Origin of the sequence: Pseudomonas sp. ICMP 8385 (assembly GCF_002699915.1) — a bacterium.
Lineage (GTDB): Bacteria > Pseudomonadota > Gammaproteobacteria > Pseudomonadales > Pseudomonadaceae > Aquipseudomonas > Aquipseudomonas gessardii.
In genome coordinates this window covers 1-57,404 of record NZ_LKBY01000013.1, presented here as the reverse complement: position 1 = coordinate 57,404, position 57,404 = coordinate 1, and the positions used below count along the sequence as shown (strand labels likewise).

Here is a 57,404-nt window from a genome sequence, read left to right as displayed (position 1 = left end):
CGGACCGAAACGTAGCGAGAAAGCGGGCGATAACGCGAAGTTTATCTCTGGATAAGTGAGCTCCTGTCGTCCACTTTCGCCGCAATGAGGTTGCGGCGATGTTATCCACAACTCCAAAGGAAGGGCCCCTGTCGTGACTGCCATTAAACTGATCGTTGGCCTGGGAAATCCAGGCGCCGAATACGAACAGACCCGGCATAACGCGGGGGCCCTTTTTGTTGAGCGTATCGCCCACGCCCAAGGCATCAACCTGGTGGCCGATCGCAAATATTTTGGCCTGACCGGACGCTTCTCGCATCAGGGTCAGGATGTTCGTCTGCTGATTCCCACCACCTACATGAACCGCAGCGGCCAGGCTGTCGCGGCGCTTGCGGGCTTCTTCCGGATCAAACCCGAGGAAATCCTGGTGGCCCATGACGAACTGGACCTGCCACCCGGCGTTGCCAAGCTCAAGCAAGGCGGCGGCCACGGCGGTCATAATGGCCTGCGCGACATCATCGCGCAGTTGGGCAATCAGAATACGTTCTACCGCCTGCGGCTCGGCATTGGCCACCCAGGCGTTGCCAGTATGGTTTCTAATTTCGTCCTGGGTCGTGCGCCACGCGCCGAACAGGAAAAACTCGATGCCAGCATCGATTTTGCCCTCGGCGTGCTGCCGGATATCTTCGCCGGTGAATGGAACCGTGCGATGAAAAACCTGCACAGCCAGAAGGCCTGACTCTTATCCGAGGGGAAACACCATGGGATTCAATTGCGGCATCGTCGGCCTACCTAACGTCGGCAAGTCCACCCTGTTCAACGCCCTGACCAAGTCCGGTATTGCGGCGGAGAACTTCCCCTTCTGCACCATCGAACCCAACACCGGTATCGTGCCAATGCCCGATCCGCGTCTGGAGGCCCTGGCGGCCATCGTCAATCCCAAGCGCATCCTGCCGACCACCATGGAGTTCGTCGACATCGCAGGCCTGGTAGCCGGTGCGTCGAAAGGTGAAGGCCTAGGCAACAAGTTCCTCGCCAACATCCGCGAGACCGATGCCATCGCCCACGTGGTCCGCTGCTTTGAAGACGAGAACGTGATCCACGTCTCCAACAGCGTCGACCCGAAACGCGATATCGAGATCATCGACCTGGAACTGATCTTCGCCGACCTCGACAGCTGCGAAAAGCAACTGCAAAAGGTCACGCGCAACGCCAAGGGCGGCGACAAGGACGCAGTGGTCCAGAAGGCCCTGCTTGAGCAACTGATCGCACACTTCACCCTGGGCAAGCCTGCACGCAGCCTGATGAAGAGCATGAGCACCGACGAAAAGGCCGTGATCAAGGGCTTCCACCTGCTGACCACCAAGCCTGTGATGTACATCGCCAACGTGGCTGAAGACGGTTTTGAAAACAACCCGCTGCTCGACGTGGTCATGGCCATTGCCGAAGAAGAAGGCGCGATGGTTGTACCGGTGTGCAACAAGATCGAAGCGGAAATCGCCGAACTGGAAGACGGCGAAGAGAAAGACATGTTCCTCGAGGCCCTGGGCCTGGAAGAGCCTGGCCTGAACCGCGTGATCCGTGCGGGCTACGAAATGCTGCACCTGCAGACCTACTTCACTGCCGGTGTCGAAGAAGTGCGTGCCTGGACCGTCAAGGTCGGCGCCACCGCGCCACAGGCTGCGGGTGTGATCCACACCGACTTCGAAAAAGGCTTTATCCGCGCCGAAGTGATCGCCTACAACGACTTCATCCAGTTCAAGGGTGAAGCCGGGGCCAAGGAAGCCGGTAAATGGCGCCTGGAAGGCAAGGAATATATCGTCAAGGATGGCGATGTGATGCACTTCCGCTTCAACGTGTAAGCTGCCTGTACGGCCCAAGCGGTAGAACAAAAAGCCGATGCTCTGCATCGGCTTTTTTGTGGGCGATGATTATTGACGAAGCACAGGCAGCCCAATGAAACAAAAACTCATATAACTGCTGCACAACATCAAATACTATTGGCCACCCGTTCCCCCCAGAAAAAACCAGAAAATAAAAACAACATTATCTTTAGGATTATTCCCATCAACAACAAGACTATCTGCCCGATCAAATACACCCTTACCACTTGACCGCCTACACTTATATTTTTCACGCTTTACAGTCACCATTTCTTACTTCCATACACGATGACAACTCTCACTATTTACTATCTACTTACTGATAACGACACCTTGGATTCACAATAATGAAACGGCGTAACAATGGAGCCACAACAATATGTCGAGCGCCTTTGAAACAGACATAGGGCTTATTGAGTGCCCGGTTATCGAGAATACTATTCATAACACGGCAACAAAAAATGTCGACATTTTATTACTAGGCGAGACGGGCACCGGAAAAGATACCTTGGCGCAACGTGTTCATCACTTATCCAATCGAAAAGGAAAATTCGTCCCCATCAACTGTGCCGCGATCCCGGAAACGCTAGCAGAGAGCCAACTGTTCGGCGTCAACAGTGGGGCCTATACCGGAGCCACACAGTCACGAGCAGGCTTTATCGAAGCTGCCCACCTGGGCACTTTATACTTGGACGAAATAGACAGCATGCCACTCACGCTGCAAGCCAAATTGCTCCGCGTGCTGGAGTCACGAGGCGTTGAGCGCCTGGGTTCTACCCGCTTCATACCGCTAGATATACGCATTATCGCCTCTGCCCAGCATTCGCTGCGTGAAAGAGTGGAGCAAGGTGCGTTCAGGCGGGATCTGTATTTCCGCTTGAATATTGTCAATATCAGCCTCCCGGCCCTGCGAAATCAACGCGAACGTATCATCCCGCTGTTCTTGCACCTGGTCCGCCAGGAGGCAGAGAGTTTTAACCGTCCGGTGCCGCTAGCTCCCAATGTGTTGCTGCAACAACTGCTGTGCCATCCGTGGCTGGGCAATATCCGTGAGCTGCGCTCGACAGCCAAACGTTTTGTGTTGGATTTGCCACCACTCGCTGAGCCGTTAGTTGAGTGCCCGGAGACAGGAATGGGACTTAAGGAACGACTGCAGCAAATTGAGAAACTTCTGATTGAAGAGTCACTACGCCGCCATGACTGTAACGTAGATTTCGCCGCCCTGGACTTAGGTGTTGCCAAGCGCACGCTTTATTACCGAATGAAGCAACTGGCCATATCACTGGCCTGACACCCTAAACCGGGTACGACACATGGAAATATTTTGATATGCGTTATACAGACACAAAGGGAACCACTTCAAGAGCGGCAACCACACACTTTATAGCCAGAGAATGTTGGGATACGAAACGGCTAACGCGTCAAATCCTTGCTTCCTGGCTAGCCGTACATTTTTTAAAATCAACAATTGGAGATTTACTTATGGTCAGTGGCGTAGGCTCAAACAGCTTTAACGCGAGCAAAGCTGCACTCGATGACGCGATGAGAGCGGAACAACTGCAGGCAAAAGAAGATCAGCTTCAAGGTACAAAAGACCTGAACGACTCCAAGCGAGACTCGTACAAAAAAGCGTCCATTCAAGCTCGTCAGTAATAAAACTTACCTCTCCGATTTATCAATCGGAGAGGTTTACCTACGCTGAGTGAAACAGCACCCCCTCCACCATTCCTAATCCCACAAACTTAAAAATAGGTTCTATATGCAAATAGAGGAAATGGAGAGTTTTTCATCAAAGCATAGAGGTTTCAGCGTTTCTAACGTAACCGATGATTATTCAACCTCCAAAGCAGATATTGATTTTTTCACCTCGACCCTTGAACACTCAAAGTCCCCGATACACGTAACGGCCACGGCAAGCGGCCCAAGCGTGTTGATCGAAGCATCAAACCAACTTATCAAAGCAACAGATCGTATTTCCAGAAGTTTGAGATCGATAAGCAGGAATGCCGACAAAGATGAATTGGCCAAATTCCCGAACCAGCTTTCCAGCTCATTATTCCTATCACAAATTATGGTAAAAAGCCTTGGCAAGACTACTCAATGCATCGACAAAATCTGTAATTTGCAGTAGCCCATAATGAATCACTTCTTGCCCATAGCATTACTTCTATCGCTTGTATTAATGCTGAACGGTTGTAGCGACCGCGTCGAACTCCATCGCCAACTATCCGAGCAAGAGGCCAATGAAGTTATTGCGGAGCTGGCAGACAAACGTATTCGAGCGCAAAAAGTGCCCGCAAAAGATGGCGTTGTCGTTATTGTCGATGCAAACGATATTGGCCGTGCCGTACGCACGCTAGACGCTGCCGGCCTGCCTCGAACAGCCCGGACCACTCTAGGCGAGACGTTTCGTAAAGAAGGTGTTATCTCAACGCCATTAGAAGAACGTGCCCGCTACATCTATGCCTTATCCCAGGAGCTTGAGGCCACCCTGTCTAAAATAGATGGTGTGATTGTCGCGCGCGTACACGTTGTATTGCCCGAGCGCATCGCGCCGGGAGAGCCCATCCAGCCCGCATCGGCCTCAGTATTTATCAAGCACGATCCGCGCCTCGATCCCGACAACATCCGTACACGCGTGCGTCGACTGGTCGCGAGCAGTATTCCTGGCATGACCACTGCGGAAGAAAACCCGCAAAAACTCACCGTGATATTTGTACCGGCCGCAGCGTATCAAGAGCAACAACGCCTGGTCTATTTTGGGCCGTTTCTGGTGCCTGGGGAGGATCTAAGGTTTTGGCACTTGAGCGTTTCATTCTCGTTACTGGGCCTGATACTGACGGTGGGCACCCTGCTGTTCTTGCGCCTGCGCCGACAACGGCAACAAACGCTAGCCCCTAAGGAACCGGTCGCGCCTGCTCATGACACGTAGAGCCCCTCGTCCGATCAGTGATCATCTAGCTTGGGCACAATGGTGGGCGTTCCCCTGGAAACCCTCACATCAATCCTGGAGATCCGCAGAAAGGTTCCCTGCCATTGATGCGCTGGAGCGTATAGCAAGCCGGTTACCAAAGACCATTGCGGCCATTGCCCCGTGCCTGCCCCCTGCGCCCCAGCCCACGGAAGTACGGCTGGCACTGGCCTCAACCGAACAACTCAACTTGATGCTCGCACTGCTTCACACGACCTGCCGCCCCGAAGACGCAGCCCCGATAAGCAAAAGTCATCACCAGTGGTGTATTGGGCTTTCCAAGGCGCTTCCTCCTGACATGCTTTTACACAAAGATGATCCGTTGCAACTACTGCGTAGCTGGGTGAAACCCGATACATGGCAGCGTCTTCGACTGCGCTTTCCCTGTGAGCGGGTACTTGAAATGGAAAAAAACACCCTCTCCCTCGAACACGGCAACAGTCGACTCAACACCCTGTGGCAAGCCATTGTCTGGCGCGCCACCGCAACGCCCCACGCCCCCCCCGGATCGCACGAACAAGGAGCATAACAATGCTGGCTCGACGCAAAATCAACCTGCTCGCAGACTCCCAAAGACAACCCCACCCCCTGATCCCACGCGAAACCCTTACCGATTATGCCCAGGCCCACCAGGTGCTGAGCCGTGCTCGAGCCCAGGCAAATGAAATGCTGAAGCTGGCGAAAGAGCAATCCAAGGCACACTTGCAAAAGCTCACTCTTGAGTTCTGGCTGCGCGCCGATGCCCAGCTAAGCCGCTGGAATAATGACCGTCAGCAGATGTATGACAACCTTGAAGAACACGCCACCTCAATCACCACCCAAGCCATTCGCCTATTGCTTGACGATACGCCAGACCCCAAACGCCTGGCCGCCATGATCAAGCAACTGCTGGCAAACCTGCCACCCGCGATCAACGCGACTCTATTCTGCAACCCACATGAAATTGAAGATGCAAAACACTGCCTTGCCAGTCATAGCACCACGGCCTGGAATCTTCAGCCTGATGAAACGGTCAAGCCTCAAACGCTCGTACTTAAAACAGACGAGGGCGACTATCACATCAGCTGGAATTCAATGCGCGAAGCCATTTCAACCACAAGAGCCAGCCTCTGAAAGCAACATACTGTTACACACAACTCATTACATAAAGGAACCAGATAGCGAATTAACACCACAACAAGCGTACACAAGAGGAAAACTTATGAAATTTTTTAGCGACCTATCACGTCAACTTTTACACACAGGCAGCAAGGTACAAAGAGACCTAGATGCAAGTATTAAAGACGCAATAGAACTTGAGGGCGACGCTGAACAATTTTATAAATTATTAGAACATCTATTTTTCACCGACTTGGCTTTTCATGAGCAGGGTCGTGCAAACCATATGATGGTCAAGACAACTTTTGACAGCTTCCAATAAATTGAACGATCTCATTTCTCACTGGTTCAGTAGCCGTCAAGAACAACTCATCGTGTTTGAAGGCGACGATGAGATCAACCTGCGACGCCATGCGCACACGCTGCTACTGAGTGTGCAACTTACCCACAACCGACCTGAAAAATCACTCCTGACCGGCTGGATGCGGCTAGGAGGCGTGAGCCTGAATCACTTCCAGGGTGCGCTCAGCCAGGCACCAGGCACTGGCATGCTCTGGCTGGTTCAATGCCTGCACACCGGGTGCGCTGAAAAACAGTTGCTGGAGGGTATCGAGTCCCTGCTGAACCAACGCGATACCTGGCGCGCCATTGTCGCGCGCCAGGCCAGGCCGCCTCAGAAACTCACTCCCACCTCGCTACGGTTGCTGCCGCACTAATCAGAGAACGCCCCATGAACAACAAGCACCACAAGCGCATTCGCTTGCGCGCCGTCTCGCCTGCTGATGCCCGCAAAAAAACCAATTGGCGCTGCCTGCTGGTACTGCCCTGGTTGCTTATGCCTCTACAAAATACGCTCGCCGCGATCCCCACCGAATGGAAGAACACTGCGTATGCCTATGAAGCCGAACATAAGCCGGTGCAAGAAGTCCTGGAGGACTTCGCCCAGACCTTTGGCACACAGTTGCAGATCGACGGCCTGCTGGAGGGCAACGTCAATGGCAAGATCCGCGCTAATACCCCGCAGTCGTTGCTCGACCGACTGGGGGTAGAGCATCGTTTCCAGTGGTACATGTACAACAACACGCTGTACATCAGCACCCTGGACCAACAGGAGTCCGCGCGCCTGGAGGTCTCCTCCGAAACGGTGGCTGACTTGAAGCAGGCCTTGACCGACATTGGCCTGCTCGATAGCCGTTTCGGCTGGGGAGAATTACCCGACGAGGGTGTGGTGCTGGTGTCGGGCCCCAAGCGTTATATCGACCAGATCAAACAGTTCAGCAGCCAGCGTAAATCTCCCGATGAAAAACAGAGTGTGCTGACGTTCCCCCTGAAGTTCGCCAACGCGGCAGACCGCCCGATTGATTATCGTGGCGAAAAATTGACCATCCCCGGAGTGGCCAGCATGCTGCGAGGGTTGCTGGAGCCTCGGGACACCTCAGTGCTTTCGTCGATGACCCCGCGTCCCGCCTCGTCATCGCAACCCTCCCCTGTCACCCCCATCCTCCCCCGCCTGGGCAACCCGATGCTGGACCAGATGCTCGGCCCGGCGGCTCCCCTCGGGCAGATGAATCCAGGCATGTCGCTCACCTCCAGGGCACCGGTTGCAAGAGGCAAGATCCGTGTCGAAGCGGATGTGCGTAACAACGCCGTATTGATCTATGACCTGCCGGAGCGCCAGGCCATGTACCACGAGCTGATCGCCCAGCTCGATGTGGCACACAAGCTGGTGGAGATCGACGCGATCATTCTCGATATCGAGCGCACGCAACTGCGTGAGTTCGGGGTCAACTGGGGTTTCCAGAACAGCCGCTTTCGTGGCGGGGTGAACATGGCGCCGGGCACCTCCGCGCAGATGTCGATTGAAAACCGCGACCGTTTCTACGCCGATATCCGTGCCCTGGAGGCCAAGGGCCTGGCGACCATGGTGTCCAACCCTTCGGTGCTGACCCTGGAAAACCAGCCGGCGGTGATTGACTTCAACCGCACCCAGTACCTGACCGCTGGCGTCGAGAACGCAACCATCTTGCCCATCACCGTGGGCACCAGTTTCCAGGTGGTGCCACGGGTCATCACTTCGCGCGGCAGCCATCAGGTCCATCTGGCGGTGGATATTGAAGACGGCAACTTCGACGAAACCAACCCCGAACGCATCGGCCCCGATGTACGCCGCGGCAAGGTCAGCACCCAGGCGGTGATGGCGGAAAAACGCTCGCTGGTGGTCGGCGGCTTCCATGTCAGCGAAAGCGCCGACAGACGCAACAAGGTGCCGGTGCTGGGCGATATCCCGTTACTGGGCAAGACGCTGTTCTCTTCCACCGAGCGCCAGAACAACCGCCGCGAACGCCTGTTTATCCTGACCCCGCGCGTGATCGGCGACCAGGCCGACCCGTCGCGCTATTTGCCCCAGGACGACCAGGTGGAACTGCAGGCCGCCCTCAGGCCCTTGGCCAGGCGCTATGCCGAGCACCAGCCGGTAATCAAGCGCAGCGATATCACCAGCGCCCTTGCGCACCTGGTCACCGGGCAAGTGCCCAATGCGTTCAAGGCCGAGCCCATGCCCCTGGGCCTGAACACCTTGTGCAGCACCCGTGACCTGCTGGCGCTCAATACCGAACGCAGCCAGTGGTACGCCGGCCCGCAGTTCAACGTGGCGGTGGTGGTGATGCGCAATCAGTTCAAGCGCAACGTACGCATCGATGAAAACGAATGCAGCAACTCCCAGACCCTGGCCGTCAGCGTCTGGCCTCGGGCCTGGCTCAAGCCCGGTGAAGAGGCGGAGGTATTTATCGCCATGCGCCCGGTGGTCAAGGATGAACATATCGGTGTCTCCCGCCCCTCCCTGCTCACTCCAACACGGAAGACTGCGCCATGAAACAGCGACTCGCCTGCATCACCCTTATCAGCCTGGCCCTGCTGATGGTGGGGTGTACACCGACCTGCCGGGGTGACTCGTGCTCCCGGCCACAATCGAGCGCCGGGAAAATGGTGGTGTGGTGGCCGCCGCAGATGCGTGTCGAACCCGGCCCATCGGGGGAGCGCGCGGATTACCAGACGATTTCCCTGGAGCGATGACGGCCATGGGGTTACACAGCGCAGGTTCGCGTGGCCAGGGGTTTCTGGAAGACCTGGTGAGCGGCCGTGCCGCTTACCACTCGCTGCACCCGGGCATTGGCCTGTACCGTTTGAATGCCGGGCCGCAACCCGGCCTGGCCCTGCAGATTGCGCCTGAGGCATTGCAGGCCGGCCAGTTGGAGCGGGTGCTGGAGCGGCGCTTTGAACACGCGACGGTGTTCGATGGGTGCTTTGTGTTCCTCGATGCCAAGGGCAGCCTGGTGATCTGGCATGCCTTGGCGCCCAATGGCCGCTCACCCGATGACATCCTCAGCCGCCTGCTTTCCCTGGCCCGGCTCGAAACCCTGGATGTACACCGCGCGCCCTAGCGGCGCGCAAGCTCCGGTAACTCCAGGGTCTGGCGCTTGGCCTCATCATCGAGGGTGCGCAAGGTACGATAGATGATCGCAACCGCCTGCAAGGTCTCCCGGGGAATGGGCGCACCGAGCTTGCGCTCATACAGCATGCGCGCCAACCATACGCACTGGATCACCGGCACATCGGCGGCCTTGGCCCGCGCAATCAACTGGCGGGCCCGGGTGTCCGTACCTTTATCCACCAACATCGGCAGCGGGGTTTTACCCGGCCGGTAATACAGCGCCACGGCAAAGTGCGTAGGGTTGACCACCAGCATGTCGGACTCTTCCAGCTTGGGCAGCTTGACCTTGGGTTCTTCCTGGGCGAGTTGGTAGGCCAGGGAGCGGCGCTGGCCCTTGACGTGGGGGTCGCCCTCCATGTCCTTGTACTCCTTGACCACCTCCACCTGGGTCATGCGCATGCGCTTGGCAAAGAAGTATTTCTGCATGGCCAGGTCGATCAGCGCGAGCACCAGCAACAGCCCCAGGCAGGCATGCAGCAAGTGGCGGAACAAGGTAATCAGCGCCACGATATAGCTCTGCAGATCGCTGGTGGCCAGGTTGATCAACACCTGCAAAGAGGGGGTGATGACCACATACAAAATCAGCGAGAGCAGCAATGCCTTGCCCAGCCCCATCAACAGGCTGATCACCGACTGGGCGGAAAACATCTGCTTGAGCTGGTTCAGTGGATTGAGGCGATTGAAATCCGGTTTCAGGCTTTCCGGGGCAAACAGGAAGCCGAACTGCATCCAACTGCTGATCAGTTTCGTCACGATCGCCACCGCGCACATCAACAGGCCAAACGAGAAAAAAACCACCAGGCCATCCATCAACACTTCTTCCAGGGCGCGAACAAACGGTTGGCCCATGCGCGAAAACGGCAACGCCATCAACTGCTGGAAGCGCTGCATGCTGGTTTCGGCGGTGAGCAAGGCAATCTCGCTGATCGCGGTGAGCACCAGCAACTTGGGCACATCCTGGCTTTGTGCAACCTGGCCTTTCTGGCGTTGGTCCTTGAGCTTCTTGGGGGTTGCCGCGTGTTTTTTCTCGCCGGAATCGCTCATGGCCCGCCCCCAAACATGTGGCCCAGCGAGTGCTTGAGGTCTAACAGCAAGCCCATGCGCCCGGCGATCAGATCCGATAACAGGGGAAAGTACAGGATTAAAAAGGCCAGGCCTGCCAGGCTCTTGGCCGGCATGGCCAGGGTCGATACCTGCAGCTGCGGGCTGTAGAGCCCCAGCAAGGCAAAGCCGAACTCCAGCAGCAACAGCACCGCGATAAACGGCGCCGCGTAGAGCATCATGTGCACGAAGGTATCGCCGAGCAGCCCCAGGAACACACTGAAGCCGTTGACGGCGAGCAGTGGCACCCAGGCCGTGGGTGGCCAGATCAGATAGCTGTCCCAGATCACCTGTGTCAACGCCCCCAGCCCGAGGGTCGTGATCAACAGAAAAATCGCCAACTGCTTGAACAGATGCCCGACCGGTGTCGCATCCGGTCCCAGCGAGGGGTTGAGCTGCCCGCCGGCCAGGGCGCCGCGCTGGTTGTCAAGCAACGCACCGACCGACTCGACCATCCAGAACGGCATGAACAGCAAAACGCCCAGCAACAGGCCCAGGACCGATTCCTTGAGAACCAGCCCGGCAAGCAGCAGCGCAGAGTAATCCTTGCCCATCAACGCGGCGTGAATGCCGGGCGCGGGGAACAAGGCCACCACCATCACAATCGTGTGCCGGGTCATCCCCCGCACATGCTGGAAACAAAACGCCGGCACCAGGAACATGCACGGGTAGATGCGCGCCATACTGATCAACAGGCTGGGCAAAAACTCAAGGTAAAGGAGCAAAGGTTGTTCCTCAGTTCAGTTCAGTGCCGAGCGGGCAATCATGTCAAAGGTCATATTGATCAGTTGAATCAACTCCACACCAATCCAGCGCCCCGTCAATATCAGGGTGATGCCGACGGCCACCAGCTTGATCCCAAAGGGCAGCGTCTGGTCCTGTATCTGCATCAGGGCCTGCACCAGGGATGTCATCACCCCAACGATCACCGCGACGATCAGCGGTGGTGCCGAGAGCACCACCACCAGCAGCATGCCCTGCTTGAACAGCACGATCGGTTCCATAAGTCACTCACAGATAAGAAAGGAACAGACTGTCGAGCAGCCGCGACCACCCGGAAACCAACACGAACAGGAGCAATTTCAGGGGTAGGGAAATAGTCATCGGCGAGACCATCTGCATGCCCAAAGCCAGCAGCAGGTTGGAGACAATCAGGTCGATGACGATGAAGGGGATATAGATCAAAAAGCCGATTTCAAACCCCGCCTGCAATTGCGAGATCACATAGGCCGGGATCAGCAATATGAAGTCGTCACGGTGGGCGTTTTGCGCCATCTCCGGCGGCCACATGCGTGCGGTGTTTTCCACCAGGTGGGTCAGGATGTCGGGGTCGGTGTTGCGGGTCATGAACAGGCGCAGCGGCTCGATGGCCACAAGCCCCGTTTCCTGCAGACGCTGCACATTGCTCAGGTCTACAGGGGACTGCTTGACGTTCTCGGCAATGGCGTAGCCCACCGGCGCCATGATGAACAGAGTCGCCGCCAGCGCGATACCGTTCAACGCCATACTCGGCGGTACTTGCTGCACGCCAATCGCGTTACGGGTAATCATCAGCACAATCACGATTTTCAGAAAGGACGTGCACACCACCAACAACATGGGCATCAACGACAATGCGCCGAGAAACAGCGCCAGGATAAGGGGGTCAATCCCCTGCAGCATCATCGTGCGAAAATCACACGGGACAACTGCAAACCCAGGCGCCCATCCACCTCCACCAACTGGCCCTGGCCAATCGGTCGGTCGCCGTAGTAAAGCCCTGCCATGCCCGGGGCGTAGCCCGCGATGCTCAGCACCGCGCCGGGGGCCAGGTTGCGCAGCTCCCCAAGGGTCAGGTTCAGAGTCCCGCAGCGCACATTCAAGGCCATGCTCAACTCATCGAAAGGCTCATGGCCAAAAACATCTACCACGGGTTCATCAGGATCATGCTCGTCATACCCTGAGTAATGTTGTGCTGAAAGATCCTCGTCCACAGACGTGTCCTCGATAGATATAAGTGTCAGGCACATAGGCCCCGATTCATCATCAATGCGCCCATGCACGCGATGCCTTCCAAGCCCCAGCCGACCATTGCCGTGCACATCGAAAAAGGCCTGTTCCAGCATCACCACATCCCCGGCACGCAGGCTGCGAACCTGGGTCAGGGGTAGCTGCAAGCGCCCCAACGTCACGGCAATCGCCAGTTGAAACGAGGCTGGCAAGGGCTGGGCTGTCGGTTGCCAGCGCCCCGCTTCACACAGCGCCAATAAACTCTCGGGAGCCAGCAACAGATACCCCACCACCCTGGAGGGCCCCAATGTCACCGTGAGCCGACAACCAAAATTCAGTTTTCCCGGAGATGGCCGTAGCCGCAGGTAACCAAAAAGAGCGCTCACCTGAGGGCTCAAGTGGTGCTGGAACAGCTCCCAGAACCAGGAGTCCGGATCATTGCCAGCCTCTGCCAGCGTCACCGGGCATTCCCCCAGCAGGCTGAACATCGGCCCCGGCTCGCTGAAGGCCAGCAGGCCGCAAGCACTGTCGAAGTAAAGGGGGGCAGCGCTTCTGGGCGCGCGCCCGGGTTCAAGCAGCAACTCTCCCTGCTGGTCCTGGACCGTAAACGCCATGCGCAAGCCACGCCCCAAACGAAGCCTCGCCGCCACCGTGCCGCTTTTGACCGATGGAATAACCAAGGTCGGCAGGATCATGCCGTACCCACATGCACCAGATGCACATTGACCGGCTGGCCCAACCCTTCGGCCAAACGCTCCTCACACCCCTGGCGCACGCCCCCCAGCCAACGGGCGGTCAGCTCCTGCTCCGCCGCCAGCTCGATGCTCCAGGCCCCCTGTTCACGGCGCACGCTGGCGTTGATCCGCCCCAGGCGCGGCAGATACAGCAACGCCTGCAAGGGCCATTGCACCCCTCCACGGATCTGGGGGAGCAACTGGCCGGTCATGGCTTCAATCATCAAGATATCGGCGGACGCCGCAGCGCCCATGGTCGCTGAGCCGTAACCGGCGCCCTCTTCGTTATCGCCAAGCAGATGAGTAAACAGCTGCCCCAGCTCCCTGGCCATGCCGCCCACCATCACCGGCTCCCTGTCGTCCCGAGGCTCACGCAGACGCGGGCGTTCGGGTTTGCTTGCTGGAACTTGCGTCATATTTCTTCCTGTATGTCTTCCTGAGCCAACAAAACGGACAACTCCTGAAGTTTCTCGACCTCCTTGAGGCATTGGCTCACCTGCTTCTGCGCACTGGCGACCTGCACCACCTGCTCTTCACGCCGACCATGCAGCTCATGCAACTGCCCTTCTTCACGCCGGGTCCCGGCGGACAAGGTGCGCTCCTGGGTTCCCCAGGCCTTGAGCTGGGACAGCGAGAGCACCTGCCCCTGGTGCTTCTCCAACAGCTCTGCGGTTTTCTCGATTTCCTCCAGGCGGGTCTGCTCAAGCGCTTGCTGCGCCTGCTGGATTTGCGCCAACAAGGCCTGCTGGTGCCGCTTGGCCTCACGCAACGCGCGCTCGGCCCGGTCGGCGCGATGCCTGCGCAAACGCCGCAAGGTGTCGAGTTCAGAAAGGGACATGGGTCGTCAGGCTCATCAATTGATCGAGGGTCATCGGCATCGATGCCGGCTCGCGCAAGTCCTGGCGCAGGAAGCCATCCACCGCCTGGCGGCTGTCCACGGCCAGGTCCGTCAGGGCATCGTTGCCGGGCTGGTATTCCCCCAGCTTGAGCATCAGCTCGATCTGCTGGTACGCCGACAACAAGCGGCGCAGTGCCGTCCCGGCCTGGATATGCGCGGGCTCGGCGACGTTGCTCAAAATCCGTGACAGGCTGGCCAGCACATCCACCGCCGGGTAGTGGCCGCGCTCGGCCAATTTGCGCGACAAGACGATATGGCCATCGAGCAGCGAGCGCACTTCATCGGCCACCGGATCGCTCATGGAGTCCTGCTCGATCAGCACCGTATAGATCGCCGTGATCACCCCCTCGCGGGTCAGCCCTGCACGCTCCACCAGGCGCGGCAGCAAGCTGTACACCGACGGCGGCAGGCCGCCACGCCCCAGCGGTTCGCCGGCGGCCAGGCCGATCTCGCGCTGGGCCCGGGCAAAACGGGTCAGGGAGTCGATCAGCAGCAAGACCCGCTTGCCCTTGCGTCGGTAGCCTTCGGCCAATGCCGTCGCGGTGAAGGCCGCGCGAGCGCGCTCCATGCTCGAACGATCGGATGTCGAACACACCAGCACCGCCTTGGCCCGCAGTTGCTCATCCAACTCGTGATCGAGAAACTCGCGCAACTCACGGCCCCGTTCGCCAATCAGGCCGAACACAATCACATCGCAGTCAACGTTACGGGCGATCTCCGCGAGCAAGGTGGTCTTGCCGCAACCGGCGCCCGCAAACAGGCCCACGCGCTGGCCTTCGCCCAGGGTCAGCAGGCCATCGATCGAGCGCACCCCGGTGGCCAATGCGCGGTTGATCCGCGGACGTTCGGTGGGCAGCGGCGCCTCGCACAACACCAGGCTGGTGTCCTGCGCGTGCGCCTCGACAAAGGCGCTGGCTCCCTCCCCCGCAATCGGGCGGCCAAAGCCGTCCAGCACCTGGCCCAACAGGTCATCGCTGACCCGCACCCGATGCGCAACCCCCAACTGCTCGACACTGGCCCCCACGCGCACGCCTTCAAGGTTGCCCAGGGCACTGAGCACCGCATCCTGCTGATCGAAACCGATAATTTCGGCCAGCATGTAGTCACCCGTGGACTTTTCCACCTGGCACAAATCACCGATCCGCGCGTCGGGCAAGCGGCATTGCAGCAACATGCCGTTGACCCGCTGGATCCGCCCACGCACCGAGACCGGCGCGAAATTGGCCAGCGCCTGTGCCCGGTTTTGCTGCCAGGCTTGCAGGCGTGCCTGCAACTCGGCGCTCACCAGCGCACCTCATAGCGCTGTACGCCGTCGAACACCACCTTGCTGTTATCGATCAACACCAGGCGCAAGCCATCCACTTCATCGCCGACAAACAACCGGCTGCCCTCGTCCAGGACCACATGGCCATTGGGCCCGCCGACGATCTGCAGGATCTTGAACGGCAGCTCGGCGCTGCGTTCCCTGACGCGACTGATCACCGGCACAGACGTCTCGAACTGCTCGCCAAAACGATTGAGCATGCGCGACACCAACCCCACGTCGTCCTGGGACACATCGCCATCAAGGGTCACCTGGCCATTGATCACCTGCAGGCGGACCCGATTGCCCAACTCACGCTCGTTGAGCATTTTCAGCAGTTGTTGGCGGACGTCGTAGGGTGAGTCCAGCGCGTTTTTTTGACTTTCCACTGGCATCAACGACGCCTGGGCCTCATGGTCGCCCGTGGTGGCCAGGCCCACCGCCGTGATGATCACGGCAATCACCAGTACCAGGCTGATCATGCGTTTCTGCTGCGGCCCGGAGATCGAGGACAACATCAACGCCGGCCCCGCCTGGCCGGCCGGCCTGGGCGCCGGCGCAACGGCCGCGGACACCGGTGCCTGCGGCCAGGGCTGGTCGGCCAGAGTGACGCACAGGCGAACATTGCCAATCATAAAAGGCGTACCCAGTGCCAGGTCGGCAATCTGCGCCAGAAGCCGACCGTCGCTGGCCCGCACCAGCCCTTCTTCGGCCTGTACCGACCAGCGCTGTTCAATAAAACGCAACAGCACATGACGCTCGGCAATACCTTCGTCATACAGCGAAAGATCCGCATCCGGGTGGGCCCCAATAAGCCACTGCCCGCCAAACAGCGGCAGCGCAGCCCCCAGGTGCAAACCATCAAGCACGCGCAACTCAAACATCACCAGGCCTCATGACCGCAGGAATGACAACAGCCTTCGACGTCCTCATGCCACCTCCTCGCGCATCAGATCGTCCCGAGCCAGATCAAAGCGCCCCAGCACCTTGACCTTGGACGAAGCACTGAGCTCGGCAAACGACAGGACCGGCACATGGTTGAACTCCTCCAGCAACAGGGTGCGCAAGGGGCTGCGCAAATCCTGCGCCACCAGCAGCACACTCTTGCTCTTGGGCCGCACAGCAAAGGCTTGCTTGAGCAGGCTGACCAACGCTGCACTGCTTTCGTGATCCAGGGAAAAGAACACCCCCGTCTGGGTCTGGCGCAGGGCATCGCGCAACACGTTTTCGGTGTGAGGTGACAGCAGCCAGGCATGCAGGCCGTCGGCTTCGCTGTACTGGTGCAGGATCTGCGACTTGAGGGCTATGCGCGCATAGTCGGCCAGGGCATCCGGTTCACGCTCATGCTGACCGTGTTCGATCAACGCCTCGACAATCAGGCGCACAGCCCGTAGCGGTACGCCCTCACCGGCCAGGCGTTGCAATACCGACGAAAAACGCGACAGCGGCATGATCCGCTGCAGCTCCTGCACCAACTCCGGCTGGTTGAACTCCAGCCAACTGAGAATCGCCTTGCTTTCCTGGATCCCGAGGAACTGCGGGCCGCTGAGCAGCATCGCCCGCGTCATGCGCTCCTGAAGCAAGCTGTACGCCGTCGAACGCGCCAGGTGTTCGTCCGCCAGCACCGGGTCATCGGGGGCAAACCACATCCAGTCCTGTTCGTCGCGTTCGACCAGGCCCCGGGTCCCGCTTTCAGGCTCGCTGGCCAATGCCGCAAGCTCCACGCCCACCCAGTGCCCCAGCGTCGCCTTCAACGTGGGCACCTCATGGACACAGAAACGAAACTCATCGTCGGCCAACGCAGGCGCGTACTCGACCTCAAACGGCGGTAGCGTCAAGCCGATCTGGGTGACCAGGCTATTGCGGCTCTGGCGCACCCCGTGGATCACTTGCGCAACCAGCGGGCTCTCCTGCAGGGCCAGCGGAAACTGCAACAGGTACGGCCGTGAGGGATCAAAACCACGCAAGTCCTCCACCCCGTTCTGCTCTGGTGGGACGCTATCGGTAACCGGTTCCTGCGACTGTTCCTCGCGCTGGCGCCGGCGCGTCAGGTAATAACCGAGGCTGCCGGTCATCAACGAAATAAGGATAAACACCACCGTGGGCATCCCCGGCAGCGTGGCGAAGGTGAGCATGCCCACCGAGGCGATCATCCAGCTCTTGGGCTCGCTGGTCATCTGCCGGGCAATCTCGGCGCCCATGTTGTTGCTGCCTTTGTTGCGCCCGGACGGCGCCACACGGGTGATGATCATGCCGGCTGTCAGCGAGATCAGCAGGGCCGGGATCTGCGCGATCAGGCCGTCACCGATGGTCAGTACCGAGTACAGCGCCATGGAGTCGGCGGCGCTCATGCCATGCTGGAACATGCCGGTGGCAAAACCGCCCAGCAAGTTGATCACCACAATGATCAGCCCGGCGATGGCATCCCCCTTGACGAACTTCATGGCCCCGTCCATGGCCCCGAACAACTGGCTCTCGCGCGACAGTTGCTCACGCTTGTCCCGGGCCTGGTTGCCATCGATCAGGCCGGCGCGCAGGTCGCTGTCAATGGACATCTGCTTGCCGGGCATTGCATCCAGGCTAAAGCGCGCCGCCACTTCCGCGACCCGTTCCGAACCCTTGGTGATCACCAGGAAGTTGACCAGGGTCAGGATCATGAAAATCACCAACCCCACCGCCAGGTTGCCGCCCACCACAAAGTTGCCGAACGCCTCGACAATGTCACCGGCATCCTGCTCCAGCAGGATCAGGCGCGTGGTGGCAATCGACAACGCCAGGCGAAACATGGTGGTCAGCAGCAGGATCGACGGAAACGAGGAAAAGGCCAGCGGCCCCGGCAAGTACAACGCCAACACGATCAGCAAGCACGAAATACAGATATTGACCGCAATCAGGATATCCACCAGCCAGGTGGGCAACGGCACGATAAAGATAAACACAATGGCCATGACCACCACCGCGCCCAGTACCTCGGCGCGTTGTGCAACCTTCAACAACATCGCATTGATTGCCCGTAAAGCATTCATGCCTTCAATTCCGGCCAAGTGTGGGTATGCCGCGCGCCTCGCTCCTGCATGGCGTATTCATACAGCACCTGCTTGTAGCTGTTCACGGCCTCTTCGCGGCGCCTTGCATCACACCACCAGGCCATGGGCAGCGCCTTGATCTCCGGGAAAAAGGTGCTGAGGAAACTCAACTGATGAGCCTGGTCATTGCCCCCCAGGTCCCGGGCCAGGTGCCTGATTTCGTTGGGCGTCAGACCGCTGGCTGCATACCCCAGCATGCGCTGCAACAACCCCACCGGATCCAGGTGCAGTTCGGGATGCAACAGAAGGGCCTGCCCGATCAGCGTCTTGCAGCTCGCGAGCACGCCACTCAATCGGTTACAGTCTTCGAGGCTCCGCAGCAAGGATCGCAACTTGCTCCGGTCGACCGACGAGTTCTCCGCGCCAGCATCAGCGGCCAAGGCCCCTCTGATCAGCCTCAACCCGGACTCGAAGCGGTCTTCACCGTACAGCCCCAACAGCGAACTCATCAGGTTCGCCAGCGATTGGGTCTCGACCACGCTGGTGTAATACATGCTGCGCACAGCCTGGCGCATCTGCGGGTCATCACTGCCCGCCTGCAACGCCATCGCGGTATTCAGGCCCGCCTGGATCTGCGGCTTGTAGTCAGCCTCCAGGTCAGCCAGGGAGCGGCGTGCCAGATTAGCCTCTGTGGTACGCCCCTCGGTATCCGCCTGAAGCGCCACGTGCTTGAGCACCACATAGGCCCGCGCCGGATCGTTGCCGGAGATATCCATCACCTTGCCGACGCTGGCGCCAAGCAGCAACTGGGTGCGGATATTACGGGCGACGGTCGCCATTTTCGCCTGGGCCGGATGCCCCAGTTGCTCATAGAGCTGGGTCAACTGCTCGGCGGGCATGGGGCGCAAGCCCAATTGGCGCTGCCCCAACGCCTTGCCGTGGAACTCGACCTCTTGCGCGAACAGCGTACTGAGATCGTCAACGGCCGGCGTATTGACCTGTGGAGGTTGCCCACCCTCTATCCGTACAGGTGCGGATTGACTCAGCGGTGGGTGATTTTGCACATCGAGGTTGGGATCGACTTTCATGGGAGTGCCAGGACAAGAGATTCGTATCCTTGTGTGGCTGGAACGCCCGATACAGTTCCATCTTCATCCGCTTGGCACGAGCGATGAAAATACCGGCACAAACCCACGGTGCTTTGTGCAAGGCCTTGCAAAAAAAACACCTAAAACAAGATATTTCCTTAAATTTATCAATTAGATAGAGACTTTCCGCGCTTGGCACAAGCGGTGCTAACAGGGTTCTCGTCGAAACCATTTCGACTGCTTATACCCTGAGGAAAAATCATGGATATCCCTATCAGTGTTTTAGTAAATCTTCCCCGAGACCCTGGCCAATCCATCCAGGATCTGTCCGACGACCACCACAAACGCCTGCGCAGGTTCATTCATAAGCGCGTACTGAACCCGGAGGATGCGGACGATATCGTGCAACTGACGTACCTGGAGGCCTGGCGCAACCGGCATCACTTCAGCGCACAGGCGTCACTGAGCACCTGGATGTGCGGGATCGCGCTGAATTTGATCCGCAATCACTTTCGCCGTATCTATGCCAAGCCGGTGCATTGCGAGTTCGATGAATCGCTGTCCCACGGGCAGAACGAAGAGCAGGACCTGGCCCGCCAATTCGAGATCAATCGCCGGCTGGAAAACACCCTCAATGCAATCCAGCACCTGCCCCTGGAAATGCGCAACACCTTGTATGCCTCACTGGAAACCGACGGCAGCTACCAGGACACCGCCAATGCCCTGGAGATCCCGATTGGCACCGTCCGCTCCCGCCTGTCGCGGGCACGGGAGCAGTTGAAACGTGCGACAAAATCTCACCCGTTCCAGTAGGAGAGGGATCGCCCAGGGATAGGGCGCACCTCCCGGCTTCAGGCTTTTTTCGAACGCGGCAACAGAATCGCCAGCACCCCGAGCAGCGGCAGGAACGAGCACAGCGTGTACACGTACTCGATGCCGTGGATATCTGCCAGGTAGCCCAGTAACGCCGCGCCAATCCCGCCAAACCCGAACATCAGGCCAAAGAACACTCCGGCGATCATTCCTACGTTGCCCGGCACCAGCTCCTGCGCGTACACCACAATCGCCGAGAACGCCGAGGCCAGGATAAAACCGATCACCACACTGAGTACGCTGGTCCAGAACAGGTCCACATGGGGCAACAGCAAGGTGAACGGCGCCACACCGAGGATCGAAAACCAGATCACCGCCTTGCGGCCGATCTTGTCGCCAATCGGCCCACCAAAGAACGTGCCCGCCGCCACCGCACCGAGGAACAGGAACAGGTGCAACTGGGAACTGGCCACCGACAGGTCGAACTTCTCGATCAGGTAAAAGGTGAAGTAACTGGTGAAGCTGGCCATGTAGAAGTATTTGGAAAACACCAACAGCCCCAGCACCACCAGCGCGCCGAGCACGCGGTTTTTCGACAGGCCATGGGTGGCGGCCTGGCCCTGCTTGAGCTTGAACAGGTTCAGATGGTTGCGGTACCAACGGCTGATCGCATACAGCACCCCCAGGGCAAACACCGCGAACAGGCCAAACCAGGCCACATTGCCCTGGCCAAACGGAATAATGATCGCCGCCGCCAGCAACGGGCCAAACGCGGAACCAACGTTACCGCCCACCTGGAACGTCGATTGCGCCAGGCCATAGCGCCCACCCGAGGCCAGGCGCGCCACGCGGGAGGCTTCCGGGTGGAAGGTCGAGGAGCCAATGCCGATCAACGCCGCCGCCAGCAGGATCAGCGGGAAACTGCCGACCTGGGACATCATCAAAATCCCCACCAGCGTACAGATCATCCCACAGGGCAACAGGAACGGCTTGGGATGGCGATCGGTGTAATACCCCACCCACGGCTGGAGCAACGAGGCCGTGAGCTGGAACGTCAGGGTAATCAGGCCGACCTGGGTAAAGGTCAGGCCATAACTTTGCTTGAGCATGGGATAGATCGACGGCAATACCGCCTGGATCAAGTCATTGATCAAGTGCGCCAGTGCCACGGCGCCGATGATACGCATGACCAACGGGCTGGATTGCGCCGCGGCCGGCGTCGTAGCCACTGAAGGCTGGGAATTGGTAAGAGCCATGAGGAACGTTTCCGTACAGCAGATGGATGCACAGGTGCAGGTGCGACAATGTGCCATTTTTGTGGGCAGGAAGGCTATCCCGTTAGCAGGCTAACGAGTAGGTGAATCGATGCAGCGGTCACGGTTTGTAAAGGGCCAGCAAGATGAATCCCTTTAACTTGAGGGACCTTTCCTAGAGCATCCTTCGCCTTGTGCCTGGTGGGGGCGGTGGCAGCGTTGAAGACGCCCTGTTCTACAACACCTGCCTGCCCCCGTACGCGGACGCTAGAACACCCCAAATCAAATGTGGGCTTGCTCGCGATCACGGTGGATCAGCCAACTAATGTATCGACTGATACTCAGCCATCGCGGGCAAGCCCCCCACATAAGCCCGCTCCCACCCTTTGATCGGCTTAGGCTTAAGACCAGCGCAACCCCCCAGCCACGGGTCGCTTCACCCGGCGTTTTCCTTAAACAGTTGATAGCGTAGATAAATTTTCAAAAAAGCGCTTGACGCATTCCCGTTCTACGCGAATAATGCGCGCCACTTGGCTACATAGCTCAGTTGGTTAGAGCATAGCATTCATAATGCTGGGGTCCGGGGTTCAAGTCCCTGTGTAGCCACCAAGTACCGATCCATAGATGTCTACAGCAGTCTATGAATCACCTCAAGAAGCCCGCCTCGTGCGGGCTTTCTTGTTTCTGGCTGTCTCTGCTTGTATCCCCCTATACCCTCTCTCTGTGTCTCCTCGAAAAATAATTGATCCGAGGGGACACAAGCCTAAATGAAGCGATCCGAGATAAAACGCCGCCCCCTTTCCAATACCGCATTGGCGGGCCTACCGATAGCGCGTCCTAGCCATGGAACCCCCGCTAACTACCAAGATTTGTCACTTATTCATTACTCACTTTTGAGTTGCCTCAAGACTGAATTCAAGATAATTTTTAGCGCCTGCTAAGCAAACACCTTTAATTACGGTGGCTTCCCTGGCTTTTTTCAAGATAATCTTTTGGCTGGCTTGAGATACTTTTCTATATGCCTACGTTTACCCATCACGATCTTGAGCTTCTCAATCCTTCCTTTGACTCGGACCTAGTCGATGTACTGAGTGAACTGGAGCACCTACGTCGCCTAAGGCTTGAAGGCGATACGCCACCACCGGTGTTCTACCAGCTCAAATCGCTTTTCCATGCGCTGGAAAGCCTCGGTTCTGCACGTATAGAAGGCAATCACACTACTTTGGCGGACTACATCGATAGCAAGGTAGATGGTAAGGCTCAGGACACGGACCAACTGCGCGAGGTTGCCAATATTGAAAAGGCAATGGATTACATCGAGCAGATCATGACGCCCGGCGCTGCGCTGACAGAGCAGATGATTCGAGAGCTTCACGCGATGACCGTAAACGATCTGGTTCGTGAAGGCGACAAAATACCCGGAGCCTATCGCAGCGGGAATGTCAGAATATCCCAGTCTGATCATCTGCCTCCCGATTTCATCCAGGTTCAAGCCTACATGCAGGAACTTGTCGAATTCGTGAATCACGAAGACTCTCCAAAATATGGCCTCATGAAGGTTGCGCTCGCTCACCATAGGTTTGGATGGATACATCCATTCGGCAATGGCAATGGCCGCGTGGTAAGACTGCTGACCTATGCTCTCCTGATAAAGTATGGTTTCAACGTCAACGCAGGCGGCCGCGTCCTCAATCCTACGGCCGTCTTCTGCAATGACCGTGAGCGCTATTACGCAATGCTTGCCACCGCCGACAAAGGCACAAAGGAAGGGCTAGAGGAGTGGTGTACATACGTGCTGGAAGGCATTCGTGATGAGCTGGAGAAAGTCGATCGCCTCACCGACTACGCATATCTGACCCAATGCATACTTGTCCCTGCTGTGGCCTTCGCAAGGGAAAGAGAATGGATCACGGGGACGGAAGAGGCAGTGCTGTCGGCCGCAATAAAATTGAAGGTCGTAAAATCTGCAGATATAGCCTCCGTACTCCCTCGGCAGTCGAGCAATCAACGGACTTACCTGATCAAAAAACTGGTAGACCAAGGGATGCTTTTACCGCTAAACGCAGGCGCGAGGCAGTACACAATCGGTTTTTCTAATAACTATCTGATTCGAGGTGTCATTAAGTCCCTCAGGGGCGAAGGGTTCATACCTGGGCCGCTGGAAAATCCATAAACATCGGTTTAAAGAGGCCTACAGCCGTCTATGAATCACCTCAAGAAGCCCGCTTAGTGCGGGCTTTCTTGTCTCCCTATACGCAGCCTTGCGTCTTAGCTTGCGTCAAACACCACAGGCTGCATCGGTGCAGTGTTGACCTTGAGCTGAAACACTTCGGGGCGGGAATAGTGGCCGCACACGTCGAAGTCGAGGTTACTGGCCAGTCCCGCGGACAGGTCGATATCGGCGTAGAGAATGGTTTCCTGGTCAAATACCGGCCCCGCCAGCACTTGACCCGCCGGGCTTACAATCATGCTGCCGCCGTGCATGATGTAGTCGCTGTCTTGAGCCTCCAGGGCAAAGTCGTCACGGTAGTGTGCCGGGTACTCGGCCAGGGTGATTGCCTGGCAGGCCGAGAGCACATGCACCCGCCCTTCCACGGCAATATGTACCATGGAGGAGGCCCAGGTCGGGCGGTCATCGGCAGTGGGCGTGCAGTAGATCTCGGTGCCTTGTGCATACATGGCCTGGCGCAAGGCGGGCATGTAGTTTTCCCAACAGATCACAGTCCCGATTCGACCGAGCGGCGTGTCCACCGGGGCAATGCTGGAGCCATCGCCAAACCCCCAGATGATCCGTTCCTGCCCGGTCGGCATGAGCTTGCGGTGATAGCCGGCAATACCTTTGCCAGGCGCCAATGTCACGGATGAGCAATACAGCGTTCGCCCTACACGCTCAATGATGCCCATCACCACATGCACCCCGGTTTCATTCACCACCTCGCCAAGGCGCGCCAACTCCGGGCCGTCCTGGGTGATCGAGCCGTCCATGTAGCGCTGAAAGTGCGCACGACCGGTGTCGTTGCGACTGCCGACGACGGTGCCGAAGGCCGCGCCCTTAGGGTATCCCCCCAAGAACGCCTCGGGAAACACCACCAACGCGGCGCCCTTTTCGGCGGCCTCTCGAATGAGCCCGGCGGCTTTCTCGGCGCTCAAATAGGGCTCAAACGGAATAGACGATGCTTGAACAACGGCTGCTTTGAACATGAGTTTCCCTCGTATCAATAGAACGTGGCGGGGTTAGCCACGAGTGATGTCCCGATCTTTGGTCTCAGGCAGCAGGAACCACAGAACGATGAAGCAGGCCAGCGAGACACCCGCCAGGTACATCGCCGGAATATTTGGGTTGTGGGTGGCCTGGATCAACGCCACCGCAATAAACGGACCGGGGCCTGCCAGCAACGCCAATGCCACGTTGTGCCCAACCGCCGCGCCGGTGGAGCGGATGGACGCAGGAAACACCTCGACCAGCAACACCACATCCATCACGGCAGTAATTGCCACCAGCACCGCCATGATCAACAACCCCGCCAGAATCGCGATGTAATTGCCGGTGTTCATCAACAAAAACACCGGATAAGCCAGCACGGTCAGCCCCAGTGCCGCCGTCAGCACAAAGGGACGGCGACCGAAACGATCGCTTAGGCGCCCAACAATCGGGTTGATCAGCGTGTAGACCACCAGCGCCGCGCTACACAGCCACAGGGCCGTCGGTTTGCCAAGGCCAACGGTTTGTGTCAGGTGGGTATTGGCGTAGGTGATGAAGTAGTACAGCGAAACCCCGAACAGGGCGGCGAAGGCAAACGAAATCACAAATGCCCGCCACTTCACCTGGGCAGATACCGTTTCCAGGGTGTTATTGGCACGCTTGCGTTCGAGTTCGGCGTAGACCGGCGTATCGCCTAGCTTGCGGCGGATATACATGGCCACGCCGGCCATCAGGATGGAGGCGACGAAAGGAATGCGCCAACCCCACTGCATCACTTCTTCGCTAGATAACGAACTGTTGATGACGGCCGCAATCGCGGTGCCAAAGAGAAATGCCGCGCCCGCGGTCGCGGTAATCACGCTGGCCGCCGAGGCCCGACGATTGGCCGGCGCACTTTCGACGATGTAGATGCCCGCGCTTGACCATTCGCCCCCCACCATCATCCCTTGCAAGAAGCGCAGCGCCACGAGCAGGACCGGAGCGGCGATCCCGATAGAGGCGTAGCCTGGCAACAAGCCAATCAAGGTGGTCGTCAGCCCCATCCCGAACACCGTGATGATCAATACCGCACGCCGGCCAAGTTTGTCACCGATCGGCCCCAGTACGACGGCCCCCAGTGGCCGAGAAAGAAACCCCACGGCAAACACCGCCAGCGACGACAACAGCGAAACGCCTGGCGCTGTGGAGGGGAAAAAAATTTGTCCGATCACGGCCGCGAAATAGCCATAAATGGCAAAGTCGAACCACTCCATGAAATTACCGATACCCACGGCAATCGCCCGTTTGCGCAGTTCAGCACCCTCGCCAAGGGCAACGGTCTGATCAGCGCTTTGTGGCTGCACTATCATCTTTTCCATACAGAGCATCCTATTTTTGTTGTATTGGCTTGAGTTGAGCTTAAGAATCCCAAGGCAAATTAATCAAACGAATACGAAAGATGCCCATGATTAGAGTTACTAATATTAGCCGGATCGACCTTAACCTCCTGGTCATCTTTCAGTGCCTGATGAGTGAGCGGAGTGTGACCCGGACGGCGGCGGTGCTGCACGTGACGCAGGGTGCCGTCAGCTCGTCGCTCAAACGGTTGCGCGAGCAGTTTCATGATGATTTGTTTATCCGTACCGGCGCGGGCATGGTCCCGACGCGCCGCGCCTTGGAGATCGCGCCGAAGGTCGTGCAAGCGCTGACGGCGGTCAGCGCCATCATCGACCGGCAACCCCTGTTTGCCGCCGAGTCATCAAGCCGAACCTTCAACATTGCGTTGTCGGATGACATTGAAAGCTACCTCTCGCCCAGGCTGGTCAACGAAGCTCGCGCCAAGGGGCTTTCTGTGAACTTTGCCTTCCACCAGACCAACAGCTCCCTCTGGAAAACCGCCCTGGCCGACCCGGATATCGATATGGTGCTGTGCTCCGAACCCAAGGAGTTCACCTCTCACTACTCCTCCCAGGTCTTGTTCTCATCGTCCTATTCATGCCTGTACGACGGCCCGCGCCTGAACATTCAAAGCCCGCTCACCCGTGAGGAATACTTGAAGCACGAGCATGTACGGGTGTCCTTTGATGGCCGGCGCGGTTTTGTGGATGATCTGCTGGAAAGCGAAGGGATCTCACGCCGGGTTTCGGCGTCCTTTACCCACTTTTCAGGAGCGCTGGCCACCCTGGTTCACAGCGACGTAATCGCCACCCTGCCAACGTTTGCGGCGCTGTCCTACGCCAGGATCGCGCGCCTGACCGTCAGCCCGGTGCCGATCTTCGTACCGGCTTTTCGCGTGTTCATGATCTGGGACGTAGAGCGCAACGACGACCTGCACAATCGCTGGTTGCGCAATTTCATCCTGGAGACGACCCAGGAGTTACAGCGAGGAACGTTGACCTCGGTTTAGCAGAGGGCAGCCCGTTTAAGGCAAAACCGTGCGCGTCGAAAAGCCTGCCCGCTGCCGTGATAATGCTGGCTTAATTCAGATGCGGTGATATCGTCTGCATCAGGACGCTCGGCAGGCTGTCGAGAATATGCATCCCGTAGCACCCTTTTCAGCGACTACACTCCAGCCCATGAAACGCTATCTGCGGTTGTGCCTCATCTTCATGCTCAGCTTGACGCTTCCTCTCAGCGGGATGGCGGGCGTTGCGGCATCAACAGAACCGTGCCCCATGAAAACCATGGGCATGACGATGATGAACGACATGGGGCTAGACTGCTGCAACGATGCAAAAAGCTTCATCGAGCACGGCAAACCTTGTAAGCCCGGCCAGGAATGCAAGGCGGGGAGCATGCTGCAAGTCTTGCTCTTCACGCCTCCTGTGCCCCTGTTCAACCCCGTAGTATTGTCCTTTTTCAGCGATTCCCTCCCCATGCAGACCCCATCCGGGGTATGGCGACCGCCTCGCGCTTGATTCCTGCCCCACCTTGAGCCTCATCCCGCATTAGCGGGGTGGACTAGCTGCGTGCATGTCTTTTGACGCGCGCAGTGGATGATCACAGGAATCATAGACATGAACTCCAAGTGCTATTGCATAGGTTGGTCGCTCGTGGCCGGCCTGGTCGCAAGCGTACTGTCTTGGCCAAGCCTCGCTGCCCAATTGACACTCGATGAAGCGCTGCGCCTGGCTGAAAACACTGCGCCGTCACTGACCGCACAAGACGCCAGAATCCAGGCTGCCACTAGCGCAGCCATCCCGGCAGGTGAACTGCCTGACCCCAAGCTCCTGCTGGGTGTGCAGAACTACCCCATTGGCGGGCCGAATCGCTGGAGCCTTAACCAGGACTTCATGACCTCGCAAATGGTCGGGATCAGGCAAGAAATGCCCAACCTTGCCAAGCGCAAAGCCCGCATCGAGGTCGCCGATGCCGCCGTTGAAAGAGCCTCGGCCGAGCGGCAAATCGAGCGCCTGAACGTTCGGCAATCCACGGCATTGGCCTGGATCAGCAGCTACTCGGTTGAACGTAAAAATGCGCTCTTCCAAGACTTCTACACCGAAAACCGCCTGCTGAGCGAGGCCGTCCGCGCCCAGATTGCCGGTGGCCGCGCCCAGCCCGCCGACGCGGTAACCCCCAAACAGGAAGCGGCTCTGTTGGCAGAGCAGCAGGACGATCTGCTGCTCCAGAGAGCGCAGGCCCGAGCGGCCCTCAAACGCTGGATTGGTGCCGCCGCCAACGACACGCCGGTGGGCCGCTTGCCTGAATGGCCCATCGATACCTCCGGCTACCCCCATAAGCTGCAACACCACCCCAGGCTGGCCGCGTTTGCACCGATGACCCGTGAAGCACAGGCCAAGATCAGCGAGGCCCAGGCGCAAAAGCAATCGGACTGGAGCTGGGAACTGGATTATCAACATCGTGACCGGCAGTTCGGCGACATGGTCAATGTGCAGTTTTCATGGGACCTGCCGCTGTTTCCAGACTCGCGCCAAAACCCCAAGATCGCGGCCAAACAGGCTGAACTCAACCAGCTTGAGGCCGAGCGCGAAGCCCAGTCACGCGAGCATATCCAGCAACTGGAGAACGAACTGGCTGACTATGAGCGCCTGAGTCGTGCCGTGCGCCGAAACCAGGAAAGCCTGTTGCCGCTGGCCCAGGAAAAGGTCGAACTGAGCATGGCCAGTTATCGCGCCGGCACCGGCGATTTAAACGCCGTGGTGGCCGCCCGGCGTGAACTCATCACCGCCCGCCTGAAACAGATCGACGTGGAAGAGCAGCGCGCACTGACCAGTGCCCGTCTGTATTTTGCTTATGGGGAGCCCAGCCAATGAACCTTAAAAAATCGCACGCAGCCTGGCTGGTCGGTATCTCGATGGCATTCGGGGTTGCGGGGGGCTACTGGTTCGCTCAGCAACGCATGGACACAGCGCCAGCACAGCGCCTCACTTCACCGGATGAACGCCAGGCCCTGTATTGGTACGACCCGATGTACCCGCAGCAAAAATTCGATAAGCCGGGCAAGTCCCCCTTCATGGACATGCAACTGGTCCCTCAGTACGCCAGCGGCGCGGCGGATCGCGCGAGCATCAGTATCGACCCGAGCCTGACCCAGAACCTGGGCCTGCGTTTTGCAACCGTCACCCGTGGGGCCTTTGACTCCAGCCTCGATGTCACCGGTGTCTTGGCGTTCAACGAACGCGATGTCGCGGTGATTCAGGCGCGCACCGCCGGCTTTGTGGAACGGGTCTACGCCCATGCTCCAGGCGATGTGCTCAAAGCCAACGCCCCCTTGGCGGATATCCTGGTGCCCGAGTGGGCAGCGGCCCAGACAGAGTTCCTGGCACTGAAGCGTAATGGGGATGCCGACCTGTTGGCGGCGGCCCGTCAGCGCCTGCAACTCACCGGGATGCCGGCAGCACTGATTGCGCAGGTAGAGCGTGGCGGCAAGGTTCAGCCCTACCTGACGGTCACCAGCCCGATGGGGGGTGTGCTGCAAACGCTGAATGTCCGTGCGGGTATGACCCTGGCGACCGGCGAGACCCTGGCACGCGTCAATGGCTTGGACAGTGTCTGGTTGGCGGTGGCGGTTCCAGAAGCCCAAGCCGGGTCTATCAGCGTCGGGCAGGCCGTGGAGGCGCGCCTGCCGGCCTTCCCTGGAACCACGCTCAATGGCAAGGTCAGCGCGATTTTGCCCGAGACCAATGCCGACAGCCGCACCCTGAATGTCCGGGTGGAACTGCCCAATGCGCACGGGCGCCTCAGGCCGGGCTTGACAGCACAGGTGCGCCTGAACCACTCGACCGGGCGCAGTGTGTTGTGGGTGCCGAGCGAGGCCGTCATTCGCACGGGCCAACGCGCCCTGGTGATGCTCGCCGAAGACGCAGGGCGCTACCGTCCTGTGGTGGTGCAACTGGGGCAGGAAAGCGATGGCAAGACCGTGATCTTGAAAGGCCTGGAAGAGGGCCAGAAAGTGGTGACGTCTGGCCAGTTCCTGCTCGACTCGGAGGCCAGTCTCAAGGGCATTGTGGCCCGCATGGAGGCAGACTCATCCCCCAGCTTGCATGAAGCGGATGGGCAGATCGTTGGCTTCAACGACACAGAAGTCACCCTCGCCCACGGCCCCTTCAAGACCCTGGGCATGCCCGGCATGACCATGACATTCCCACTGGCCAGCCCGGCCCTGATGCAGGGCCTGAAAGCCGGTGATCCGGTGCGCATTGCGCTGGGCCAGAGCGATGACGGTCTACGGGTCGAGCGCCTGGATAAAGCGGGGAGCCAGCCATGATTGCCGCCCTGATTCGCTGGTCCGTCGCCCACCGTTTTCTGGTCTTGCTTGCGACACTCTTTGTCACGGCCTGGGGGATCTGGTCGGTGCAAAACACGCCGATCGATGCCTTGCCGGACCTGTCGGATGTGCAGGTGATCATCCGCACCCCTTATCCAGGGCAAGCGCCGCAAATCGTCGAAAACCAGGTGACCTACCCACTGGCCACCACCATGCTCTCCGTGCCGGGCGCCAAGACCGTGCGCGGTTATTCCTTCTTCGGCGACAGTTTTGTCTATGTGCTGTTTGAAGACGGCACTGATCTGTACTGGGCCCGCTCGCGGGTGCTGGAATACCTGAGCCAGATTCAAAGCCGCTTGCCGGCCAATGCCAGGCCCGCGTTGGGGCCGGATGCCACCGGCGTCGGCTGGATTTACCAATACGCCCTGGTCGACCGCAGCGGTAAGCATGACCTGGCGCAATTGCGCGCCTTGCAGGACTGGTTCCTGAAGTTTGAGCTCAAAACCCTGGCGAACGTTGCGGAAGTGGCCACGGTGGGAGGCATGGTCAAGCAGTACCAGGTGCAGCTTGATCCGTTGAAACTGGCCAGCTTCGGTATCACCCAGGCGCAGGTAAGCGCAGCGATCGGCAAGGCCAACCAGGAAACCGGTGGGGCGGTACTGGAGATGGCCGAGACCGAGTTCATGGTGCGCGCTTCCGGCTACCTGAAAACCCTGAATGACTTCCGTGCAATCCCACTCAAGCTGGGAGCCGGTGGCGTGCCGGTCACCCTGGGCGATATCGCCACGATCCAGTTGGGGCCGGAAATGCGGCGTGGCATCACTGAACTCGACGGCGAAGGCGAGACCGTCGGCGGCGTGGTGATTCTGCGCAGCGGCAAGAACGCTCGCCAGACCATTGAGGCCGTCAAGACCAAGCTTGCCGAACTGAAAAACAGCCTGCCTGCGGGGGTAGAAATCGTCACTACCTACGACCGCAGTAAGCTGATCGACCGTGCGGTGGAAAACCTCAGCTACAAACTGCTCGAAGAGTTCATCGTCATTGCCCTGGTTTGCGGGCTCTTCCTCTGGCACTTGCGCTCATCCCTGGTGGCGATCGTCTCGCTTCCCGTCGGTGTGTTGATTGCCTTCATCATCATGCGTCACCAAGGGATCAACGCCAACATCATGTCCTTGGGCGGGCTTGCCATTGCCATCGGTGCCATGGTCGATGCCGCCGTGGTGATGATCGAGAACGCCCACAAGAAAATGGAGGCCTGGCACGCCGCCAACCCGGGAGAGGAACTGAAGGGCGAACGCCATTGGCAGGTAATGACACAGGCCGCCGCCGAGGTAGGCCCAGCCCTGTTCTTCAGCCTGATGATCATCACCCTGTCATTCATTCCGGTTTTCACCCTGCAGGCGCAGGAAGGTCGGTTGTTCGGCCCACTGGCCTTCACCAAGACATACGCCATGGCCGCGGCGGCCGGACTTTCGGTGACCCTGGTGCCGGTGCTGATGGGCTACTGGATTCGAGGCTCCATCCCCACGGAACAGCAGAACCCGCTGAACCGCTGGCTGATCAGGCTCTACCAACCGGCCCTGGATGCGGTACTGCGCCGTCCCAAAGCCACCCTACTCGTGGCGCTCTTGGTTTTTGTCAGTGCGCTATGGCCGATATCGCGCTTGGGGGGCGAGTTTCTTCCGCCGCTGGATGAGGGCGACCTCCTCTATATGCCATCGGCCCTGCCAGGGTTATCGGCGCAGAAAGCGGCGCAGCTCCTGCAACAAACCGACCGCCTGATCAAAACGGTACCAGAGGTCGAACATGTCTTTGGTAAAGCCGGTCGCGCGGAAACCGCCACTGACCCGGCGCCGCTGGAGATGTTCGAGACCACGATCCAGTTCAAGCCGCACGAACAATGGCGTGCGGGTATGACCCCGGAAAAACTGGTTCAAGAACTGGATCGAGTGGTGCGCGTCCCCGGGCTGACCAATATCTGGATACCGCCGATCCGCAATCGCATCGATATGCTTGCCACCGGGATCAAAAGCCCAATCGGCGTGAAAGTGGCCGGCAGCAACCTGGCACAGATTGATGCTGTGACCCAGGCTGTGGAACGGGTGGCCAAAGAGGTGCCGGGGGTCAGTTCCGCGTTGGCCGAGCGGCTGACGGGTGGCCGCTATATCGACGTGGACATCGACCGCCCGGCCGCCGCCCGCTATGGGCTTAATATCGCCGATGTACAGTCCATCGTGGCCGGGGCGATTGGCGGTGAGAATATCGGAGAGACGATTGAAGGTCTCGCACGTTTCCCGATCAACGTGCGTTACCCACGGGAGTGGCGCGACTCGCTCGGTGCCCTGGAGCAATTACCGATCTACACCCCATCAGGCAGCCAGATCACCCTGGGGACCGTGGCAACGATCAAGGTCAGCGACGGCCCGTCCATGCTCAAAAGTGAAAACGCGAGGCTTTCAGGCTGGGTGTATATCGATGTGCGTGACCGGGACATTGCTTCGGTGGTCGCCGATCTACGCCGCACCGTCAATGAGCAGGTCAAGTTGCAACCGGGCATGAGCTTGAGTTACTCGGGGCAGTTTGAATTTCTCGAACGGGCCAACGCCCGACTCAAACTGCTGGTGCCGGCCACGCTGCTGATCATCTTCGTGTTGCTCTACCTGACGTTCTCCCGATTCGATGAGGCCTTGTTGATCATGGCCACCCTGCCATTTGCCCTGACGGGCGGCGCCTGGTTCCTCTATCTGTTGGGGTTCAACCTGTCGGTCGCCACCGGCGTCGGTTTTATTGCCCTGGCCGGGGTGTCTGCTGAGTTTGGCGTGATTATGCTGCTGTACCTGAAAAACGCCTGGGCCGAACGTGAAGGCCTCGGCGACAGCACTGAGCACGGGCTGGTTGCGGCGATTCGTGAAGGCGCCGTGCAGCGCGTCCGCCCCAAGGCCATGACCGTTGCCGTCATCATTGCCAGCCTGTTACCCATCCTGTTGGGCAGCGGTACGGGCAGCGAAGTGATGAGCCGCATTGCCGCCCCCATGGTCGGCGGCATGATCACCGCACCGTTACTGTCGCTGTTTGTGATCCCGGCGGCCTATCGCCTGCTGCGGCGCCGGCATCTGCGGCGCGGGCCCTCCATCCACCCTTGAGGTTTCCGGCGAGCACCCGCAATCACCTCAAAAAGCCCGCCTCGCGCGGGCTTTCTTATGCCTGGCGACTGCTCAGTCAGTGGGAGGCCGGTGCGCGCAGGGCATGGCGACACCTCAAAAGTAAGTCGTAGCCCCGGCAAAAAACGCACGCCCCGGCACATAGAACGTCGTCGAACCATCCCGCGCATCTTCATCCAGCAAATTCTGCACGCCGCCATTCAAGGTCAACCACTTGGTTACGGCCAGGTTCGCCGTCAGGTCATAGGTGGTGTATGACTTGACGAAGTCATTACCCACCCCACGCTGTTTACCGACATGCTGCGCCGAAAGCTCGGTGTTGAGCGTGTCGGTGGCCTGCCAGTTGATCGCACTGAAAGCAGACAACTTGGGCGCGCTGATCAGGTCTTCGCCGGTGGACAGGTTTTTGCTCTCCAGCATATAGGTGGCGTTGGTGCGCCAGTCCAGGGAGTCAGTCAGCGGTACGCGAACCGAGCCTTCCCAGCCGCGGGTCCGCGCTTTTTCGACGTTTTCCAGCATGGTCCACCAACGGCCCTGGAATTGGCCTAGGGGGGCGTATTCGATCTTGTCTTCAAAGTCGGTGTGGAAGTAGGTCAGGCTGGCCTCCCAACCGTCACGGTCGAAGGACACGCCCATTTCCTTGTTGACGCTGGTCTCTGGCGACAGGTTCGGGTTGCCGGCCATCCAGCAACTGCCACTGACATACCCCAGGGGTTTCAACGAGCCACAACCGCGACCAGCGGACTCGGTGGCGGCACCGGCGCTCCCCTCTTTCAGGCTCGGTGCACGGAAGCCCTTGGACACACCACCGCGCACGGTCCAGTCCGGGTGCGGATGGTAGACCAGGTACGCTCGCGGGCTGTTGTGGTTGCCATAGTCCGCACTGTGGTCGAAACGGTTGCCCAGGGTCAGGGCCAGGTTGTCGAGCAGGTACACCTCATCTTCGATAAACGCGGCCGAGTAGTCCCCCTTGAGCGACGCACCGGAAACCGCGGCGCCTTGGTAGTCCACGGGCACCGTGCCCAGGGTGTCACTGTTGGTCAGTTCTTCACGCTTCCACTGCCCGCCCACGGTCATGCGCTGGCTGAGCAGGAACTCAAACGGAATGTTCAGGCTGCCTTCGGCGATTTTTTCTTCGGCGCTGGACTTGCCCCAGTCGATGTCGTTCTTGAACTTGTTGAGATACAGGTCGACTTTCGAGGTGCCGAAACCCCAGTCCCCGCTGTGGGACACCGAGTAGCTGTCACGAATCAAACGGCCAGGCCCGAAGCCGGCACCGACGGTTTCGCCCCAATCGCCAAAGGTCTTTTTGCTCGACCAGGAGCGCTCGACGCCATGCACGGCCTCGAACGACAGGCTCTGCTCATCATTGATTTTCCAGTCGAGCAACGCGTTGACGCTGTGGTCCTTGGCGCCGCCCGCGCCGTCGCCGTACATGAACTCGCCCTCCTTATCCAGGCGTGCCGTGACCTCATCGGCAGCCCGTCGGGTCAGGTTGGCACCCAGGCGCAGGCCGACGGATTCGGTCAATGGCCCGGACAGGTTGAGGCTGGTCTGGGTGGTCTGGCCACGGTCGGAATCTTCGGGAATCGTGGTGTTGACGTTGGCCGAACCGCTCCAGGTGCTCGACACCTTGCGCGTGATGATGTTGATCACCCCGCCCATGGCATCCGAGCCATACAACGAAGACATGGGGCCGCGCACAATCTCGATGCGCTCGATCATGTTCGGGGTGATCCAGTTCAGGTCCTGGCGCGCCAGGTCGCGGCGATAGCTCAAATCTCCGGAACCGCCGAGGCGTTTGCCATCCACCAGGATCAAGGTGTACTTGTCGTCCAGGCCACGCAGCTTGATTTTCGATTGCTCGCCCACCGGGCCGAAGCCACCGGTAACCCCGGGCACACGCCGCAGCAGGGTATTGAGGTCATACACCGGCTGGCGCTCGATTTCTTCGCGGGTAATCACGCTGACACTGGCCGGCGCATCACGCAGGTCCGTGCCGCCACCGGTGGCGGTGACGAACGAGGTATCGAGTTCGGTAACGGCATGTTTATCGACCTCGCCAATCTCTTCTGCCTGCAACGCCGGGGCGGCGATCAGCATGCCAACGGCCAGGAAAAGAGAGCTGAAAAGGTAGGGGGGGTTATTCATTGCAAACAGTCCTTGTCGAGCCAATGCGCACCATGATGGAGCACTAAAGGCTACAAACTGTAATACGAATCCTTATCATTTAGAAAGAGACTTATGAAAAACCTCGCAACAAACCTACACATCTGACATAGATTTATTTCTGCCCACACGATTGGGCATCGGTCACGATGGCCAAGGTCGGGAGAGGGATTTTGACGCTCCGGCCTCCCCGCTGTTAGTGTCCGCCCTCTCCCCCGCAGCTATCTGCCAGGTGCGACCTACCCGCAAAACAATACCCCCAGGGACAACAGATCATTCTCAAAATGAACGGAGTTCAGCGCGTGCTTTTAATCCCCCGCCTCCAGCGCCTTACCAGCCTTTCGCTGATCGTCGCCGCCCTCGGCCTCGGCGCCTGCCACAGCACCAACACCCCCGACTTGCCGCCCGCCCCGGAGCTGGGTTCGGGCTATCGCACGGACATGAGCGTACGCCACGCCGAACGCCATATGGCGGCAGCGGCCAACCCGCTGGCGGCCGCCGCCGGGAGGGAGATATTGCGCCAGGGCGGCTCGGCGATCGATGCGGCCATCGCCATGCAAGCGGTGCTGACGCTGGTGGAGCCGCAATCCTCGGGGATCGGCGGTGGTGCCTTTATCATGCTGTGGGATGGCAAGCAGGTACGGGCCTATGATGGCCGTGAAACCGCACCGGCCGGCGCCACGGCCGATATGCTGCTCAATGCCGACGGCACGCCGATGGCGTTTGCCCAGGCGCAGATTGGTGGTCGGTCGGTCACCACCCCCGGTGTATTGCGCGCGCTGAAGATGGCCCACGAACACAGCGGGCGCCTGCCCTGGGCACAATTGTTTGCACCGGCGATCCAGCTGTCCGAGCAAGGCTTTGCGATTTCGGCACGCCTGCACAGCCTGATCGCCGCCGACCGCTACATCAGCCAGTCACCGGACATGGCGGCGTACTTCCTCAACGTCGACGGCAGCCCGAAAGCCACCGGCACCCTGTTGAAAAACCCGGCGCTGGCCACGGTGTTCAAACGTATCGCCAAAGAAGGGCCCGATGCGCTGTACCACGGCCCGATCGCCGAGGAGATTGCCCGCAAGGTCCAGGGCCATCACAACACGGGCCGCCTTGCGCTGAACGATCTCAAGGGCTACCGCGCCAAGGAACGCACGCCGCTGTGTACCGACTACAAGCGCTGGCAAGTGTGCGGCATGCCGCCGCCCTCTTCGGGCGGGGTGGCCATTGCGCAGATCCTCGGCACCTTGCAGGCCCTCGAAGCCCGTGACCCACGCTGGGCCCTGGCGCCGCTCAAGCCCGTGAAGACGACAACAGCCGCCGGCCTGGAACCAGCCCCCGAAGCGGTGCATATGATTGCCGAGGCCGACCGCCTGGCCTACGCCGACCGTGCGCAATACCTCGCTGATACGGACTTCGTACCGGTGCCGCTCGCGGGCCTGGTCGCCCCCGGCTACCTGGCCAGCCGTGCAGCATTGATTGGCGAACGCAGCATGGGCGTGGCCAGGCCCGGCCAACCGGCGGGCGTTCAGGTGGCCTACGCGCCGGATCGCTCGCCACTGCGTATTTCCACCTCGCAAGTGGTGGCCGTGGATGACCAGGGCGGCGCGGTGTCGATGACCACCACCATCGAAGCTGCATTCGGTTCCCACGTGATGGTCCAGGGTTTCCTGCTGAACAATCAGATGACTGACTTTTCCTTTATCCCCGAGGAAAACGGCCAGCCGGTGGCCAACCGCATCGAGCCGGGCAAACGCCCGCGCTCGTCCATGGCGCCGACCCTGGTCTTCGACCGCCAAAGTGGCGAGCTACTGGCCACGGTCGGCTCTCCCGGCGGCTCGCAGATCATCGAATACGTGAGCAAATCCCTGGTGGGCATGCTCGACTGGAACCTCGACCCGCAGGCCGCCATCAGCCTGCCCAACTTCGGCAGCCGCAATGGCGCGACCGAGCTGGAGCAAGGGCTGTTCAGCGAGCCGTTGAAGGCAGCGCTCAAAGAACGAGGGCATACCTTGAGCGAGATCGACATGACCAGTGGCACCCAGGCCATCGTGCGAGTGCACGATGCCCAGGGCAAGGCGACATGGAGTGGCGGCGCGGATCCACGGCGTGAGGGGGAAGCGTTGGGGGATTGACCCAGGGTTGTATCGCCTTTACAGGCCTCATCGCCGGCCAGCCGGCGATGGCGGTTGAAGGTTAGCGGCTGATCTTCAAACCCTTGCGCGCCGTATGGCGCTCCAGCGCCAGTTCGATCAGGCGGCTGACCAGTTCGCTGTAGCTCATCCCCGCCGCCTGCCACAACTTGGGGTACATGCTGATGCGGGTGAAACCGGGCAGTGAGTTGACCTCGTTGATCAGCACTTCACCGTCCTCGCACAGAAACACATCGACCCGTGCCAACCCGGCGCAGCCCAGCACTTCAAAGGCCTGCACGGCCAGGGCACGGATGCGTTCGCTGGCCTCGACGCTGATATCGGCCGGCACCAGCACTTGCGCGGCCTGGTCGTCGATGTACTTGCTGTCGTAGGAATAGAAGCCGTCACGTACCACGATCTCGCCACAACCGCTGGCAATGGGGCGTTCGTTGCCCAGCACCGCACATTCGATTTCGCGGCCTTTGACGGCCGATTCCACCAGCACTTTTTCATCGAAACCCAGGGCCAGTTCAATGGCGGCCAGGTACTCGGCTGCGTCAGCCACTTTGCTCACGCCCACTGAGGAGCCTTGGTTGGCCGGCTTGACGAACAGTGGTAAACCGAGCTTTTGCCGGGCCTGGTCGAAGGTTGTGCGTGCCGCGTTGCCGCGATTAAGGGTGATAAAGGGCGCCACGGCGATACCGGCATCGCGCAGCAGGCGCTTGCTGATGTCCTTGTCCATGCACACCGCCGAACCCAGCACGTCGGCCCCCACGAACGGCAGATCGGCCATGCGCAGCAACCCTTGCAGGCAACCGTCTTCGCCCAGGGTGCCGTGGACAATGGGGAAGATCACATCAACGTGTTCCAGCAGGCCCTGGCCCGAAGTTTCCACCAGTTGCTGGCTGGCCTTGCCCGGCACCACCGCCAGCTCGCGGTTGGATTGGTTGAGGGCGATCAGCGCCGGGTTTTCCTGGTTGAGCAGGAAGTTGGAGGTGTCATTGAGGTGCCAGTGGCCGGCCTTGTCGATGCCGATCAGCACCGGCTCGAAGCGCGTGCGGTCGAGGGCGTCGACGATGTTGCGCGCCGACTGCAAAGACACTTCATGCTCGGCCGAACGCCCACCAAAAATAATACCTACCCGCAACTTGCTCATAACCTGCCTCACATTGGAAATGTAGGGCTTATTACCACGAGCGCTCAGCAATTTGCCACCGTTGCAGCCGCGCACAATCGTACAAGACCCTGGCAGACAGCCGCCCCAGACTCAGTTAACGTAACGCCATCCGACCTTTTTTGAAAAACATCCCATGGGCAAACCCACTGCAAACATCGACTGGCTGCACCGGGCACCCCATGCCAGTGGCCTGGAGCGGATCGAGGCGTATTTTTCCGGGTTCGGCTTCGACCCTCATCGCCACGATACCTACGCCATCGGCCACACCCTGCTCGGCGTGCAGAGTTTTCATTATCGCGGCAGCCAGACCCACAGCCTGCCGGGCACCACCATGGTGATCCACCCCGACGAAGTGCACGATGGCTGGGCCGGTAGCGACGAGGGTTTCAAGTACCGGATGATTTATGTGGAGCCGGCGCTGATCCAGCAGATTCTCGGCGGCAAGCCCTTGCCTTTTATCCACAATGGGCTGTCCAACGACCCGTGGCTGCACCGGGCCTGCCAGGCCTTTGTGCAGCAGCTCGATTGCCCGCTGGACCCAATGCAGGAACAGGATGCGTTGTTCGACCTGGCCCATGCCCTGAACAATGCGTCGGGCATCAGCGTCAACCGCAAGACCTTCGATTACCAGGCCGCCGAGCGCGCCCGGGAATTTATCCACAGCGCCTTGGGGCGCAGCATCACCCTGGACGAAATGGCCGCGCACTGTGGGCGGGATCGCTGGGCCTTGTCCCGGGACTTTCGCCTGTTGTTCGGCACCAGCCCCTATCGCTACCTGACCATGCGCCGCCTGGACCTGGTGCGCAACCTGCTGGGCCAGGGCCAGTCACTGGTGGACGCGGCGCTGATCGCCGGCTTTACCGACCAGAGCCACATGACCCGGCAGTTTCGCAGCACCTTCGGCATCCCGCCGTCGCGATGGGTGAAGATGCTCGGCCGATAGCCAATAAAAACTGGAGATTTCCAGGGATGAACCTGACATTGACGCCTCCCCAGTGGGATGACGTGAACGAGCTGCTGGCATTCGAGCTGGCCAATCGGGCCTTTTTTGAACGCTGGGTCAATGCCCGGCCCGAGGCGTACTACTGCGTCGCCGGGGTACAGCGCGCCATCGACAGCGCACTGCTGGACGCCAGTGCAGACCGCGCCTATCAGTACCTGATTCGTGAAAACGGTGTGTTGGTGGGGCGCATCAACTTTACCCAGGTGCGCCGCCGCTACTATCACTCGGCATCCCTGGGCTATCGCATGGGGGCCCAGTTCACCGGGCGCGGCCTGGCCCGACAAGCGGTGGCACTGGGTCTGGAGAAAGCCTTTGGCGAACACGCCCTCAAGCGCATCGAGGCCACCGTACGCCCGGAAAACCCGGGCTCGCTGCGGGTCTTGCAGCGCAGCGGGTTCACCCAATATGGGCATTCACGCAAGGCATTCCTGCTGGATGGGCAGTGGTTCGACCTGTTGCTGTTCGAGGTGCATGCCTCCTGAGGCTTACGTCGACAGTTGGTTGGCAAACTGCCCGACCGCGCTGACCACTTTTTGCGCGCCGTCCTGGATCTCGACGATCACCGTGCCCGCCTCTGCCGCCAGGGACAAACCCTGCTCGGCCTGCAGCCGGCCGTCGCTCATCAGCGCCACGGCATCGCGGGCCATGTCCTGGTTCTGGCGCACCACGCCAACGATTTCTTCAGTGGCTTTGCTGGTACGCGACGCCAACTGCCGCACTTCATCGGCCACGACGGCAAACCCCCGGCCTTGTTCACCGGCACGGGCCGCTTCAATGGCGGCGTTGAGCGCCAGCAGGTTGGTCTGTTCGGCAATCCCGCTGATGGTCTTGACGATACTGCCAATCACCTGGGACTGGGCATTAAGGGCCTCGATGCCCTCGCCGGCCTGCTCCATGTGCCTGGCCAGCTCGCGCATGACCTCCACCGCCTGGGTCACCACGGCGGTGCCGCGCTGGGCGCTGTTGTCGGTGTGCAATGAGGTGCTGTAGGCAATATTGGCGGCATCGGCCACGGCGCGCTCCCGGTTGACCTGGTCGGTGATCACCGTGGCGAACTTGACCACTTTGTACAGCCGCTCGTTGGCGTCCATCACCGGGTTATAGGACGCCTCCAGCCAGACCTCATGCCCATGGGCGTCGATGCGCTTGAAGCGCCCGGCCACATATTCACCACTGTTCAAGCGTTTCCAGAAGTCCTGGTACTCGGGGCTGTTGGATTCGTGCGGATCGCAGAAGATACGGTGGTGCTTGCCCTGGATCTGCGCCAGGCTGTAGCCCATGCTTTGCAGGAAGCGGTCGTTGGCCGCCAGGACGTTGCCATTGAGGTCAAACTCGATCACCGCCGTAGAGCGCACCAGGGCCGCAATCAGGTTTTCGTGCTCGCGGGAAGCCTCGATGGTGCGGGTCAGGTCGCTGGAGTACACCGAAAACCGCTTGATACGCCCATCCGCGCCACGCACGGGCTGCACGATGGAGCGCAACCACGCCTCCTTGCCGTTGCCACGCAGCAGGCGCACAGTGCCAGCAAAATGCTCGCCACGGCTCAGGGCATTGTTAAAACGGAGCTGGAACGTGTCGCGCTTGACATGCTCCGGTACAAAACCATGAATGATATGCCCCACTAAGTCACTGGATTTGTAGACCATTTCATCCAGGAAGGGCTGGTTGACCCACTCAACCCGGCCCTCGGGATCCAGGCTCAAGGCCAGCATCTCCCGTTCCAGGCTCTCTCTGACCTGCTGCATGCTCGACAGTTCTTCACGGAGAGCGGCCAGCTCCTGCTTCATGCGGGTATTGAACATAGGAACACCAGAGGGCAGAGAATAGTGAGTGTTAGTGTAGCCATCGGCGCCCTTAGCGTTTTCTAAAGAGTGCTTGAGCCCACAACTCAACTATATTTTGCCCCCGCCTCAGCTCCCGTTGTTACGGCACAGCCCCATAACCTGGTACTCAAGGGTCTTGATCAGGCCACTGGAGTCTTCATAGGTCATGCGCGAAGGCACCACCTTACAGGCCCGGATCGGCGGCGTGACGCTGACCACCTTGGCGATATCCAGTTTCATGCCATACCGGTAGGCCTGCACTTGCGGTGCCGGTTTGCCCTGCTTGGCGGCGTAGCGGCTCATGGCTTGCTGGTTCTGTTGCATCAATTGAGCAATCTCGCGATCCCCTCCGGCTTCAGCCATCGCCCCCAGGGAAAGAGAAAAAACCACCGCGCCCAAGGCCAGTGCTAAACGTTTCATAAAGTCTCCTCGTCTGATTTCAAATCGCTGGAAGTTCAGAGCGAGAGTAACTAACGCACCCTGTCAGAAGGTTCACGTACAAATTACGTATCCGTAATATTCCATCTAACTGGCAAAATTGTAATGTTTACGACACCTCTCCGTTATCTTGCGTTTGCAACTATGACGCGGGCGCCCGGCATCCGGGGGCAGCCCTCCAATAAGAACGCCACAGGCGACTAAAAAGCTCATAGCTGCCAACACCGAGGAGCGATACATGCGCACTAACCGTACACTTTCCCTTTCCATCATGGCGGCACTGATCGGCGCAACACCGCTGGCCAGCACGGCCGCTGAAGATAAGCCTGAAGGTTTTATCGAAGGCAGTACGTTGAACGTACTGGCGCGCAATTTTTACTTCAACCGCGATGACCGCAAAGGCCAGTCCAGCCCGACCGGCAATGGCTACTCAGAGGCGTGGGCCCAGGGCCTGATCGGCAAGTTCGAGTCTGGTTTCACCCAGGGCACGGTGGGGTTTGGCCTGGATGCCTTTGCGATGTACGGCCTCAAGCTCGACTCCGGCACCGGGCGCAGCGGCGGCAAGGGCTCGTTCGGCATGTTGCCGGTGGACAGCGACAATCGCCCCGAAGACAACTACAGCAAACTCGGCGGCGCAGTGAAAATGCGCCTGATGGATACCGTCGTCAGGGTCGGCGATGTCTTCCCGCAAACCCCGGTGGTGTACTACGGTGACTCACGCCTGCTGCCGGAAAGTTTCCGTGGCGTTACCGTGGAAAACACCAGCGTGCAAGGCCTGAGCCTGCAAGGCGGACGCTTGCACTCCATGAGCCAGCCAACCGAAAGCGGCATGCGTGAGGGCTTCGCGACATTTTATGCCGGTAATGTGAACTCGCCCTGGATCGGTTACTTCGGCGGCGACTATCAACTCAACCCGCACGTAAGCCTCAGCCTCTACAGCAGCCGCTTGAAGGACGCCTGGGACCAGTATTACTTCGGTACGGCCGTCAATTATCCGCTGACCGAAGAGGTGTCGGTGTTTGGCGGCTTCAATTACTACAACGCCCAGGACGAGGGCAAAAAGCTGCTGGGTGAGCTCAATAACAACATCTGGAGCGCCAAACTCGGGGTGAAGGTCGGCGCCCACCGCCTGGCCCTGTCGCACCAGCGCAACAACGGCGACAATGACTTCGACTACCTGCGCCAGTCGGACTCGATCTTCCTCGACAACTCGATCCAGTACAGCGACTTCAACTCGCCGAAGGAGCGCTCGTGGGCACTGCGCTATGACCTGGACATGCAACCCTTCGGCATTCCCGGCCTGTCGTTCATGACCCGTTACGGCAAAGGCACCAATGCCGACTACAGCAACGCGAACGCGGTGTATATGCGCCGTGATGCCGCTGGCGATCCACTCACTGACCAGCGGCGCTGGGAGCGCGATATCGAGGCCAAATATGTGTTTCAGGGCGGCACCTTGAAAGACCTGTCCCTGCGGATTCGCCAGGCAACGGTGCGCTCAAGTGCCTTTGAGTCGGACCTTGAAGAGTTCCGGCTGATCATGGAATATCCGTTGGCCATTCTCTGATAAACCACAACGGCAAGTGATTACATTCACTTGCCGTTAACCAGCACTTCTTCACAATTGGCAACCTGTCAGAACTGTAATATACCCCTCACGTTCTCGTTAAGTTGCACTTCATATACTGCCTGCATTGACTGGCCGAAGAGATTTCCCCAACTAACGGCACAGGTCTTTTCTGGAGAAAGTTCATGAAGCCCATGCACATTTTATTGATCGGTCTGCTCAGTGGAGCATCCAGCGTTGCACTGGCTGACGACGGCGGCGAGCGCTCCCGTCAGTGGCTGGCTGAATTCCGCCAGCAACAGCAACAGATCCACAGCACCGAGGCCGTGGCCCAGCAAACCCCAGCCCCCTCGGACACTCCGGCTCCAAAAGCCATCTGAGCGGCGCACCCCGAGCAACATTCATCTCTTGAAGCTTTTTTTGTTGAGCTCCTTTGGAAAGAGATGAATTTTTAGCGCCCCTGACGGGCGCTTTTTTTTGCCCGCTCGATGGAATCGCCCCCTCCCCCGCGACCAATCGTCGCACCCGTACCCAGATAACCCGATTCTGCGGGGATGCACCTTGACCCTGAAGTAGCTTCAAGGCTCAGAATTTTCCTACATCCCGGACTACAGCCCTTATTCCGCGTAGCTCCAGTTACCCATCCGCTTATCAGTAAGAGGTCTATCTGCATGCGTATTCTTGTGGTTGAGGACGAGCCAAAAACTGCCGACTACTTACACCAAGGCTTGAGTGAGAGTGGTTATGTCGTCGATCGTGCCGCCAGTGGCATTGATGGCCTGCACCTGGCCGGGCAACACCATTACGAATTGGTGATCCTTGATGTCAACCTGCCGGGCAAGGACGGCTGGCAAGTGCTGGAGCAACTGCGCCGGGACAGCACCTTGCGGGTGATGATGCTCACCGCCCGCGGCCGCCTGGCCGACAAGATCAAGGGCCTGGACATGGGCGCCGATGATTACCTGGTCAAACCTTTCGAGTTTCCCGAGCTGCTGGCCAGGGTGCGTACGTTGATGCGACGCAGCGAACCGATCGCGTTGCCGGAGATATTCCGGGTTTCGGACCTGGAGCTGGACCCGCGCCGCCATCGTGCGTACCGGGGCACACGGCGCATTGACCTGACCACCAAGGAGTTCGCGCTGTTGCAGGTGCTGATGCGCCAGAGTGGTGAAGTGTTGACACGCACGCAGATCATTTCCCTGGTCTGGGACATGAACTTCGACTGCGACACCAATGTGGTGGAAGTCTCGATCAGCCGGCTGCGGGCCAAGGTCGATGACCAGAGCGAGGTCAAGTTGATCCATACCATTCGTGGCGTGGGGTATGTACTGGAAGCACGCCAATGAGGTCTGGCAGTTTATCCATGCGCCTGGGGCTCACCGTCAGCCTGATGGGCGCAGGCCTGGTGCTGTTGCTGGCGACCCTGGCGTACCTGGCCCTCACCCATGAGCTGGAAAACCTCGCGCGCAAAGGCCTGGAGAGCAAGATGGAACAAATCGAGCACAGCCTGCAGCAGGACCTCAACACCCGCGACATCAGCGCCCGGCCCCATTCGCTGCTGGACCTGGTGATGGGCCACGATAACTTTTACCTGACCATCATCAGTGCCGCCCCCGCCAACACCGTGCTGCTGAGTGTCGGCGCCAAGCCCCAGGAGCCCTTGCTGCTCGACTTTGCCGCCAAGCAAACCCTGGGTTTTCTCAACTGGACCGATGGGCGCGGCAACCAGATCCTCAGCGCGTCGAGCCTGATGCGCCTGCGCACCGGGGAAAACGTGCAGGTGTTGTTGTCCCTGAATCGCTCCGATGATCAGGCGCTGCTCAGTGCCAACCTGCGCTCCACCGTGATCGCCCTGCCGCTGCTGCTGATCCTTATTGGCATGGGCGCCTGGTGGCTGGTGCAGCGCGGGCTGGCCCCGTTGCAGCAATTTAGCCGCGTTGCCGGCAAAGTCACCACCCAGGACCTGACCCACCGCCTGAAGGTCGATAACCTGCCCCGGGAACTCAGCGAACTGGCCCAGGGCATCAACGTGATGCTGGACCGGCTGGATGCCGGCGTGCAGCAGTTGTCGCAATTTTCCGATGACCTGGCCCACGAACTGCGCGCCCCCCTGACCAACCTGATGGGCAAGGCCCAGGTAACCCTGTCCCGCGCCCGTGCGCCGCACGAGTACAAACTGGCACTGGAATCCAGTACCGAAGAACTGGACCGCCTGGCGCGGATCGTCGCCGACATGCTGTTTCTCGCCCAGGTCAGCCACCCGGCGGCGCGGGCGTCGTTTACCACCGTGAACCTGCGGGATGAAGCGCTGCGGGTCATGGAGCTGTTTGCCTTGAGCGCCGAAGACAAAGGGTTGAGCCTGAACCTGACCGGCGACGCCTGGGTCAAGGGGGATCGGCTGATGATTCAACGGGCCATTTCCAACCTGCTGTCCAACGCGATCCGCCACAGCCCCCAGGGTTCCGGCATTTCCTTACAAGTCCAGAGCCACGACCAGCGTGTCTCGCTGACCGTGAACAACCCGGGCCCGGGGATTGAAGCGCAACACCTGCCCCACCTGTTCGAGCGTTTCTACCGCGCCGACAACAGCCGCGCCCGCACCGAAGGCGGCACCGGGCTGGGGCTGGCGATCGTACGTTCGATCATGAGCCTGCACCAGGGCCTGGCCGAGGTCAGTAGCGTGCCGGACGGCATTACCGTGTTCCGATTGGTATTTCCCGTCCTGCCCACAAACCCCGTAGTCACTGCCGAACGTTAGCGAGGCGGCGCCCGGCGGCGCAGCCTCGCTGGAGTTCGGCAGCAGCTACGCTACCGGCTCCTCATCGCGCCGATGGGCCCACTGGTAAAGCGCAGGCAGTACCAGCAGCGTCAGCAACGTCGAAGAGATAATCCCGCCAATCACCACTGTCGCCAGCGGCCGTTGCACTTCAGCACCGGTGCCGGTGGCCAGGGCCATGGGGATAAACCCGAGGGATGCCACCAGCGCGGTCATCAACACCGGACGCAAGCGGGTCAGCGCCCCTTCATTGATCGCCACCGACAACGAACGCCCTTCCTCACGCAGGTTGCGGATAAACGCGATCATCACCAGGCCGTTGAGCACGGCCACCCCCGACAGCGCAATAAACCCCACCCCAGCGGAAATCGACAGCGGAATATCCCGCAGCCACAGCGCCATGATCCCACCGGTCAGGGCGAAGGGAATCCCGGTGAACACCAGCAACCCGTCCTTGAGGTTGTTGAACATCATGAACAGCAGGCCGAATACCAGCAGCAACGCCACCGGCACCACCACCCGCAAGCGCTCGGACGCTTCCTTGAGTTGCTCGAACTGCCCGCCCCAGGTGGTCCAGTAGCCGGCGGGCACTTTTACTTGGGCGGTGATCGCGGTTTGCGCCTCCTCGACAAAGGAGCCGATATCACGCCCACGCACGTTGGCGCTGACAATCACCAGGCGCTTGCCGTTTTCGCGGCTGATCTGGTTCGGCCCAAGCACCAGGTCCAGGCTTGCGACTTCCGACAAGGCAATAAAGCCCAGTTGCCCCGTGGTGTTGTTGGCCAGCGCCGGGATCGGCACCAATAGCCGCGACAACCCCTCGATATCGGTACGCAGCGTGTCGGACAAACGCACCACCATGTCAAAGCGCCGGTCACCTTCGTACATCGTGCCCGCCTGGCGCCCACCCACGGCCACGGCAATGGTGTCTTGGACATCGCCGACATTCAGGCCAAAGCGCGCGGCTTTGTCACGGTCGATATTGATGGTCAGCACCGGCAGGCCGGAGGTCTGTTCCACCTTCACTTCAGAGGCGCCGCTGAGCTTCTTCAAGGTCTCGGCAATCTCCCCGGCGGTTTTGTTCAGCACCGCCATATCATCGCCAAACACCTTCACCGCCACGTCACTGCGCACCCCGGAAATCAACTCGTTGAAACGCAGTTGGATCGGCTGCGACAACTCGTACTGGCTCCCCGGCACAATCGCACTGGCCCGCTGGATCTCGGCGATCAATTGTTCGCGGGATTTCTTCGGATCCGGCCACTGGTCCTTGGGCTTGAGCATCAGGTAGCTGTCGGAAATATTCGGCGGCATCGGGTCGGAGGCGATTTCCGCCGTACCGGTACGGGCAAATACGCGCTGGATTTCCGGCACCTGGGCCAGCAAGGTTTTTTCCAACTGCTCCTGCATCTGCACCGACTGCGTCAGGCTGGTGCCCGGTACACGCATGGCTTGCTGGGCAAAGTCACCTTCGCTGAGGCTGGGGATAAATTCACTGCCCATGCGGCTGGCCACTGCGCCAGACACCACGATGGTCAACAGCGCCATGCCAAAGGCCAATGAACGGTGAGCCATCACCCAATCCAGCACCGGCGCATAGCCCCGGCGTGCGGTACGCATCACCCAGTTTTCTTCTTCCTTGACCTTGCCGGTGACGAACAGCGCAATGGCCGCCGGCACAAAGGTCACCGACAGAATCATCGCGCCCAGCAACGCCACCACCACGGTGAAGGCCATGGGGTGGAACATTTTCCCGGCCACCCCGGTAAGGGCGAAGATCGGCAGGTACACCACCATGATGATCAACTGCCCGAAGATCAGCGCGCGGCGCGCCTCCTTGGCGGCGGCAAACACTTCGTGCAGGCGTTCGCTGCGGGTCAGCAGGCGGCCGTGGCGGTGCTGCGCATGGGCCAGGCGGCGGATGGAGTTCTCCACGATCACCACCGCGCCATCGACGATGATCCCGAAGTCCAGCGCGCCCAGGCTCATCAGGTTGGCACTGACTTTGTTGGTGAACATCCCGGTAAAGGTGAACAGCATGGCCAGCGGAATCACCATCGCGGTGATCAACGCGGCGCGGATATTGCCCAGGAACAGGAACAGAATCACGATAACCAGCAGCGCACCTTCAAAGAGGTTTTTCTTCACGGTGGCAATGGCTTTTTCCACCAGGTTGGTGCGGTCGTAGACCGTCACCGCCACCACGCCTTCGGGCAGTGAGCGGTTGATCTCTTCGAGTTTTTTCGCCACCGCCTGGGACACGGTGCGGCTGTTTTCGCCGATCAACATAAAGACGGTGCCGAGTACCACTTCGCGACCATTTTCGGTGGCCGCGCCCGTGCGCAACTCGCGGCCGATATCGACCTGGGCCACATTGCGCACGCGGATCGGCGTGCCATCTACCGTGTTGATCACGATATTGGCGATGTCGTCGATGGACGCCACCTGCCCCGGCGCGCGGATCAGCAACTGCTCGCCGCTGCGCTCGATATAACCGGCGCCGACGTTGGCGTTGTTACGCTCCAGCGCGGTGACCAGATCGGTTAACGTCAGGTTATAGGCGGCCAGGCGCTTGGGGTCTGGGGCAATCTGGTATTCCTTGGCAAAGCCGCCAATGGTATTGATCTCGGCCACGCCGGGCACGTTGCGCAGTTGCGGCTTGATGATCCAGTCCTGAATCACCCGCAGGTCGGTGGGGGTATAGGCCGAGCCGTCCTCCTTGCGCGCACCGTCTTCGGCCTCCACGGTCCACAGGAAAATTTCCCCCAGACCGGTGGAAACCGGCCCCATCATCGTCTCGATCCCGTCAGGCAATTGCTCGCGGGCGACCTGCAAGCGTTCGTTGACCAGCTGCCGGGCGAAGAACAGGTCGGTGCCGTCCTTGAAGATCACCGTGACCTGGGACAATCCCGAACGCGACAACGAGCGGGTCTGCTGGAGACCCGGCAGGCCGGCCATCGCGGTTTCGATGGGAAAGGTGATGCGCTGCTCGGTTTCCAGCGGGGAAAAACCCGGCGCCGCCGAGTTGATCTGCACCTGGACGTTGGTGATGTCCGGCACTGCGTCGATGGGCAGTTTCTGATAGCTGGCGATGCCGACACCGGCCATCAACAGCACCGCCAGCAGCACGATGATGCGCTGCTCGATGGCAAATTGAATTAGACGCTCAAACATGGGAAATCACTCGCAGGATCAATGGGCGTGCTCGGCCGAAGCCTTGCCCAGCTCGGACTTGAGGACGAAACTGCCGACGGTCGCCACCTGTGCCCCGGCCTCCAGGCCCTGGCGCACTTCAACAAAGCCGTTTTCACTCACCCCAAGCTCCACATGGCGGGTCATGAAACCTTCGGCGGTGCGCACAAAGACCGACGGCTTGTCTTCCACGGTCTGGATCGCCGCCGCCGGTACGGTGACCGCCGCCGCATAGGTGTCCGTCGAGACCTGGACCGCCACGAACAAGCCGGGGCGCCATGAATCGTCAGGGTTGGGCACGGTGACGCGCACCGTGGCCGTGCGCGTCTGCTCACCCAGCAAGTTGCCGACATAGGCCACGGTGCCCATCACGTCGGTGCCCATTTCCGTGGAGCTGACCTTCACCGGCTTGCCGACCTGGACCTTGTTCAAATCCTTGGGGAACACGCCGAAGGTGACCCACACCTGGGACAGGTCCGACAGGGTGAACGCGGCGCTGGTCTCACTCACCACCTCGCCGACACCCAGGTGTTTTTCCACCACCACCCCGGCAAACGGCGCACGCAGCTCATAACGATTGCCGCCGGCCAACACGGCGCTGCCACTCAGGGCGTTCATTTTTTGCCGCGCATTGTTCAGGGCAATCTCGGCTTCTTGCAGGGTCTGGCGGGCCAGCAGGTAATCCTGTTCGGCGGAGATCTTGTCCTGCCATAACTGACGCTCGCGCTGGAAGGTAGTGCGCGCCAGTTCGACCCGGCGTTCGCTGGCCGCCAACTCGCTGCGCTGGTCGGAGATCTGCTGGCTGGCGATCACCGCCAGCAACTCGCCCTGCTTCACTTTCTGCCCCAGGTTGACCTTCACCGACTCCACCACGCCCGCAGCACGGGGCACGATATGGGAGGTGCGGTCTTCGTCGAATCGCACTTCGCCCGGCAGTGACAGCAACGTGCTGATTTGCCGGGGTTGGGCCAGGGCCAGTTGAATGCCGGCAGCCTGGATCTGTTGGTCGTTAAGCACCAGCGCGCCCTCTTCCTCTTCGCCTTCCTCTTTGGGCGCCTCGGCGGCGGCCACGGTGGGCTGGGGCGCGACGCTGGTGGCCGGCCAAAACGCCACCACCCCGAGGGCCACGGCTACCGCAACGGCCAGAGCCATGCCTTGTTTTTTGTTCATGGGTCACTCCTGATAGATCAAATGCGGGCGAGGTCGCCGTAAATCCGTTCGATGCGCACCCAGGCGTCGGTGGCCTGGGCGAGTGCGGCGAGGTATTGGGTGCGGGCGGCGATCAAGGTGCGCTGGGCGTCGAGTACGTCGAGGAAGTTGAACTTGCCCATCTCGAAGCCACGGGTGGCACTGTCCACCGCACTTTGGGCGGCAGGCAGGATCACTTGGTTGAAGGCGCTTACTTCACTGTTGGCCGTTGCCCACAGGTCCAGGGCCTGGCGGGTTTCGGTGCGCAGGCGCAGTTCAGTGGCGTTGCGCAGGTCCCGGGCCTGATCGGCGCGGCGGCTGGCGGCCAGGACATTGCCCTGGTTGCGGTTGAACAGCGGGATCGGCATCGACACACCGACCAGGTTCACCCGTTCGCGGACACTGGCGTCGTACTGGCTGCCGATGGACACGTCGAGGTCGGGAATGCGCTGGGCTTTTTCCAGGCCCAGGCCGGCTTCCCGTTGCCGGATTTGCAGTTCAGCCAGACGCAATTCGGCAGTATTTCCCAGGCGCGCCAGCAATTGGTTGGTGGACGGCAGCGCCGGAATGCTGGCGGCACCGGCCTCGACGCGCTGGAAGTCGATATTGGCGCTACCGGTGATCGCCGCCAGCCGGCGGTAGGCCTCGGTCACTCCGATCTCGGCGCGGCTGCGCTCCAGGCGGATTTCCGAAACTTGCACCTGGGCGCGGGTGGCTTCGACCGGCGACGACTTACCCGCCCTGACCCGGCCATCGGCAACCACCAGGCCGCGTTCGGCCAATGCCATCGAGCGTTGGGCCAGTTCCAGGCGTTCCTGGGCCCGCAGTGCACCATAAAAGCCATCGATGACCTCGGCGCGCAGCAGGTTGCGGCGCTGCTCCAGTTCCTGGGCTGCCGCATCCTGTGCCCGTGAGGCCAGATCGATCCGCGCCCCGCGCTTGCCGCCCAGTTCCAGGGTCTGGGTCAACTTGATCGTCGTGGTGCGGGTGCGGCGGCGGGTGTCTTCGGCATCCCAGGACGCCACCGGGTTGGGAATCAGCCCGGCCTGCTGCCGACCGCCCTGGGCGATGTCGATTTCCCATTGCGCCGCGGCCAGGTCCGGGTTGCCGGCAAACGCACTTTGCAGGGCTGATTCGAGGGTCAGGGTCTGGGCGCTCGCCATTTGGGCTATCGCCAATACCCCCACAACGGAGCACACAATTGTTCTTAAAAACGTTGGCATAACAAGCGTTCCACACCCATGAGTTGGCGGATAGATCCAAGCAGGGGCAATGTAACTTTCGCGACTTATCAGAGGGGTGGCCAGAACATTACAAATCCGTTAGCAAAGGCTCTGGTCCGGGGTTTTGCTTTAACCTTCGCGGCGACATGCAGATAATTTCCCTGGCACCGAGGCACGCTCGACATGCGAATCCTGGTTATCGAAGATGAACTGAAAACGGCCGATTACTTGCAGCAGGGCCTGAGCGAAAGCGGCTATGTGGTCGATTGCGCGGCCAGCGGCGCCGACGGTGTACACCTGGCGCGGCAACACGCCTACGACCTGGTGCTGCTGGATGTGAACCTGCCGATCATGGACGGTTGGGATGTGCTGCAAAGGATCCGCCAGACCAGTAACACCCGCATCATGATGCTGACCGCCCAGGGGCGCCTGGCCGATAAAATCAAAGGCCTGGAGCTGGGCGCCGACGACTACCTGGTCAAGCCTTTCGAGTTTCCCGAACTGCTGGCCAGGGTCCGCACCCTGATGCGGCGCAGCGTCGAGACCGCCGTGCCGGATGTGTTGCGGGTGGCCGACCTGGAACTGGACCAGGGCCGCCACCGTGCCTTTCGCGGCAGCCAGCGGATTGACCTGACCACCAAGGAGTTCGCCCTGCTGCACCTGCTGATGCGCCAGAGCGGTGTGGTGCTGTCGCGCACACAAATCATCTCGTTTGTGTGGGACATGAACTTCGATTGCGACACCAATGTGGTCGAGGTCTCGATCCGCCGCCTGCGCGCGAAGATCGACGACCCGTTCGAGCGCAAGTTGATCCACACCTTGCGCGGGGTGGGCTACGTGTTGGAAGACCGCGAATAGCGGTCAGTGCGCAATCGGCTCCTGATGAAAACCCTCGCCCTCGATCTGGATAGTGACGTGGGAAATATCGAATTGTTCATGCAGTAATTCGGTCACCTGGGCGAGGATCTGTTGTTCAGTACCCAGTGCCAGGTCCACCACCAGATGGCTGCTCAGCACGTTTTTGCCACTGGTCAGAGCCCAGATATGCAAGTCATGCACCTCCTTGACCCCAGGCACCGCGCAAATGCCCTGCTCTATCGCGTCGATATCGAGGCCATCCGGCACGCCTTGCAGCAGCACGTTCATGCTGGCCTTGAGCAGTGTCCAGGTTCTGGGCACCACCCAAAACCCAATCGCCGCCGCCACCACCGAGTCGACCCAGCCCCAGCCGGTAAACATGATCACCACTGCCGCAATGATCACGCCGACGGAACCGAGCATGTCGCTCCAGACCTCCAGGTAGGCGCCCTTGACGTTCAGGCTCTCGCCACTGGCCGCGCTGAGCAGGCGCATGGAAATCAGGTTGACGATCAGGCCCAGCACGGCAATCACCAGCATGCCGGTGGACTGGATTTCGGCCGGTGCCCGCAAACGCTGGTAAGCCTCATAGAGGATGTAGAACGCCACCACGAACAGCAGCAACGCATTGAACGCGGCCGCGAGGATTTCGAAACGGGCGTAGCCAAATGTGCGTTTACGGTCGGCGGCGCGCTTGGCGACCTGGATCGCCACCAGGGAAATGGCCAGCGCCAGGGTATCGGTCATCATATGGGCGGCGTCGGACAGCAATGCCAGGCTGCCGGTGACAAAGGCGCCGATCACTTCGGCAATCATGAAACTGCCGGTCAGCCCCAAGGCTAACCATAATTTACGCTCGTGGCCGGCGCGTACGGTGGCGTGGCTGTGTCCTGCGCTCATAGAGTGTCCTCGTGGGGGAATGTGCGCTGATCATAGAGCGATAAAGGGAAACTTTTGGTATGAATTACATAATTGTCATGTGACTGCCATTAAGCCGTATGGCAGAAGGCGACCACATCCCCTGTAGGAGAATGCGGCGGCGTCAAAAAACAGGGCGCCGACCAAACCGCAATGCACTGGCCACGCCGACCGCGCCCATCACCACGCAGTAAAAAACGCAGATCCATGGGCTGGTGGGCATCAGCGCGATCAGCATCAACGGCGTAGTACTGGCCCACAGCGCGTAGGCAATGTTGTAGGTGAAAGAAATCCCCGACACACGCACCGGCGCCGGGAACAGGCTGACCATCACCGACGGCACCGCGCCCACCACCCCGCAACTCAACCCCGCCACAGCATAGGCCACGCCCAGCCACACGCCACCCGCGATCAGGCTGGCGTAGAGCACGGCGATGCCGACGGGTAACAGCAGGCTGTAGACCAGCACCGCGCGCCAGGCGCCGATGCGGTCCACCAACAGGCCGGCGAGTACGCAACCGATATTCAGGAACACGATGCCCAATGCGCTCAGGGCAAAGGTGTGGCTGGGGCTCATGCCAAAGGTTTTCTGCATCATGGTCGGCGTGATCACCACCAGCACCACCACTGCCGAGGTGAGTACACAGGTCAGCAACATGGCCGGCAGCAACGCTTGGCGGTGGTCGCGCAACACCGTGCGCAGCGGCAGTTCGGCATCAGCCTGGCGGCGCGCCTGCATGGCCAGGAACACCGGGGTTTCGCTCAGCCAACGGCGCAGCCACACGCCAATCACGCCAAACACACCGCCCAACAGAAACGGGAAGCGCCAGGCGTAATCAAGGATTTGTTCAGCGGTGAACAGCTGCGCCAGCAAGGTCGCGGTCAAGGCCCCCAGCAGGTAACCGAAGGTCAGCCCGGCCTGCAGGAACCCCAGGGCATAACCGCGATGATTGGCCGGCGCGTGCTCGGCGACGAAGACCCAGGCGCTGGGCACTTCACCACCCACCGCGGCGCCCTGCAGGACGCGCAGCGCCAGTAGGATCAGGGGTGCGAAATAGCCGATTTGCGCGTAGGTCGGCATGATCCCGATCAACAGGCAGGGCAAGGCCATCATCAGGATACTCAGGCTGAACACGCGCTTGCGCCCCAGGTGATCGGCAAAGTGCGCCATCAGGATCCCGCCCAGTGGCCGCGCCAGGTAGCCGGTGACGAAAATCCCGAAACTTTGCAGCAGGCGCAGCCATTCGGGCATTTGCGGGGGGAAGAACAGCTGGCTCAGGGTCAGGGCAAAAAATACAAAGATGATGAAATCGTAGATTTCCAGGGCACCGCCCAGGGCGGCCAGGCCCAGGGTCTTGTAGTCGGAGCGGGAAAAACGCTGCGCCTGTGGATAAGCGGTGGCAGTCATGGAGAAGCTCGGCAGACAGACAAAATGGCGTGCAGGTTATGAGCTGGGCCGGATCCTGGCAATGCCGTGGATATATTCGTTTTACTCATTGATCCATGAAAATAACAACCTTCCCAAATAAATAACCTTGGGCCAAGATGCGGCGATACCTTGCACAGCCCCTGGCGCTTACATAATAACGACAAGAGGTATTCCCACGTGGCCGATCCTATCGAAGACAGCCGCTATGCCCGCTTTGCCCTGCGTTGCTCGAACTTTGCCGAGCGCTGGTTTCCCGACTCCTGGGTGTTTGCCGCCCTGGCCGTGATCATTGTCAGCGTGGCGACCCTGGGTATGGGCGCCGCCCCCACCGATGCGGCCAAGGCCTTTGGCGATGGCTTCTGGAGCCTGATCCCGTTCACCATGCAGATGGCCTTCGTGGTGATTGGCGGCTATGTGGTGGCCAGTTCGCCGCCCGCCGTGAAGTTGATTGATCGCCTGGCGCGCATCCCGAAAAACGGCCGCTCGGCCGTGGCGTGGGTGGCGCTGATCTCGATGGTCGCGTCGTTGCTCAACTGGGGCCTGTCCCTGGTGTTCGGCGGGTTGCTGGTGCGGGCGCTGGCGCGGCGCACGGATTTGCGCATGGATTATCGCGCCGCCGGCGCGGCGGCCTATCTGGGCCTGGGCGCCGTGTGGGCGCTGGGGTTGTCGTCATCGGCCGCGCAATTGCAGGCCAACCCGGCCAGCTTGCCGCCGTCGATCCTGGCGATCACCGGGACCATTCCCTTCACCGACACGATCTTTCTGTGGCAATCGGGCGTGCTGTTGCTGGCGTTGATCGTGGTGTCGCTGCTCATCGCCTACGTCACCGCGCCAGGCCCCAACTCGGCCCGTGACGCCAAGGCCTGTGGCGTGGACCCGGCGTTCAACCTGCCCAAGCTGCAACCGCCCAGCCGTCCGGGGGAATGGCTGGAGCACAGCCCGTTGCTGACCCTCTTGCTCGCGCTGCTGGCCGCCGGTTGGCTGTTCCACGAGTTTTCGACCAAGCCGGCGATCAGTGCGATCTCGGGGCTCAACACCTATAACTTTTTGTTCCTGATGCTCGGCGCCCTGTTGCACTGGCGCCCGCGCAGTTTCCTCGACGCCGTGGCGCGCGCGGTGCCCACCACCACCGGGGTGTTGATCCAGTTCCCGCTGTACGGTTCCATCGCGGCGCTGATCACCGTGGTCAAGGGCGGCGACGGCCAGACCCTGGCCCACCATATCTCGACCTTCTTCACCTCCATCGCCTCCCACGATACCTACGCGCTGCTGATGGGCGTGTACTCGGCGGTACTGGGGTTCTTTATCCCGTCGGGCGGTGGCAAGTGGATCATCGAGGCGCCCTATGTGATGCAGGTGGCCAATGACCTGCAATATCACCTGGGCTGGGCCGTGCAGATCTACAACGCCGCCGAGGCCCTGCCGAACCTGATCAACCCGTTTTACATGCTGCCGTTACTCGGCGTGCTGGGGCTCAAGGCGCGGGACTTGATCGGGTTTTCGTTTGTGCAGTTGCTGGTGCACACGCCCCTGGTGCTGTTCCTGCTTTGGGCGCTGGGAACGACGCTGAAGTACATGCCGCCGGTGATGCCTTAATCTTTGGACGTTGCACCCGTTGTTGTGGCGGGTGCAGCCAGGTCGACATTGAGCGCCTTTTTTCCCTCTGAATATTTCAAGGAAGGAACCCAACACGACTGAAAAACCACCTATATGGTGTCTTTTAGGGAAACTCTGAAAAAGACTTTCTGATTTGGCAAAATACCGCGACCCCACCCACCGAGTTTCCCGATGAAGCAGATGACCTTCGCCGACGCCGAG

The 57,404-nt window shown here is 60.0% G+C and carries 49 protein-coding genes, 1 tRNA gene and 2 pseudogenes; 28 read left to right on the top strand and 24 right to left on the bottom strand.

Features of this window, described 5'->3' with window-relative positions; all coding sequences use genetic code 11:
- The first annotated feature begins 133 nt into the window (after positions 1-133).
- From pth to AO268_RS03990, 11 genes are all read left to right on the top strand, one after another.
- A complete protein-coding gene (pth, locus tag AO268_RS04045; protein ID WP_032857782.1) occupies positions 134-718 on the top strand; it encodes an aminoacyl-tRNA hydrolase in 585 nt (194 codons plus the stop codon).
- A 22-nt stretch (positions 719-740) separates the two neighbouring features.
- Complete coding sequence (gene ychF / locus AO268_RS04040) at positions 741-1,841, top strand: redox-regulated ATPase YchF (RefSeq protein WP_099167955.1); 1,101 nt, start codon at positions 741-743, stop codon at positions 1,839-1,841.
- 400 nt (positions 1,842-2,241) lie between these two features.
- A complete protein-coding gene (locus AO268_RS04035; RefSeq protein ID WP_076962862.1) occupies positions 2,242-3,153 on the top strand; it encodes a sigma 54-interacting transcriptional regulator in 912 nt (303 codons plus the stop codon).
- 38 nt (positions 3,154-3,191) lie between these two features.
- The gene (locus tag AO268_RS32315) at positions 3,192-3,515 is read left to right on the top strand and encodes a hypothetical protein (RefSeq protein ID WP_141562774.1); all 324 of its coding nucleotides are present in this window, start codon (positions 3,192-3,194) and stop codon (positions 3,513-3,515) included.
- A 484-nt stretch (positions 3,516-3,999) separates the two neighbouring features.
- Positions 4,000-4,794 (top strand): type III secretion system inner membrane ring lipoprotein SctJ, encoded by a 795-nt coding sequence (gene sctJ / locus AO268_RS04025; RefSeq protein WP_099167954.1) that lies wholly within the window; start codon positions 4,000-4,002, stop codon positions 4,792-4,794.
- Positions 4,795-5,364: 570 nt separating this feature from the next.
- The gene (sctL, locus tag AO268_RS04015) at positions 5,365-5,946 is read left to right on the top strand and encodes a type III secretion system stator protein SctL (RefSeq protein ID WP_076965173.1); all 582 of its coding nucleotides are present in this window, start codon (positions 5,365-5,367) and stop codon (positions 5,944-5,946) included.
- An 88-nt stretch (positions 5,947-6,034) separates the two neighbouring features.
- Positions 6,035-6,253: a hypothetical protein gene (locus tag AO268_RS04010; protein ID WP_076965172.1), complete on the top strand. Its 219-nt coding sequence runs from the start codon at positions 6,035-6,037 to the stop codon at positions 6,251-6,253.
- Complete coding sequence (locus AO268_RS04005) at positions 6,237-6,647, top strand: type III secretion protein (RefSeq protein ID WP_232243957.1); 411 nt, start codon at positions 6,237-6,239, stop codon at positions 6,645-6,647. Before AO268_RS04010 ends, AO268_RS04005 begins: the two co-directional genes overlap by 17 nt.
- Before the next feature lie 14 nt (positions 6,648-6,661).
- Entirely contained in the window at positions 6,662-8,803 is a 2,142-nt protein-coding gene (sctC, locus tag AO268_RS04000) for a type III secretion system outer membrane ring subunit SctC (RefSeq protein ID WP_099167953.1), read from the top strand.
- A complete protein-coding gene (gene hrpT, locus AO268_RS03995) occupies positions 8,800-9,003 on the top strand; it encodes an HrpT family type III secretion system protein (RefSeq protein WP_076965169.1) in 204 nt (67 codons plus the stop codon). Before sctC ends, hrpT begins: the two co-directional genes overlap by 4 nt.
- Before the next feature lie 5 nt (positions 9,004-9,008).
- Positions 9,009-9,371 (top strand): transcriptional regulator, encoded by a 363-nt coding sequence (locus AO268_RS03990; RefSeq protein ID WP_076965168.1) that lies wholly within the window; start codon positions 9,009-9,011, stop codon positions 9,369-9,371.
- On the opposite strand, the gene sctU is transcribed toward AO268_RS03990, so the two are convergent.
- From sctU to sctW, 11 genes are read right to left on the bottom strand one after another with little or no spacing between them, the layout of a single operon-like run.
- Positions 9,368-10,465 carry a type III secretion system export apparatus subunit SctU gene (sctU, locus tag AO268_RS03985; protein WP_076965167.1) on the bottom strand — a complete coding sequence of 366 codons (1,098 nt, stop codon included), beginning with the start codon at positions 10,463-10,465 and terminating at the stop codon, positions 9,368-9,370. The two genes, AO268_RS03990 and sctU, sit on opposite strands and share 4 nt — an antisense overlap.
- The gene (sctT, locus tag AO268_RS03980; RefSeq protein ID WP_076965166.1) at positions 10,462-11,247 is read right to left on the bottom strand and encodes a type III secretion system export apparatus subunit SctT; all 786 of its coding nucleotides are present in this window, start codon (positions 11,245-11,247) and stop codon (positions 10,462-10,464) included. The genes sctU and sctT overlap by 4 nt, the downstream gene beginning before the upstream one ends.
- 15 nt (positions 11,248-11,262) lie before the next feature.
- Positions 11,263-11,526, bottom strand: coding sequence for a type III secretion system export apparatus subunit SctS (gene sctS / locus AO268_RS03975; RefSeq protein WP_032857802.1), 264 nt, complete (start codon positions 11,524-11,526; stop codon positions 11,263-11,265).
- A gap of 7 nt (positions 11,527-11,533) precedes the next feature.
- Complete coding sequence (gene sctR / locus AO268_RS03970) at positions 11,534-12,187, bottom strand: type III secretion system export apparatus subunit SctR (RefSeq protein ID WP_076965165.1); 654 nt, start codon at positions 12,185-12,187, stop codon at positions 11,534-11,536.
- Positions 12,184-13,206: a FliM/FliN family flagellar motor switch protein gene (locus tag AO268_RS03965; RefSeq protein WP_076965164.1), complete on the bottom strand. Its 1,023-nt coding sequence runs from the start codon at positions 13,204-13,206 to the stop codon at positions 12,184-12,186. Before AO268_RS03965 ends, sctR begins: the two co-directional genes overlap by 4 nt.
- Positions 13,203-13,661 (bottom strand): type III secretion system HrpP C-terminal domain-containing protein, encoded by a 459-nt coding sequence (locus AO268_RS03960; protein ID WP_099167952.1) that lies wholly within the window; start codon positions 13,659-13,661, stop codon positions 13,203-13,205. Before AO268_RS03960 ends, AO268_RS03965 begins: the two co-directional genes overlap by 4 nt.
- Positions 13,658-14,083, bottom strand: coding sequence for a type III secretion system stalk subunit SctO (sctO, locus tag AO268_RS03955; RefSeq protein ID WP_076965162.1), 426 nt, complete (start codon positions 14,081-14,083; stop codon positions 13,658-13,660). Before sctO ends, AO268_RS03960 begins: the two co-directional genes overlap by 4 nt.
- Positions 14,070-15,428 (bottom strand): FliI/YscN family ATPase, encoded by a 1,359-nt coding sequence (locus AO268_RS03950; protein WP_099167951.1) that lies wholly within the window; start codon positions 15,426-15,428, stop codon positions 14,070-14,072. Before AO268_RS03950 ends, sctO begins: the two co-directional genes overlap by 14 nt.
- A complete protein-coding gene (locus AO268_RS03945; protein ID WP_076965160.1) occupies positions 15,425-16,330 on the bottom strand; it encodes an FHA domain-containing protein in 906 nt (301 codons plus the stop codon). Before AO268_RS03945 ends, AO268_RS03950 begins: the two co-directional genes overlap by 4 nt.
- A gap of 45 nt (positions 16,331-16,375) precedes the next feature.
- On the bottom strand, positions 16,376-18,472 hold the full coding sequence (gene sctV, locus AO268_RS03940; RefSeq protein WP_076965159.1) for a type III secretion system export apparatus subunit SctV: 2,097 nt from the start codon (positions 18,470-18,472) through the stop codon (positions 16,376-16,378).
- On the bottom strand, positions 18,469-19,560 hold the full coding sequence (gene sctW / locus AO268_RS03935; protein WP_099167950.1) for a type III secretion system gatekeeper subunit SctW: 1,092 nt from the start codon (positions 19,558-19,560) through the stop codon (positions 18,469-18,471). The genes sctV and sctW overlap by 4 nt, the downstream gene beginning before the upstream one ends.
- A 261-nt stretch (positions 19,561-19,821) precedes the next feature.
- Here sctW and AO268_RS03930 point away from each other — a divergent pair, with 261 nt between their 5' ends.
- A complete protein-coding gene (locus AO268_RS03930) occupies positions 19,822-20,373 on the top strand; it encodes an RNA polymerase sigma factor (RefSeq protein WP_076965157.1) in 552 nt (183 codons plus the stop codon).
- Positions 20,374-20,411: 38 nt separating this feature from the next.
- Here AO268_RS03930 and AO268_RS03925 read toward each other — a convergent pair whose 3' ends face one another.
- Positions 20,412-21,629, bottom strand: a complete 1,218-nt coding sequence (locus AO268_RS03925; RefSeq protein WP_076965156.1) for an MFS transporter — start codon at positions 21,627-21,629, stop codon at positions 20,412-20,414.
- A 529-nt stretch (positions 21,630-22,158) separates the two neighbouring features.
- Between AO268_RS03925 and AO268_RS03920 the strand changes: the two genes are divergently transcribed.
- Both AO268_RS03920 and AO268_RS03915 read left to right on the top strand, forming a co-directional pair.
- Positions 22,159-22,235 (top strand) — tRNA-Met (locus AO268_RS03920).
- Positions 22,236-22,644: 409 nt separating this feature from the next.
- Positions 22,645-23,799, top strand: coding sequence for a Fic family protein (locus tag AO268_RS03915; protein WP_099167949.1), 1,155 nt, complete (start codon positions 22,645-22,647; stop codon positions 23,797-23,799).
- Positions 23,800-23,894: 95 nt separating this feature from the next.
- Here AO268_RS03915 and AO268_RS03910 read toward each other — a convergent pair whose 3' ends face one another.
- Together AO268_RS03910 and AO268_RS03905 are read right to left on the bottom strand one after the other, a co-directional pair.
- Positions 23,895-24,827 carry a carbon-nitrogen hydrolase family protein gene (locus tag AO268_RS03910; RefSeq protein WP_076964091.1) on the bottom strand — a complete coding sequence of 311 codons (933 nt, stop codon included), beginning with the start codon at positions 24,825-24,827 and terminating at the stop codon, positions 23,895-23,897.
- 33 nt (positions 24,828-24,860) lie between these two features.
- The gene (locus AO268_RS03905; protein WP_257154337.1) at positions 24,861-26,186 is read right to left on the bottom strand and encodes an MFS transporter; all 1,326 of its coding nucleotides are present in this window, start codon (positions 26,184-26,186) and stop codon (positions 24,861-24,863) included.
- 80 nt (positions 26,187-26,266) lie between these two features.
- Here AO268_RS03905 and AO268_RS03900 point away from each other — a divergent pair, with 80 nt between their 5' ends.
- From AO268_RS03900 to AO268_RS03880, 5 genes are all read left to right on the top strand, one after another.
- The gene (locus AO268_RS03900; RefSeq protein ID WP_076964089.1) at positions 26,267-27,214 is read left to right on the top strand and encodes a LysR family transcriptional regulator; all 948 of its coding nucleotides are present in this window, start codon (positions 26,267-26,269) and stop codon (positions 27,212-27,214) included.
- Between the two features lie 169 nt (positions 27,215-27,383).
- Positions 27,384-27,725, top strand: coding sequence for a hypothetical protein (locus tag AO268_RS03895; protein ID WP_076964088.1), 342 nt, complete (start codon positions 27,384-27,386; stop codon positions 27,723-27,725).
- A gap of 99 nt (positions 27,726-27,824) precedes the next feature.
- On the top strand, positions 27,825-29,081 hold the full coding sequence (locus tag AO268_RS03890; protein ID WP_099167948.1) for a TolC family protein: 1,257 nt from the start codon (positions 27,825-27,827) through the stop codon (positions 29,079-29,081).
- Positions 29,078-30,535: an efflux RND transporter periplasmic adaptor subunit gene (locus AO268_RS03885; RefSeq protein WP_099167947.1), complete on the top strand. Its 1,458-nt coding sequence runs from the start codon at positions 29,078-29,080 to the stop codon at positions 30,533-30,535. Before AO268_RS03890 ends, AO268_RS03885 begins: the two co-directional genes overlap by 4 nt.
- Positions 30,532-33,678 carry an efflux RND transporter permease subunit gene (locus tag AO268_RS03880; RefSeq protein ID WP_099167946.1) on the top strand — a complete coding sequence of 1,049 codons (3,147 nt, stop codon included), beginning with the start codon at positions 30,532-30,534 and terminating at the stop codon, positions 33,676-33,678. The genes AO268_RS03885 and AO268_RS03880 overlap by 4 nt, the downstream gene beginning before the upstream one ends.
- A gap of 114 nt (positions 33,679-33,792) precedes the next feature.
- Here the strand turns inward: AO268_RS03880 and AO268_RS03875 are convergent, their stop codons facing one another.
- Complete coding sequence (locus AO268_RS03875; RefSeq protein ID WP_099167945.1) at positions 33,793-35,847, bottom strand: TonB-dependent receptor domain-containing protein; 2,055 nt, start codon at positions 35,845-35,847, stop codon at positions 33,793-33,795.
- A gap of 302 nt (positions 35,848-36,149) precedes the next feature.
- Here AO268_RS03875 and ggt point away from each other — a divergent pair, with 302 nt between their 5' ends.
- Positions 36,150-37,994: a gamma-glutamyltransferase gene (gene ggt / locus AO268_RS03870; protein WP_099167944.1), complete on the top strand. Its 1,845-nt coding sequence runs from the start codon at positions 36,150-36,152 to the stop codon at positions 37,992-37,994.
- A 61-nt stretch (positions 37,995-38,055) separates the two neighbouring features.
- On the opposite strand, the gene ddlA is transcribed toward ggt, so the two are convergent.
- Complete coding sequence (gene ddlA, locus AO268_RS03865; protein ID WP_099167943.1) at positions 38,056-39,150, bottom strand: D-alanine--D-alanine ligase; 1,095 nt, start codon at positions 39,148-39,150, stop codon at positions 38,056-38,058.
- Positions 39,151-39,304: 154 nt separating this feature from the next.
- Between ddlA and AO268_RS03860 the strand changes: the two genes are divergently transcribed.
- Entirely contained in the window at positions 39,305-40,114 is an 810-nt protein-coding gene (locus AO268_RS03860) for an AraC family transcriptional regulator (RefSeq protein ID WP_099167942.1), read from the top strand.
- A gap of 26 nt (positions 40,115-40,140) precedes the next feature.
- A complete protein-coding gene (locus AO268_RS03855) occupies positions 40,141-40,656 on the top strand; it encodes a GNAT family N-acetyltransferase (protein WP_099167941.1) in 516 nt (171 codons plus the stop codon).
- A 3-nt stretch (positions 40,657-40,659) separates the two neighbouring features.
- Here AO268_RS03855 and AO268_RS33650 read toward each other — a convergent pair.
- The 3 genes and pseudogenes from AO268_RS33650 to AO268_RS03845 form a co-directional block, all read right to left on the bottom strand.
- Positions 40,660-41,088 (bottom strand): annotated as a pseudogene (locus tag AO268_RS33650) (methyl-accepting chemotaxis protein); the annotation flags it as partial.
- A 111-nt stretch (positions 41,089-41,199) separates the two neighbouring features.
- Positions 41,200-41,886, bottom strand: a pseudogene (locus AO268_RS33645) (PAS domain-containing protein); the annotation flags it as partial.
- Positions 41,887-42,084: 198 nt separating this feature from the next.
- Complete coding sequence (locus AO268_RS03845; RefSeq protein WP_076964078.1) at positions 42,085-42,417, bottom strand: DUF2790 domain-containing protein; 333 nt, start codon at positions 42,415-42,417, stop codon at positions 42,085-42,087.
- Between the two features lie 256 nt (positions 42,418-42,673).
- Between AO268_RS03845 and AO268_RS03840 the strand changes: the two genes are divergently transcribed.
- The 4 genes from AO268_RS03840 to AO268_RS03825 all read left to right on the top strand — a co-directional run bounded on the left by AO268_RS03840 (position 42,674) and on the right by AO268_RS03825 (position 46,760).
- Positions 42,674-44,002 (top strand): OprD family porin, encoded by a 1,329-nt coding sequence (locus AO268_RS03840; protein WP_076964077.1) that lies wholly within the window; start codon positions 42,674-42,676, stop codon positions 44,000-44,002.
- A 185-nt stretch (positions 44,003-44,187) separates the two neighbouring features.
- Complete coding sequence (locus AO268_RS03835) at positions 44,188-44,382, top strand: hypothetical protein (protein ID WP_076964076.1); 195 nt, start codon at positions 44,188-44,190, stop codon at positions 44,380-44,382.
- Between the two features lie 291 nt (positions 44,383-44,673).
- Positions 44,674-45,348: a heavy metal response regulator transcription factor gene (locus AO268_RS03830; protein ID WP_076964075.1), complete on the top strand. Its 675-nt coding sequence runs from the start codon at positions 44,674-44,676 to the stop codon at positions 45,346-45,348.
- On the top strand, positions 45,345-46,760 hold the full coding sequence (locus AO268_RS03825) for a heavy metal sensor histidine kinase (RefSeq protein WP_099167940.1): 1,416 nt from the start codon (positions 45,345-45,347) through the stop codon (positions 46,758-46,760). The genes AO268_RS03830 and AO268_RS03825 overlap by 4 nt, the downstream gene beginning before the upstream one ends.
- A 45-nt stretch (positions 46,761-46,805) precedes the next feature.
- Here the strand turns inward: AO268_RS03825 and AO268_RS03820 are convergent, their stop codons facing one another.
- Genes AO268_RS03820 through AO268_RS03810 form a run of 3 tightly spaced genes read right to left on the bottom strand, consistent with a single transcriptional unit; the run spans position 46,806 to position 52,381 of the window.
- A complete protein-coding gene (locus AO268_RS03820) occupies positions 46,806-49,952 on the bottom strand; it encodes a CusA/CzcA family heavy metal efflux RND transporter (RefSeq protein ID WP_076964073.1) in 3,147 nt (1,048 codons plus the stop codon).
- 18 nt (positions 49,953-49,970) lie between these two features.
- Positions 49,971-51,140, bottom strand: a complete 1,170-nt coding sequence (locus tag AO268_RS03815) for an efflux RND transporter periplasmic adaptor subunit (RefSeq protein WP_076964072.1) — start codon at positions 51,138-51,140, stop codon at positions 49,971-49,973.
- A gap of 17 nt (positions 51,141-51,157) precedes the next feature.
- Positions 51,158-52,381 (bottom strand): TolC family protein, encoded by a 1,224-nt coding sequence (locus AO268_RS03810; protein ID WP_076964071.1) that lies wholly within the window; start codon positions 52,379-52,381, stop codon positions 51,158-51,160.
- 183 nt (positions 52,382-52,564) lie between these two features.
- On the opposite strand from AO268_RS03810, the gene AO268_RS03805 reads away from it, so the two are divergent.
- Complete coding sequence (locus AO268_RS03805; protein WP_076964070.1) at positions 52,565-53,239, top strand: heavy metal response regulator transcription factor; 675 nt, start codon at positions 52,565-52,567, stop codon at positions 53,237-53,239.
- A gap of 3 nt (positions 53,240-53,242) precedes the next feature.
- On the opposite strand, the gene AO268_RS03800 is transcribed toward AO268_RS03805, so the two are convergent.
- Positions 53,243-54,139, bottom strand: coding sequence for a cation diffusion facilitator family transporter (locus AO268_RS03800; protein ID WP_076964069.1), 897 nt, complete (start codon positions 54,137-54,139; stop codon positions 53,243-53,245).
- A gap of 142 nt (positions 54,140-54,281) precedes the next feature.
- Positions 54,282-55,565, bottom strand: coding sequence for an MFS transporter (locus AO268_RS03795; protein ID WP_099167939.1), 1,284 nt, complete (start codon positions 55,563-55,565; stop codon positions 54,282-54,284).
- A 198-nt stretch (positions 55,566-55,763) separates the two neighbouring features.
- Between AO268_RS03795 and AO268_RS03790 the strand changes: the two genes are divergently transcribed.
- Positions 55,764-57,182 carry a short-chain fatty acid transporter gene (locus tag AO268_RS03790; RefSeq protein ID WP_076964067.1) on the top strand — a complete coding sequence of 473 codons (1,419 nt, stop codon included), beginning with the start codon at positions 55,764-55,766 and terminating at the stop codon, positions 57,180-57,182.
- The last annotated feature ends 222 nt before the right edge of the window (positions 57,183-57,404 follow it).

What these genes read in the sequence shown, in the direction of transcription:
- ychF (WP_099167955.1), top strand. Translation starts at nt 741, where the DNA reads ATGGGATTCAATTGCGGCATCGTCGGCCTACCTAACGTCGGCAAGTCC.
- AO268_RS04035 (WP_076962862.1), top strand. Translation starts at nt 2,242, where the DNA reads ATGTCGAGCGCCTTTGAAACAGACATAGGGCTTATTGAGTGCCCGGTT.
- AO268_RS32315 (WP_141562774.1), top strand. Translation starts at nt 3,192, where the DNA reads ATGCGTTATACAGACACAAAGGGAACCACTTCAAGAGCGGCAACCACA.
- sctJ (WP_099167954.1), top strand. Translation starts at nt 4,000, where the DNA reads ATGAATCACTTCTTGCCCATAGCATTACTTCTATCGCTTGTATTAATG.
- sctL (WP_076965173.1), top strand. Translation starts at nt 5,365, where the DNA reads ATGCTGGCTCGACGCAAAATCAACCTGCTCGCAGACTCCCAAAGACAA.
- AO268_RS04010 (WP_076965172.1), top strand. Translation starts at nt 6,035, where the DNA reads ATGAAATTTTTTAGCGACCTATCACGTCAACTTTTACACACAGGCAGC.
- sctC (WP_099167953.1), top strand. Translation starts at nt 6,662, where the DNA reads ATGAACAACAAGCACCACAAGCGCATTCGCTTGCGCGCCGTCTCGCCT.
- hrpT (WP_076965169.1), top strand. Translation starts at nt 8,800, where the DNA reads ATGAAACAGCGACTCGCCTGCATCACCCTTATCAGCCTGGCCCTGCTG.
- AO268_RS03990 (WP_076965168.1), top strand. Translation starts at nt 9,009, where the DNA reads ATGGGGTTACACAGCGCAGGTTCGCGTGGCCAGGGGTTTCTGGAAGAC.
- sctU (WP_076965167.1), bottom strand. Translation starts at nt 10,465, where the DNA reads ATGAGCGATTCCGGCGAGAAAAAACACGCGGCAACCCCCAAGAAGCTC.
- sctS (WP_032857802.1), bottom strand. Translation starts at nt 11,526, where the DNA reads ATGGAACCGATCGTGCTGTTCAAGCAGGGCATGCTGCTGGTGGTGGTG.
- sctR (WP_076965165.1), bottom strand. Translation starts at nt 12,187, where the DNA reads ATGATGCTGCAGGGGATTGACCCCCTTATCCTGGCGCTGTTTCTCGGC.
- AO268_RS03965 (WP_076965164.1), bottom strand. Translation starts at nt 13,206, where the DNA reads ATGATCCTGCCGACCTTGGTTATTCCATCGGTCAAAAGCGGCACGGTG.
- AO268_RS03960 (WP_099167952.1), bottom strand. Translation starts at nt 13,661, where the DNA reads ATGACGCAAGTTCCAGCAAGCAAACCCGAACGCCCGCGTCTGCGTGAG.
- sctO (WP_076965162.1), bottom strand. Translation starts at nt 14,083, where the DNA reads ATGTCCCTTTCTGAACTCGACACCTTGCGGCGTTTGCGCAGGCATCGC.
- AO268_RS03945 (WP_076965160.1), bottom strand. Translation starts at nt 16,330, where the DNA reads ATGTTTGAGTTGCGCGTGCTTGATGGTTTGCACCTGGGGGCTGCGCTG.
- sctV (WP_076965159.1), bottom strand. Translation starts at nt 18,472, where the DNA reads ATGAATGCTTTACGGGCAATCAATGCGATGTTGTTGAAGGTTGCACAA.
- sctW (WP_099167950.1), bottom strand. Translation starts at nt 19,560, where the DNA reads ATGAAAGTCGATCCCAACCTCGATGTGCAAAATCACCCACCGCTGAGT.
- AO268_RS03930 (WP_076965157.1), top strand. Translation starts at nt 19,822, where the DNA reads ATGGATATCCCTATCAGTGTTTTAGTAAATCTTCCCCGAGACCCTGGC.
- AO268_RS03925 (WP_076965156.1), bottom strand. Translation starts at nt 21,629, where the DNA reads ATGGCTCTTACCAATTCCCAGCCTTCAGTGGCTACGACGCCGGCCGCG.
- AO268_RS03915 (WP_099167949.1), top strand. Translation starts at nt 22,645, where the DNA reads ATGCCTACGTTTACCCATCACGATCTTGAGCTTCTCAATCCTTCCTTT.
- AO268_RS03910 (WP_076964091.1), bottom strand. Translation starts at nt 24,827, where the DNA reads ATGTTCAAAGCAGCCGTTGTTCAAGCATCGTCTATTCCGTTTGAGCCC.
- AO268_RS03905 (WP_257154337.1), bottom strand. Translation starts at nt 26,186, where the DNA reads ATGGAAAAGATGATAGTGCAGCCACAAAGCGCTGATCAGACCGTTGCC.
- AO268_RS03900 (WP_076964089.1), top strand. Translation starts at nt 26,267, where the DNA reads ATGCCCATGATTAGAGTTACTAATATTAGCCGGATCGACCTTAACCTC.
- AO268_RS03895 (WP_076964088.1), top strand. Translation starts at nt 27,384, where the DNA reads ATGAAACGCTATCTGCGGTTGTGCCTCATCTTCATGCTCAGCTTGACG.
- AO268_RS03890 (WP_099167948.1), top strand. Translation starts at nt 27,825, where the DNA reads ATGAACTCCAAGTGCTATTGCATAGGTTGGTCGCTCGTGGCCGGCCTG.
- AO268_RS03885 (WP_099167947.1), top strand. Translation starts at nt 29,078, where the DNA reads ATGAACCTTAAAAAATCGCACGCAGCCTGGCTGGTCGGTATCTCGATG.
- AO268_RS03880 (WP_099167946.1), top strand. Translation starts at nt 30,532, where the DNA reads ATGATTGCCGCCCTGATTCGCTGGTCCGTCGCCCACCGTTTTCTGGTC.
- AO268_RS03875 (WP_099167945.1), bottom strand. Translation starts at nt 35,847, where the DNA reads ATGAATAACCCCCCCTACCTTTTCAGCTCTCTTTTCCTGGCCGTTGGC.
- ggt (WP_099167944.1), top strand. Translation starts at nt 36,150, where the DNA reads ATGAACGGAGTTCAGCGCGTGCTTTTAATCCCCCGCCTCCAGCGCCTT.
- ddlA (WP_099167943.1), bottom strand. Translation starts at nt 39,150, where the DNA reads ATGAGCAAGTTGCGGGTAGGTATTATTTTTGGTGGGCGTTCGGCCGAG.
- AO268_RS03860 (WP_099167942.1), top strand. Translation starts at nt 39,305, where the DNA reads ATGGGCAAACCCACTGCAAACATCGACTGGCTGCACCGGGCACCCCAT.
- AO268_RS03855 (WP_099167941.1), top strand. Translation starts at nt 40,141, where the DNA reads ATGAACCTGACATTGACGCCTCCCCAGTGGGATGACGTGAACGAGCTG.
- AO268_RS03845 (WP_076964078.1), bottom strand. Translation starts at nt 42,417, where the DNA reads ATGAAACGTTTAGCACTGGCCTTGGGCGCGGTGGTTTTTTCTCTTTCC.
- AO268_RS03840 (WP_076964077.1), top strand. Translation starts at nt 42,674, where the DNA reads ATGCGCACTAACCGTACACTTTCCCTTTCCATCATGGCGGCACTGATC.
- AO268_RS03835 (WP_076964076.1), top strand. Translation starts at nt 44,188, where the DNA reads ATGAAGCCCATGCACATTTTATTGATCGGTCTGCTCAGTGGAGCATCC.
- AO268_RS03830 (WP_076964075.1), top strand. Translation starts at nt 44,674, where the DNA reads ATGCGTATTCTTGTGGTTGAGGACGAGCCAAAAACTGCCGACTACTTA.
- AO268_RS03825 (WP_099167940.1), top strand. Translation starts at nt 45,345, where the DNA reads ATGAGGTCTGGCAGTTTATCCATGCGCCTGGGGCTCACCGTCAGCCTG.
- AO268_RS03820 (WP_076964073.1), bottom strand. Translation starts at nt 49,952, where the DNA reads ATGTTTGAGCGTCTAATTCAATTTGCCATCGAGCAGCGCATCATCGTG.
- AO268_RS03815 (WP_076964072.1), bottom strand. Translation starts at nt 51,140, where the DNA reads ATGAACAAAAAACAAGGCATGGCTCTGGCCGTTGCGGTAGCCGTGGCC.
- AO268_RS03810 (WP_076964071.1), bottom strand. Translation starts at nt 52,381, where the DNA reads ATGCCAACGTTTTTAAGAACAATTGTGTGCTCCGTTGTGGGGGTATTG.
- AO268_RS03805 (WP_076964070.1), top strand. Translation starts at nt 52,565, where the DNA reads ATGCGAATCCTGGTTATCGAAGATGAACTGAAAACGGCCGATTACTTG.
- AO268_RS03800 (WP_076964069.1), bottom strand. Translation starts at nt 54,139, where the DNA reads ATGAGCGCAGGACACAGCCACGCCACCGTACGCGCCGGCCACGAGCGT.
- AO268_RS03795 (WP_099167939.1), bottom strand. Translation starts at nt 55,565, where the DNA reads ATGACTGCCACCGCTTATCCACAGGCGCAGCGTTTTTCCCGCTCCGAC.